Annotated in this window: 50 protein-coding genes (2 of these 50 running past the window's edge); 22 read left to right on the top strand and 28 right to left on the bottom strand. The window is 37.3% G+C overall.

Features of this window, described 5'->3' with window-relative positions; all coding sequences use genetic code 11:
* From ilvB to EZ449_RS10845, 13 genes are all read left to right on the top strand, one after another.
* Nucleotides 1-1683 carry the 3' portion of a biosynthetic-type acetolactate synthase large subunit gene (ilvB, locus tag EZ449_RS10905; protein WP_131558591.1) on the top strand. The gene continues 69 nt to the left of window position 1, outside the view, so the window shows 1683 of its 1752 coding nt (coding positions 70-1752); its start codon lies off the left edge, out of view; it ends in the stop codon at nt 1681-1683.
* A gap of 74 nt (nt 1684-1757) precedes the next feature.
* Nucleotides 1758-2396, top strand: coding sequence for an acetolactate synthase small subunit (gene ilvN / locus EZ449_RS10900; RefSeq protein ID WP_131558589.1), 639 nt, complete (start codon nt 1758-1760; stop codon nt 2394-2396).
* 105 nt (nt 2397-2501) lie between these two features.
* Nucleotides 2502-2966: a DinB family protein gene (locus EZ449_RS10895; RefSeq protein ID WP_205942984.1), complete on the top strand. Its 465-nt coding sequence runs from the start codon at nt 2502-2504 to the stop codon at nt 2964-2966.
* Nucleotides 2967-3314: 348 nt separating this feature from the next.
* On the top strand, nt 3315-4796 hold the full coding sequence (gene ilvC, locus EZ449_RS10890; RefSeq protein ID WP_131558584.1) for a ketol-acid reductoisomerase: 1482 nt from the start codon (nt 3315-3317) through the stop codon (nt 4794-4796).
* Nucleotides 4797-4940: 144 nt separating this feature from the next.
* Nucleotides 4941-6344 carry a 3-isopropylmalate dehydratase large subunit gene (gene leuC / locus EZ449_RS10885; RefSeq protein WP_131558684.1) on the top strand — a complete coding sequence of 468 codons (1404 nt, stop codon included), beginning with the start codon at nt 4941-4943 and terminating at the stop codon, nt 6342-6344.
* 50 nt (nt 6345-6394) lie between these two features.
* Nucleotides 6395-6742 carry an antibiotic biosynthesis monooxygenase family protein gene (locus tag EZ449_RS10880; protein ID WP_131558582.1) on the top strand — a complete coding sequence of 116 codons (348 nt, stop codon included), beginning with the start codon at nt 6395-6397 and terminating at the stop codon, nt 6740-6742.
* Between the two features lie 112 nt (nt 6743-6854).
* Nucleotides 6855-7541: a class I SAM-dependent methyltransferase gene (locus EZ449_RS10875; RefSeq protein ID WP_131558580.1), complete on the top strand. Its 687-nt coding sequence runs from the start codon at nt 6855-6857 to the stop codon at nt 7539-7541.
* A 57-nt stretch (nt 7542-7598) separates the two neighbouring features.
* Entirely contained in the window at nt 7599-8204 is a 606-nt protein-coding gene (gene leuD / locus EZ449_RS10870) for a 3-isopropylmalate dehydratase small subunit (protein WP_131558578.1), read from the top strand.
* 190 nt (nt 8205-8394) lie between these two features.
* Complete coding sequence (locus tag EZ449_RS10865; RefSeq protein ID WP_131558576.1) at nt 8395-9897, top strand: ATP-binding cassette domain-containing protein; 1503 nt, start codon at nt 8395-8397, stop codon at nt 9895-9897.
* Between the two features lie 43 nt (nt 9898-9940).
* The gene (gene leuB, locus EZ449_RS10860) at nt 9941-11041 is read left to right on the top strand and encodes a 3-isopropylmalate dehydrogenase (protein WP_131558574.1); all 1101 of its coding nucleotides are present in this window, start codon (nt 9941-9943) and stop codon (nt 11039-11041) included.
* Nucleotides 11041-12546 carry a 2-isopropylmalate synthase gene (locus EZ449_RS10855; RefSeq protein ID WP_131558572.1) on the top strand — a complete coding sequence of 502 codons (1506 nt, stop codon included), beginning with the start codon at nt 11041-11043 and terminating at the stop codon, nt 12544-12546. The genes leuB and EZ449_RS10855 overlap by 1 nt, the downstream gene beginning before the upstream one ends.
* 434 nt (nt 12547-12980) lie before the next feature.
* Entirely contained in the window at nt 12981-14231 is a 1251-nt protein-coding gene (gene ilvA / locus EZ449_RS10850) for a threonine ammonia-lyase IlvA (protein ID WP_131558570.1), read from the top strand.
* Nucleotides 14232-14421: 190 nt separating this feature from the next.
* Nucleotides 14422-14772 (top strand): cupin domain-containing protein, encoded by a 351-nt coding sequence (locus tag EZ449_RS10845; protein ID WP_131558567.1) that lies wholly within the window; start codon nt 14422-14424, stop codon nt 14770-14772.
* Between the two features lie 171 nt (nt 14773-14943).
* Here the strand turns inward: EZ449_RS10845 and EZ449_RS10840 are convergent, their stop codons facing one another.
* Nucleotides 14944-15504 carry a DUF4230 domain-containing protein gene (locus EZ449_RS10840; RefSeq protein ID WP_131558565.1) on the bottom strand — a complete coding sequence of 187 codons (561 nt, stop codon included), beginning with the start codon at nt 15502-15504 and terminating at the stop codon, nt 14944-14946.
* Nucleotides 15505-15637: 133 nt separating this feature from the next.
* Here EZ449_RS10840 and EZ449_RS10835 point away from each other — a divergent pair, with 133 nt between their 5' ends.
* Nucleotides 15638-16048: a hypothetical protein gene (locus EZ449_RS10835; RefSeq protein WP_131558563.1), complete on the top strand. Its 411-nt coding sequence runs from the start codon at nt 15638-15640 to the stop codon at nt 16046-16048.
* Between the two features lie 9 nt (nt 16049-16057).
* Here EZ449_RS10835 and EZ449_RS10830 read toward each other — a convergent pair whose 3' ends face one another.
* The 17 genes from EZ449_RS10830 to hemA all read right to left on the bottom strand — a co-directional run bounded on the left by EZ449_RS10830 (nt 16058) and on the right by hemA (nt 33169).
* Nucleotides 16058-17050: an ABC transporter ATP-binding protein gene (locus EZ449_RS10830; protein ID WP_131558561.1), complete on the bottom strand. Its 993-nt coding sequence runs from the start codon at nt 17048-17050 to the stop codon at nt 16058-16060.
* 177 nt (nt 17051-17227) lie between these two features.
* Nucleotides 17228-18040: an outer membrane beta-barrel protein gene (locus EZ449_RS10825; RefSeq protein WP_131558559.1), complete on the bottom strand. Its 813-nt coding sequence runs from the start codon at nt 18038-18040 to the stop codon at nt 17228-17230.
* An 84-nt stretch (nt 18041-18124) separates the two neighbouring features.
* Complete coding sequence (locus EZ449_RS10820; RefSeq protein ID WP_131558557.1) at nt 18125-18877, bottom strand: hypothetical protein; 753 nt, start codon at nt 18875-18877, stop codon at nt 18125-18127.
* Nucleotides 18858-19427 carry an RNA polymerase sigma factor gene (locus EZ449_RS10815; protein ID WP_131558554.1) on the bottom strand — a complete coding sequence of 190 codons (570 nt, stop codon included), beginning with the start codon at nt 19425-19427 and terminating at the stop codon, nt 18858-18860. The genes EZ449_RS10820 and EZ449_RS10815 overlap by 20 nt, the downstream gene beginning before the upstream one ends.
* 683 nt (nt 19428-20110) lie before the next feature.
* Nucleotides 20111-21259: a hypothetical protein gene (locus tag EZ449_RS10810; protein WP_131558552.1), complete on the bottom strand. Its 1149-nt coding sequence runs from the start codon at nt 21257-21259 to the stop codon at nt 20111-20113.
* Between the two features lie 187 nt (nt 21260-21446).
* Nucleotides 21447-22007, bottom strand: a complete 561-nt coding sequence (locus tag EZ449_RS10805) for a CopD family protein (RefSeq protein WP_131558550.1) — start codon at nt 22005-22007, stop codon at nt 21447-21449.
* Complete coding sequence (locus tag EZ449_RS10800; RefSeq protein WP_131558548.1) at nt 22004-22261, bottom strand: hypothetical protein; 258 nt, start codon at nt 22259-22261, stop codon at nt 22004-22006. The genes EZ449_RS10805 and EZ449_RS10800 overlap by 4 nt, the downstream gene beginning before the upstream one ends.
* A gap of 72 nt (nt 22262-22333) precedes the next feature.
* Nucleotides 22334-22750 carry a hypothetical protein gene (locus EZ449_RS10795; RefSeq protein WP_131558546.1) on the bottom strand — a complete coding sequence of 139 codons (417 nt, stop codon included), beginning with the start codon at nt 22748-22750 and terminating at the stop codon, nt 22334-22336.
* A gap of 2 nt (nt 22751-22752) precedes the next feature.
* Nucleotides 22753-22986, bottom strand: coding sequence for a hypothetical protein (locus EZ449_RS10790; RefSeq protein ID WP_131558544.1), 234 nt, complete (start codon nt 22984-22986; stop codon nt 22753-22755).
* 43 nt (nt 22987-23029) lie between these two features.
* On the bottom strand, nt 23030-24055 hold the full coding sequence (hemE, locus tag EZ449_RS10785) for a uroporphyrinogen decarboxylase (protein ID WP_131558542.1): 1026 nt from the start codon (nt 24053-24055) through the stop codon (nt 23030-23032).
* Nucleotides 24056-24256: 201 nt separating this feature from the next.
* Entirely contained in the window at nt 24257-24772 is a 516-nt protein-coding gene (locus EZ449_RS10780) for a hypothetical protein (protein ID WP_131558540.1), read from the bottom strand.
* The gene (locus EZ449_RS10775; protein ID WP_109926856.1) at nt 24772-25476 is read right to left on the bottom strand and encodes a response regulator transcription factor; all 705 of its coding nucleotides are present in this window, start codon (nt 25474-25476) and stop codon (nt 24772-24774) included. Before EZ449_RS10775 ends, EZ449_RS10780 begins: the two co-directional genes overlap by 1 nt.
* Before the next feature lie 8 nt (nt 25477-25484).
* Nucleotides 25485-26351 carry a sensor histidine kinase gene (locus EZ449_RS10770; RefSeq protein WP_131558538.1) on the bottom strand — a complete coding sequence of 289 codons (867 nt, stop codon included), beginning with the start codon at nt 26349-26351 and terminating at the stop codon, nt 25485-25487.
* Between the two features lie 453 nt (nt 26352-26804).
* The gene (gene hemL / locus EZ449_RS10765; RefSeq protein ID WP_131558536.1) at nt 26805-28178 is read right to left on the bottom strand and encodes a glutamate-1-semialdehyde 2,1-aminomutase; all 1374 of its coding nucleotides are present in this window, start codon (nt 28176-28178) and stop codon (nt 26805-26807) included.
* A gap of 96 nt (nt 28179-28274) precedes the next feature.
* A complete protein-coding gene (gene hemB, locus EZ449_RS10760) occupies nt 28275-29243 on the bottom strand; it encodes a porphobilinogen synthase (protein ID WP_131558534.1) in 969 nt (322 codons plus the stop codon).
* A gap of 367 nt (nt 29244-29610) precedes the next feature.
* Entirely contained in the window at nt 29611-31191 is a 1581-nt protein-coding gene (hemC, locus tag EZ449_RS10755) for a hydroxymethylbilane synthase (protein WP_131558532.1), read from the bottom strand.
* Nucleotides 31192-31942: 751 nt separating this feature from the next.
* Entirely contained in the window at nt 31943-33169 is a 1227-nt protein-coding gene (gene hemA / locus EZ449_RS10750) for a glutamyl-tRNA reductase (protein ID WP_131558530.1), read from the bottom strand.
* Between the two features lie 127 nt (nt 33170-33296).
* Here hemA and EZ449_RS10745 point away from each other — a divergent pair, with 127 nt between their 5' ends.
* The gene (locus EZ449_RS10745) at nt 33297-33677 is read left to right on the top strand and encodes a DoxX family protein (RefSeq protein ID WP_131558528.1); all 381 of its coding nucleotides are present in this window, start codon (nt 33297-33299) and stop codon (nt 33675-33677) included.
* Between the two features lie 443 nt (nt 33678-34120).
* Nucleotides 34121-34948: an alpha/beta hydrolase family protein gene (locus EZ449_RS10740; RefSeq protein WP_131558526.1), complete on the top strand. Its 828-nt coding sequence runs from the start codon at nt 34121-34123 to the stop codon at nt 34946-34948.
* A 152-nt stretch (nt 34949-35100) separates the two neighbouring features.
* Here EZ449_RS10740 and EZ449_RS10735 read toward each other — a convergent pair whose 3' ends face one another.
* The 6 genes from EZ449_RS10735 to EZ449_RS10710 form a co-directional block, all read right to left on the bottom strand.
* Nucleotides 35101-36375 carry a mechanosensitive ion channel family protein gene (locus EZ449_RS10735; RefSeq protein WP_131558524.1) on the bottom strand — a complete coding sequence of 425 codons (1275 nt, stop codon included), beginning with the start codon at nt 36373-36375 and terminating at the stop codon, nt 35101-35103.
* 168 nt (nt 36376-36543) lie between these two features.
* A complete protein-coding gene (gene ispG, locus EZ449_RS10730) occupies nt 36544-38529 on the bottom strand; it encodes a (E)-4-hydroxy-3-methylbut-2-enyl-diphosphate synthase (protein ID WP_131558522.1) in 1986 nt (661 codons plus the stop codon).
* 273 nt (nt 38530-38802) lie between these two features.
* Nucleotides 38803-39414 carry an RDD family protein gene (locus tag EZ449_RS10725; RefSeq protein ID WP_131558520.1) on the bottom strand — a complete coding sequence of 204 codons (612 nt, stop codon included), beginning with the start codon at nt 39412-39414 and terminating at the stop codon, nt 38803-38805.
* Between the two features lie 83 nt (nt 39415-39497).
* Nucleotides 39498-40484, bottom strand: a complete 987-nt coding sequence (locus EZ449_RS10720; protein ID WP_131558518.1) for a LiaF transmembrane domain-containing protein — start codon at nt 40482-40484, stop codon at nt 39498-39500.
* A 5-nt stretch (nt 40485-40489) separates the two neighbouring features.
* Entirely contained in the window at nt 40490-41179 is a 690-nt protein-coding gene (locus EZ449_RS10715) for a PspC domain-containing protein (RefSeq protein ID WP_165499738.1), read from the bottom strand.
* 23 nt (nt 41180-41202) lie between these two features.
* Nucleotides 41203-41892 carry an SDR family oxidoreductase gene (locus EZ449_RS10710; protein ID WP_131558514.1) on the bottom strand — a complete coding sequence of 230 codons (690 nt, stop codon included), beginning with the start codon at nt 41890-41892 and terminating at the stop codon, nt 41203-41205.
* Nucleotides 41893-42037: 145 nt separating this feature from the next.
* Here EZ449_RS10710 and EZ449_RS10705 point away from each other — a divergent pair, with 145 nt between their 5' ends.
* From EZ449_RS10705 to msrA, 5 genes are all read left to right on the top strand, one after another.
* On the top strand, nt 42038-42772 hold the full coding sequence (locus EZ449_RS10705; protein WP_131558512.1) for an MlaE family ABC transporter permease: 735 nt from the start codon (nt 42038-42040) through the stop codon (nt 42770-42772).
* A complete protein-coding gene (locus EZ449_RS10700; RefSeq protein ID WP_131558510.1) occupies nt 42772-43524 on the top strand; it encodes an ABC transporter ATP-binding protein in 753 nt (250 codons plus the stop codon). Before EZ449_RS10705 ends, EZ449_RS10700 begins: the two co-directional genes overlap by 1 nt.
* Before the next feature lie 93 nt (nt 43525-43617).
* Nucleotides 43618-44499, top strand: coding sequence for a class I SAM-dependent methyltransferase (locus EZ449_RS10695; protein ID WP_131558508.1), 882 nt, complete (start codon nt 43618-43620; stop codon nt 44497-44499).
* 99 nt (nt 44500-44598) lie between these two features.
* The gene (locus EZ449_RS10690; protein WP_131558506.1) at nt 44599-45648 is read left to right on the top strand and encodes a hypothetical protein; all 1050 of its coding nucleotides are present in this window, start codon (nt 44599-44601) and stop codon (nt 45646-45648) included.
* A 185-nt stretch (nt 45649-45833) separates the two neighbouring features.
* Nucleotides 45834-46376, top strand: coding sequence for a peptide-methionine (S)-S-oxide reductase MsrA (gene msrA / locus EZ449_RS10685; RefSeq protein ID WP_131558503.1), 543 nt, complete (start codon nt 45834-45836; stop codon nt 46374-46376).
* Here the strand turns inward: msrA and EZ449_RS10680 are convergent, their stop codons facing one another.
* The 4 genes from EZ449_RS10680 to EZ449_RS10665 form a co-directional block, all read right to left on the bottom strand.
* The gene (locus EZ449_RS10680) at nt 46377-47465 is read right to left on the bottom strand and encodes an acyl-CoA dehydrogenase family protein (RefSeq protein WP_131558501.1); all 1089 of its coding nucleotides are present in this window, start codon (nt 47463-47465) and stop codon (nt 46377-46379) included.
* Nucleotides 47466-47524: 59 nt separating this feature from the next.
* Nucleotides 47525-48145, bottom strand: a complete 621-nt coding sequence (pnuC, locus tag EZ449_RS10675) for a nicotinamide riboside transporter PnuC (protein WP_131558499.1) — start codon at nt 48143-48145, stop codon at nt 47525-47527.
* 526 nt (nt 48146-48671) lie between these two features.
* The gene (locus EZ449_RS10670) at nt 48672-51575 is read right to left on the bottom strand and encodes a DNA gyrase/topoisomerase IV subunit A (protein WP_131558496.1); all 2904 of its coding nucleotides are present in this window, start codon (nt 51573-51575) and stop codon (nt 48672-48674) included.
* A gap of 720 nt (nt 51576-52295) precedes the next feature.
* Complete coding sequence (locus EZ449_RS10665) at nt 52296-52790, bottom strand: cytidine deaminase (protein WP_131558494.1); 495 nt, start codon at nt 52788-52790, stop codon at nt 52296-52298.
* Between the two features lie 147 nt (nt 52791-52937).
* Here EZ449_RS10665 and EZ449_RS10660 point away from each other — a divergent pair, with 147 nt between their 5' ends.
* On the top strand, nt 52938-57671 hold the 5' portion of the coding sequence (locus EZ449_RS10660) for a translocation/assembly module TamB domain-containing protein (protein ID WP_131558492.1). 261 nt of this gene lie beyond the right edge of the window; only the first 4734 of its 4995 coding nucleotides appear in the window; its start codon is at nt 52938-52940; its stop codon lies off the right edge, out of view.

Raw genomic sequence — 57671 nt, 5'->3', positions numbered from 1 at the left:
GGAACAGGCTCGCAGGTTTTGTTGAATGGATTAATTGAAGAGGGCGTAACCACAATTTTTGGTTATCCGGGTGGCGCAATCATGCCTATTTATGATGCGCTTTACGATTATGCAGACAAATTAGAACATATTTTAGTTCGCCATGAGCAAGGTGGTATCCATGCTGCGCAAGGTTTTGCCAGAACAAGTGGCAAAGTGGGTGTTTGTTTTGCAACCAGCGGACCTGGTGCAACCAACCTAGTTACTGGTTTAGCAGACGCTCAAATTGATAGTACGCCTCTAGTTGTGATTACAGGACAAGTTTTCGCCCATTTATTAGGAACAGATGCTTTCCAGGAAACTGATGTAATCAACATTACAACTCCCGTTACCAAGTGGAATTATCAGGTTACTGATGCCAATGAAATTCAAGAGGTTTTGGCAAAAGCATTCTATATCGCCAAAAGCGGAAGACCCGGACCTGTGTTAATTGATATTACCAAAAATGCACAAATACAGGTTGAGGAATTTCCTGAATATATAAAATGCAATCACATTCGCAGTTATCGCCCAAAACCAAAAGTTAGGGTAGAATATATTGAACAAGCAGCTGAACTAATTAACGCAGCTAAAAAACCATTTGTATTATTCGGTCAAGGTGTTATTTTAGGTAGCGCAGAACAAGAATTTAAAGCTTTTATCGATAAAAGTGGAATTCCTGCAGCATGGACAATAATGGGCGAAGGTGCTATCCCAACTTCACACCCATTAAATGTGGGTATGTTGGGTATGCATGGAAATTACGGTCCGAACGTTTTAACAAATGAGGCTGATGTAATTATCGCTATCGGTATGCGTTTCGATGACCGTGTAACAGGTCGTTTGGATAAATATGCGAAGCAGGCAAAAATCGTTCATTTAGACATCGACCCCGCAGAGATAGATAAAAATGTTAAGGCTGACGTTGGTGTTTGGGGCGATTGCAAGGAAACACTTCCGCTGTTAACTAATTTGGTTAATGAAAATAAATACGAGGATTGGTTAGCTGTTTTCAAAGATTACAATCAACAGGAAATTGACCAGGTTATCACACCGGAACTTTACCCGGAGGGTGAAGAAATTACGATGGGCGAAGTGTTGCGCAACATCAATGAAATTTGCGGTGGTGAGGCGATCATCGTAACAGATGTTGGTCAGCACCAAATGGTGGCTTGTCGTTATGCTAAATTTAACAATACCCGCAGTAATATTACTTCTGGAGGTTTAGGCACTATGGGTTTTGGCTTGCCAGCCGCGATTGGTGCTAAATACGGTGCTCCAGATAAAACAGTTATTGCTATTATCGGCGATGGTGGTTTCCAAATGACGCCACAGGAATTAGGCACCATTATGCAATTCGGTGCGGAAGTAAAAATCCTGATTTTAAATAATCGCTTTTTAGGAATGGTTCGCCAATGGCAACAGTTATTTAACGATAAACGTTACTCTTTCGTGAACATTACAAGTCCTGATTTTGTGGCCTTAGCAAAAGCTTATTACATCGAGGCGCAAATGGTTAACGAACGCGAGAACTTGAGAACTGCTTTAGAAACCATGATAAACCATAAAGGCTCCTATCTTTTAGAAGTTATGGTTGGAAGAGAAAATAATGTATTTCCAATGGTTCCGCAAGGAATGAGCGTTAGTGAGATTAGGCTTAAATAGCGAAAAGACTATAGCGAAAATAGCATAAACAAAACCTTGGTGGACTTAGTGCCTTGGTGGTAAAAATTTTGAACATGAGTACTGAAGATAAAATAAAATACACAGAAGATACTGTTGATTTGGATGGTAAGCAGGAATACACCATCACTGTTTATGCCGAAAACCGCATTGGTTTGTTAAACAGGATTGCGATTATTTTCTCGAAAAGAAAAATCAATATTGAGAGTTTAAATAGTTCAGCATCAGAAATTGATGGTATTCACCGTTTTAACATTGTAATCCACGAGGGTTACGAAGTGGTTAGAAAACTTGCCCGTCAGATTGAAAAGCAGATAGAAGTCTTGAAAGTTTATTTCAATACTAACGACGAAATTATTTGGCAAGAATTGGCATTATATAAGGTTTCTACAGATGAAATTGCCGAAAAGGTAACGGTAGAAAGATTGTTAAGGCAATACGGTGCGAGTGCCGTGGTAATTCGTAAAGATTATACAGTTTTCGCAGTAACTGGCCACAGGGAAGAAACCGATGCTTTAGTAAAAGCACTTGAGCCTTATGAACTGATTGAATTTGTTCGCTCTGCAAGGGTTGCTATTATTAAAGATAGTGCTGGTTTCCACGAAAAACTGAAAGAATTTGAGGCAGAAGAACCAGGCGAAGAATTGGTTGAAAACGAGTTCTTAGAAAAAGGTGGAAAGATATTTACTATGTAAGGAGCCGAAAGCTCAAAGACTAAAGCGAATTGTCATATTGAGCATGTCGAAGCGATAGTAAAAATTCTTCGATAAACTCAGACTGACAATAACCAAAACAAAATAATGAACGAAATATTTGAATTTATAATAAACTCCCGCAAAGCTTTTAGTCAGCTGATAGACGGCTTAACGATTGAGCAGTTGAATAAAGTTCCTGATGGTTATAGCAACAATATCATCTGGAACTTTGGCCATATTGTAGTGAGTACACAAACGCTTTGTTACGTCCGCACAGGTATTTTAGCAGATGCGAGCTCGGTAAAGTTTAATGAGTTCTATAAAAAAGATACTCGTCCGACATATACTGTAACAGCTGAGGAAGTTTTGGAATTAAAAGCTTTAGCACTTGATAGCATTGAAAAGATAAAAGAAGATTATGCAAATGGTGTATTTGCAAACATCACACCTTTTTCAACTTCAACTTATGGAGTAGAAATGAAAAGTATTGAAGAAGTGTTGATTACGACTATCGGTCACGATAATGTGCATTATGGATATGCATGGGCGCTTAAGAAAAGCGTAGTGTGATGGAAGATGTGGGATGGAAAATGGATGAGGGTTTGGAACTCTGAGGGGTATCCCCCTTTGGAGGGGGCAGGGGGAGGATTTACTTTGAAACACAGAAACAAAGTAAAATAAACCCGATTGAAGTGGAAATATTTTTTGAAAGTTTTACGAAAAAGATTGCCATGTCGTTCCTCCTCGCAATGACGGAAATGGAGCGAATGACAGATGTTTAAAAAGATTGAAACGAAAAGCGGGACTGAAATAACCGAAAAGCACAGAAATGTTTCGTGAGAACACGAGCCATGGCAGCAAAAACTGCAAAAAATAATACTCATTAGAAAATAGAACCATAAAAAAATAACAAAAACGATGTCAAATTATTTTAACACATTACCTCTTAGAGAAAAATTAAACCAGCTGGGTGTTTGCGATTTCATGGAAAGCAACGAATTTTTAGATGGCGTTAGCGCTTTGAAAGGCAAAAAACTGGTAATTGTAGGTTGCGGCGCTCAAGGCTTAAACCAAGGTTTAAATTTAAGAGATAGTGGTTTAGATGTAAGCTACACGTTGCGCAAAGAGGCGATTGAAAGCAAAAGAGATTCGTGGAAAAATGCAACGGAAAACAACTTCAAGGTTGGCACTTACGAAGAATTAATTCCTACTGCTGACGTGGTAATTAACCTTACCCCTGATAAACAACATACGGCTGTGGTGAATGCAATTATGCCTTTAATGAAAGATGGTGCTACATTATTGTACTCTCACGGTTTCAACATTGTGGAAGAAGGTATGCAAATCCGTAAAGATTTAACGGTTATTATGGTCGCACCTAAATGCCCGGGCAGTGAAGTTAGAGCAGAATATGTTCGTGGTTTTGGCGTGCCAACTTTAATTGCTGTGCACCCAGAAAACGACCCTCAAGGCAAAGGATTAGCTCAAGCAAAAGCCTATGCTGTTGGTACAGGTGGTCACAGAGCTGGAGTTTTAAAATCATCTTTCGTGGCTGAGGTTAAATCTGATTTAATGGGCGAGCAAACCATTCTTTGTGGTTTATTGCAAACAGGTTCTATCTTATCGTTCGATAAAATGGTGGAGAAAGGAATTGATGCTGGTTACGCATCTAAACTGGTTCAATATGGTGTTGAAGTAATCACTGAAGCGTTAAAGCAAGGCGGTATTACTGCAATGGTTGATAGATTAAGTAACATTGCTAAAATCAAAGCTTTCGAAATTTCGGAAGAATTGAAAGACATTATGCGTCCGTTATTCCAAAAACACCAAGACGATATTATGAGCGGCGAATTTAGTCGCACAATGATGGAGGATTGGGCTGCAGGTGATAAAAACCTATTGAAATGGAGAGCTGAAACAGGTGAAACTGCTTTCGAAAAAACACCTGCCGGCGATGTTAAAATCGGTGAGCAAGAATATTTCGACAACTACTTATTGATGGTTGTTTTCGTTAGAGCTGGTGTTGAATTGGCTTTCGAAACGATGGTTCAAGCGGGTATCAAACCTGAATCTGCATACTATGAGTCGTTACATGAAACACCACTTATCGCAAACACCATTGCCCGTAAAAAATTGTTCGAAATGAACCGTGTTATTTCTGATACTGCGGAGTACGGATGTTATTTATTCGACCAGGCTTGCAAACCATTATTAGCTGATTTCATGACTAAAGTAGATACCGACTTAGTTGGTAAAAACTTTAACGAAGGCAAAGATGGCGCTGTTGATAACAGAAAATTAATTGATGTTAACGAAGCTATCCGCTCGCACGAAGTAGAGCAAATTGGTGCTACTTTGCGTAAAGCAATGACTGCAATGAAAGCAATTAAAACTGCATAATCCCCAAACCCCCGAAAGGGGCTTTTTAAATACAAAACCAAACCTCGCAGGTTTCTAAAACCTGCGAGGTTTATAAAAAATTATAAAATGCTAACACAACCAACGGGAAGCCATGCTACCCCCTCTCCTTTGGGGAGGGCCGGGGTGGGGCAAACATTAGTAGAAAAAATTTGGGATTCGCACGTTGTAAAAAGTGAAGAAGGATTTCCTGATATTTTATACATTGATACACACTTAATACATGAGGTAACTTCTCCGCAGGCTTTTGATGGTTTGCGCAAGAGAGGTTTACCTGTTTTACGTCAGAAACAAACGGTGGCTACAGCCGACCATAACGTGCCAACCTTAGACCAATTATTGCCAATTAAGGAAGAGCTATCTCGCTACCAAGTGGATATGCTAACTAAAAATTGTGCAGAATTTGGGATTGAATTATATGGCTTAGGACATCCATTTCAAGGTATTGTTCACGTAATCGGACCAGAGTTGGGTATTACTTTACCAGGAAAAACGATGGTTTGTGGCGATAGTCACACTTCTACTCATGGCGCTTTTGGTGCAATCGCTTTCGGTATCGGAACATCGCAGGTAGAGCAGGTTTTCGCAACGCAGTGTTTATTGCAATCGAAACCTAAAACCATGAAAATTGAAGTAAACGGCGAACTTGGAAAAGGTGTTGGTGCCAAAGACATCATTCTTTACATCATTGCTCAAATTTCTGCAGCTGGCGGAACGGGTTATTTCATCGAGTACGCAGGTTCTGCAATCGAGGCTTTAAGTATGGAAGCCCGTATGACGATTTGCAACATGAGTATAGAAATGGGTGCGAGAGGTGGTTTAATAGCGCCGGACCAAACCACTTTCGATTACATTAAAGGCAGAGAATTTGCCCCGGCAGGCGAAGAATGGGATAAAGCTTTAGCTTATTGGAAAACATTATATAGCGATGCTGATGCGAAATTCGATAGTGTGTTAACTTTCGATGCAGCTGATATTGCACCAATGATTACCTACGGAACTAACCCGGGAATGGGAATGGGAATCCAAGAGCATATTCCTGCAACTAATGCGCAACCTGAAAAAGAGAAACTTTCTTATCAAAAGGCTTTGGATTACATGGGTTTTGATGATGACGCATCGTTAATTGGTAAACCAGTTGATTACGTTTTCATTGGTAGTTGCACCAACTCCCGAATTGAAGATTTACGTGAGGTTGCTGATTTTGTAAAAGATAAACACAAAGCAGATAATGTAATTGTGTGGATTGTTCCGGGCTCAAAACAAGTAGAGCAACAAGCAATAAACGAAGGTTTAGATAAAATTTTCGAAGCTGCCGGTTTTCAATTACGTGAGCCGGGTTGCAGTGCTTGTTTGGGAATGAATGAGGATAAAATCCCGGCAGGAAAATATTGTGTTTCAACATCCAACAGGAATTTTGAAGGCAGACAAGGGCAAAATGCAAGGACATTATTAGCTAGTCCGCTAACGGCCGCTGCTGCTGCCGTTACTGGAGTGATTACAGATGTGAGGGAGTTGTTAACCCCCTAGCCCCCTAAAGGGGGAACTGAAAAAGTCCACAATAAAAATTAATTGTAAAAATGTCTAATTCAATAAGCATAAACGATAGAAATTCAAAAGCCCCCTTTAGGGGGTTGGGGGTTCTAGAAGTTGCGATATTAAATGTAAAAGCTGGTTCATCAGCCGATTTTGAAAAGGCTTTTCACGAGGCTCAAAAAATTATTTCCTCAATGGATGGTTACATTTCGCATCAGCTAAAAAAGTGTTTGGAAGAATCAGACAAATATATATTGCTTGTAAATTGGGAAACATTAGAATCACATACAAAGGGTTTTAGAGACTCGGCAGAATACCAAGATTGGAAAAAATTATTACATCATTTTTATGAGCCTTTTCCAACAGTTGAACATTACGTTGAGGTGGGATAGCTTAAGGTAAAAGCAAAAAACCATAACCAACTAGTCATTGCGAGGTACGAATCAATCTATTACGTAAGCGAGATTGCTTCGTGCCTCGCAATGACGACAAGAAAAAAATAGAATGGAAACATTACAAGAAATACAAAACCAATTTAATGCAGTCTCTGAAAAGTATGACAGGCAAAGGCGTTTTCTTATTCCTTGTTTTGATGATTTTTACGGAACTGCCTTAACCTTATCTGAAGAAGTTAAATCGGTGAAAAACATTTTAGATGTTGGTGCAGGCACCGGTTTGATGAGTGCGTTTTTCCATGAGAAATACCCTGATGCAAAAATAACCCTGATAGATATTTCTACGGCTATGCTTAAGAAAGCTGAGGAGCGTTTTGAGGGAAATGAAAATATCAGTTTTTTAAATGCCGATTTTGCTACAGTTGATTTGTCAGAAAACCAATACGATTTAGTGGTTTCAGGCTTAGCGATACATCATTTGCCAAATGAATTGAAACAACAGTTGTTTGGAAAAATTGCTAAAACACTGAAACCGGGTGGATGGTTTATTAATGCCGACCAAATTTTAGGAGAAACTGAATTAGCAGAAAAGATTTATACCAAAAACTGGAAAAACCATGTTGAGCAAAATCCGAATTTAACAGACGAAGAAAAACGAAGTGCCTTTGAGCGGATTAAGGTTGACATCATGGCTCCCTTGAAACCACAATTAGAATGGCTTGAAAATGCAGGACTACAAAATGCAAATTGTTATTACCAGTATTACAATTTTGTAGTGTTTGCCGCAAATAAATAATTAAAAAGGCGTATATCAGTTCTTGATACCTGATACTCGCTACTTGATACTAATAAAATGAAGAAGTTCACAAAATTAACATCGGCAGTTGTGCCTTTAAACATAGAGAACATTGATACCGACCAGATTATTCCTGCGAGGTTTTTAAAAGCAACTACTCGTGAGGGTTTTGGCGAAAATCTGTTCCGCGATTGGCGTTATGAAAATGATAATCGACCCAAAGCAGATTTCATTTTAAATGATCCGACTTATAGCGGTCAGGTTTTAGTTGCCGGAAAAAACTTTGGTTGCGGAAGTAGTCGTGAGCACGCTGCCTGGGCTATTCAAGACGCAGGTTTTGATGTGGTTATCAGTAGTTTCTTCGCCGATATTTTTAAAGGAAATGCTTTAAACAATGGTTTATTGCCAATTCAGGTTAGTGAAGATTTCTTGAAAAAAATTTTTACAGCTGTAGAAGCAAACCCAAAAACAAATTTAACCGTTCACTTAGAAAACCAAACGGTTACTATAGAGGGGCAAGTCCTCCCTACCGGGGAGGATTTAGGTGGGGCTGAATCTTTTGAAATAAACGCTTACAAAAAATCGTGTTTGATAAACGGTTACGATGATATTGATTTCATTTTGGCGCAGAAAGAACTGATTGAGGAGTTTGAGAAAAGATAGACGGCGGATAGCGAAAAAAGCTAAAACGCTAACGCTAACACACTCGTCATTGCGAGGCACGAAGCAATCCTACTACTATAGCTTGGGGCTTTAACCCATCGCTTTAAGATTGCTTCGTTCCTCGCAATGACGACCGCCCGTAAAATCAGTGAAATCACTTTAATCGGTGTAATTCCCTAAAGAAAAAAAAATGAAAGAAAGTTTCGTCACCATTCAGAATTTAAACCTAAAATACCAACAAAAATCGGTGTTAAAGGATTTGAATTGGACCATCAATCATGGTGAAAACTGGGTATTAGGCGGAATTAGTGGAAGTGGAAAAACTTCATTGGCAAAGATTATTGCAAGGCAATTAAGTGCAATTGGCGAGGTTAAAATTAATTTCGATTTTGATAATCTTTTACCAACCAAAGCATTATTTGTAGAAAGTTGGTATCAGTTTAAAAACTTAGAGGGCGTTGCAAACTTTTATTATCAACAGCGTTACACTAGTCAGCAGGCTAAAGATACAATTACCGTTCATGCAGAATTGGTTGGTTATGGCAAGGAAAATAGACTTCATTTAGATAAAGTTGAACCTATTCTAGAGGCCTTAAACTTTTCTTCTTTTGCCAGTTCGCAATTGATAGAATTATCAAGCGGAGAACATAAAAAACTGCAATTGGTTAAGGCTTTATGGTTAAAACCACAATTATTAATCATCGACCAACCTTACACAGGTCTGGATTCTGCATCTCGCAAAAATTTAAATATTTTATTGGATGAAGTTTCGGAAGACGGTGTACAGTTGATTTTGATTTGTAATGATTCGGAGTTACCCAGCTCTATTAATCGCTTTGCAGAGATAAAAGACGGTCAATTAATTGAAGTAGATTCACTTGAACAATCGTCAAATCCAGAAAAACATGCTAAAGAAATTCCTGATTTTTTAAAAGAATCGCCTGTTTATTCATCACAAAATACCGTTAAAATGGTTGATGTAAATATCAGCTATGGTAAAAAACAGGTTTTAAAGAATATCAATTGGGAAGTAAAAGCTGGCGAAAAGTGGCTTTTGCAAGGACATAATGGTTCTGGTAAATCTACCTTGCTAAGTTTAATTAACGGAGACCATCCTCAGTCTTATGCAAACGAACTTTATTTGTTTGGCAACAGACGTGGAAGTGGCGAAAGCATTTGGGATATCAAACAGCATATCGGTTTAATCTCGCCGGAGTTTCACTGGTACTTCGATTCAGCTTCTACCGTTTGGCAGAGTATCGCATCGGGTTTTTATGATACAGTGGGTTTGTTTCAACAACTTCCATATACTAAAAGTACCCAAGTTGATGAACTAGTGGCATATTTCGGATTGACGGAATGCAAAAATGAGTTGTTGAGCTCGCTTCCACTGGGAAAACAACGATTGGTTTTATTGGCGAGAACCATCATCAAAAATCCTGAATTATTGATTCTTGATGAACCCTGCCAGGGATTAGACCAACAACAAACAATACATTTTAACCAATTGGTTGATGAATTATGTATCAACGGAATGACCTTAATTTATGTTGGCCATTTTGAATCGCAGCTGCCAACCTGCTTGGAAAAAAGAATATTATTAGAAAACGGCGAGGTAAAAATCGTCGAAAGTTTAATCACCAAAACTCGTCATAACGAAGTACGAAGCAATCTTTTGCCCGGAACTATCTAACGGAGATTGCTTCGTACCTCGCAATGACGGCAAATATAATAGAATGAAGAAGAACATTTTAGTAATACCTGGAGACGGTATCGGACCCGAAGTAACCACATGGGGAAAAGCAGCATTAGAGAAGATTGCCGAAATTTTCGGACATGAATTTGTTTTTGATGAAGCTTTAATGGGTCACGCAGCTATTGAAGTTACAGGTGAACCACTGCCCGATGAAACTTTAGAGAAAGCAAGAAAAAGTGATGCCATCCTCTTTGGCGCAATCGGTCATGCGAAATACGATAACGACCCGAGTTTAAAAGTTAGACCTGAACAAGGTTTATTAAAAATCCGTAAGGAACTTGGCCTATTTGCAAATCTTCGTCCGATTTTATTATTTGATGAACTTCTTGAAGCCTCAAGTATTAAGGCAGAAATTTTAAGAGGAACTGATATTTTGTTTTTCCGTGAGTTAACCGGCGATGTTTATTTCGGCGAAAAAAACCGTTCTGAAGATAGAAACACAGCTTCTGATTTAATGATTTACCACCGTTACGAAGTGGAACGAATTGCACATAAAGCTTATCAGGCAGCCCAACAACGTAGCAAAAGATTATGTTCAGTAGATAAAGCGAATGTTTTGGAAAGCTCTCGCTTATGGCGTGAAACCGTTCAGGAAATTGCTAAGCAATATCCTGATGTGGAAACCGAACACATGTTTATCGATAACGCAGCAATGCAACTTATTAAAAACCCAAAGAAATTTGATGTGGTTTTAACGGCAAATTTATTTGGTGATATTCTAACGGATGAGGCTTCACAAATTGCAGGTTCAATGGGCATGCTGGCATCGGCATCAGTGGGCGAAAGCACCGGTTTCTTTGAGCCAATCCACGGTTCTGCACATGATATTGCAGGTAAAGATTTGGCCAATCCGCTAGCCTCTATCCTATCCGCAGCGCTCATGCTCGAAATTGGTTTCGGACTAAAAGAAGAAGCAAAATTATTAGTCGATACGATTGACCAAGTATTAAAAGAGGGTTTTAGAACCCACGATATTGCCGACCAAACCACCAACCGATTTAAAGTTTTAGGTACAGCTGAAATGGGCAAATTGGTAATGAAATTTTTATCCCAAAAGTTAACCACAACAAATCAAGCATAATGATACACGACCCGAATAAAGTCTATATTTTCGATACCACCTTACGCGATGGCGAGCAAGTCCCCGGTTGCCAATTGGATACCAATCAAAAAATTGAAATCGCAAAAGCACTTGAATTATTGGGTGTTGATGTAATTGAGGCTGGTTTCCCTATCTCAAGTCCTGGCGATTTCCAAAGTGTGGTAGAGTTATCAAAAGCCATCAAAAACCCAACTATTTGTGCTTTAACACGTGCAATTAAAGGCGATATCGATGTAGCTGCAGAATCTTTACAGTACGCAAAATACCCTCGAATCCATACCGGAATTGGTGCATCGGATATGCACATTCAGTATAAGTTTAACAGCACTCGCGAAAAGATTTTAGAAAGAGCGGTTGAAGCTGTAAAATACGCAAAGAAATTTGTGGAAGATGTTGAATTTTATGCAGAAGATGCTGGTAGAGCGGATAACGCATTTTTAGCGCAAATGATTGAAGCCGTAATTGCGGCTGGAGCAACAGTGGTAAATATTCCAGATACGAACGGTTATTGTTTGCCAGACCAATATGGTTCGAAAATTCTTTACTTAAAGGAGAATGTGAAGAATATCGACCAAGCGATAATCTCTGTTCATTGCCATAACGATTTAGGTGTGGCAACCGCAAACAGTATTGCAGGTGTTTTAAATGGTGCACGCCAAATTGAATGTACCATTAACGGAATCGGCGAAAGAGCTGGAAACACAGCTTTGGAAGAGGTTTCGATGATTTTGAAAACCCATGCTTTAGGTTTACACACGGGTATCAATAGCAAACATTTCACTGAAATTAGTGGAATGGTTAGCCGTATGATGCACATGCCGGTACAGCCAAACAAAGCCATTATTGGTAAAAATGCTTTTGCGCACAGTTCAGGGATTCACCAGGATGGATTTTTAAAACACCGTGAAAACTATGAAATCATCAACCCTGAAGATGTTGGTTTAAATAGTGCTGATATTATTTTAACTGCCCGTAGCGGTCGCCATGCTTTGAAACACCATTTAGAGCGTTTGGATTATGATATTGAGAAAATTAATATTGATGATGTTTACGAACGTTTCTTGGTTTTGGCTGATGAGAAAAAAGACATCAGTGATGATGATTTACTTTTCTTAATGAGCGATGGCGAAACTCCATCTTACATCAACGGATATAAACTAAACTTTTTACAGGTTGTTTGTGGTGATTTGGTTAGTCCGACGGCCAATATAAAACTTCAATATAACAACGAGGAAAAAGAAGCAAAAGCAGAAGGAAATGGCCCTGTTGATGCTACAATAAACGCAATTTCGAGTCTGATTGATAAAGACATTACACTTAAAGAATTTACCATTCAGGCGATGCATGGCGGAAGTGATGACGTGAGTAAAGTAAACATGAAAGTAGATTACAATGGGAAATCTTTCGTTGGTTTTGGGTTTAGCACCGATATTGTAAAGGCATCAGCCAATGCATATTTGGATGCGATTAATAAGTTTTTGTAGGGAGTCAGAAGACCGAGGTCAGAAAGTCGGAAGACAAGAATGACTAAAGCTGAAAGGAACACCCCGTCCTGCGGACACCCCTCTGGAAGAGGGGAATGCTGGATGCATAAACTATAGGGTTTTATAAAATGCGAGGGGAATTCCCCTCTTTTAGAGGGGTGCCTGAAAGGCGGGGTGTTTTTTTAATTTGAAATACTGCTTTAAGTGTTTTCTAAACCTGATAGCAGTGGAAATACTTTTTTGGAGAAATAGCGAGAGAGATTGCCACGTCGTTCCTCCTCGCAATGACGGAAATGAAGCGCATGACAGAAGTTAAAAAAGATTGCAACGAATAGCAGGACTGAAATAACCAAAAAGCACTGAAACCTGCTTTTCAAAAGAAATAGGTGTGATTCAAATCTTGATACTTGATTCTCACTACTAGATACTGAAAAATGACTAATACAATAAAAAATACTTTCGATTTTGAGGGCGCTTTTAAAACTTTAGAAGGTGTTGTAAAACGTACTCCTCTTGAGTTTAATGAGGGCTTATCGTTAAAATACCATGCAAATATTTATCTCAAGAGAGAAGATTTACAAATTGTACGTTCCTACAAATTGCGTGGTGCTTATAATAAAATAAGTACCTTAAAAGCAGATTCGTTAAAAAATGGTATTGTCTGTGCAAGTGCTGGTAATCATGCCCAAGGCGTAGCTTATTCTTGCAAAAAGTTAAATATCAAAGGTGTAATATTTATGCCCGAAATAACGCCAAAGCAAAAGATTAAGCAAGTAAATATGTTTGGTGGCGACAATATTGAGATTGTTTTGGTTGGCGATACCTTTGATGATTGTTTAAAAGAGGCCTTAATTTATTGTGAAGAAAAATCATCGACGTTTATTCCGCCTTTTGATGATGAGAAAGTAATTGAGGGACAAGCCACTGTTGCAATGGAAATTTTTCAGGATTTACCTGATTTAGATGCCATAATTGTGCCTGTTGGTGGTGGTGGCTTAGCTTCGGGCGTTAGTTCTTACTTGCAAACAGTAAAGCCTGATGTAAAAATTTTCGGTGTAGAACCCATGGGTGCTCCATCATTAAGTGAAGCACTTAAAAATGGCGGACCGATAACGGTCGAAAATATTGAACGCTTTGTAGATGGTGCGGCGGTAAAAAGAATGGGTTGGATAACTTACAAATATTGCAAGGAGCTACTAAGTTCTACATACTTAATTCCTGAAGGGCAAATTTGTACCACTATTTTAAAGCTTTATAATGAAGATGCGATTGTTGTAGAACCTGCAGGTGCATTATCGGTTGCAGCTTTAGAGCAGTTAAAAGACCAAATTGCTGGCAAAACTGTTGTTTGCATCGTAAGTGGTGGCAATAATGATATCGAGCGCATGCAGGAAATTAAAGAGAAATCTTTGTTATTCGAGGGCTTGAAACATTATTTCATTGTTCGTTTCCCGCAGAGACCAGGAGCGCTAAAATTATTTGTAAATGAGGTTCTAGGTCCGCATGATGATATTACCCGTTTTGAGTTTATTAAAAAAACAAACAAAGAGAACGGTCCTGCGTTGGTGGGAATTGAACTCACAAATAAAGATGATTACGCAAGTTTGCTCGAAAGAATGAAAGAGTTTAAATTCGAAATTATTGAGCTGAATCAAGACCAGACTTTGTTTGAGTATTTGGTTTAGGGGAGCTGAAAGAAAAGCTATTAAAATTTAATCTTGCTGTCATTCTGAGGAACGAAGAATCTCCAGCCGATTAGCATTGGCTGAACTTAACCTACTAGCTTTGGCTCGGGTATATTTACGGTAGTTTTCTATGGCATGGGATTCTTCACTGTGTTCAGAATGACAAACCTTAGGAACAAAATTTCAAAAAATGAATTTCAAAGATTTAACCAACAAAACATTAGTAACCGATAAAGATTTAGATTGGGAGGAATTAGGCGGAGGCGTTAAACGTAAAGTGATGCCTTTTGATGATAACCTGATGTTGGTTAAAGTAGATTTTGAAAAAGATTCCATTGGTTCTATTCACAATCATCCGCATTTGCAATTGAGTTATGTAGCAAAAGGAAGTTTTGAAGTGACTATGGGCGAGGATAAAAAGATTTTAAACGAGGGCGATGTTTTCTTTGCGCCATCGAATGTATTTCATGGCGTGGTTTGCCTTGAGGCAGGAATGTTAATTGATATCTTTAATCCACATCGTGAAGATTTTTTGAAATGAGAGAGGGTTAAAGAAATTGAATAACTAACCATATTTTCAATGTGTGTTGCTCGACTAAAAACACTATACATTTTGTAAGAAGCCATTAATCAACGCCGAATTCAGTTGCTAAGTTAATTAAAACATAACAAAAAAATTACGTGTTGATTTTAGAAAACACTTTCATATTAATTATTCAAAAGTGAACCGTACATTTTTATAACCCAAACCTTCTATAATCGGTTTCAAAACAGTTGTAGCATTGGTTTTTGTCTGAGAAAGAATGCTAGATTTTTTTACTTCGGCAGTTGCTTGTCTTTCAGCAGCTTTATAGGCTTCGTCTACTAAGCCAGCCTCTCGAAAGAAAGCCATTTTGGTATCGTAAACTCTCGAATTTTTGTGATCGATTTTAACATAGCAAATCTCTGGCTGTGGTAAATTTACTACAGCGGTATCTCCATCAATATTAACATCTTCTCGTGTTATTTTAGTTAAATCGATACAACCAACAGCCTCAGCCTTAACAATTAATAAAACACTTGCTTCGGGCAAAAAATCTGTTTTGTTTTTATGTTCCAGCACATCGCTAATTTGATAGCGAACAAGTTCTAGTTTACCAATAGCTTCAATTTTTTCTACCATAAGCTGGTGCTTGCTTTCAACAGATGTACTAATGCTGAATTTCTTAGAAATAAAAAGATAGCCTGCGATTAGTATAATGAGCCAAGGTAGAATTCGAAATAATCCTCTCATAATTAAAATAATAATATTTTTTCAATTTTGTATGTAATTGATTAAACAATTATTAATCCATAATAAACATTTCGGCATTTTTGGCAGTTATTTTGCATTAGCAATATACACACACAAATAAACACTAATCAATATGAAAAAGCTAACTATTTTAATGCTTTGCATTGCCACGCTGGGCCTAGCATCTTGCAAAAAGGACACTATTGTTCAAGACACCCCAAACATCACCGTGTACAAAACCATTCAACCTAACCAATGGGTTTCTGGTAGTGATACAAATGGACTTTTTTACTATGTAGACATTACTGATAATCGCATAGAACAATATGAAGATGATGGAATTATCTTATCATTTGCTCGTTTTAATGATGATGGATATGACGCCCTACCATTCACTTATGGAACAGATTCTTACAGTTACAGCTCATTCCCAGGAAGAATAAGGGTTTACCTACAATTTAACAACAACAGAAACACACTGCCAGTTAGACCAACGGCTAGCATTGGTGCTAGAATAGTTTTGGTTGCATCATCTTCAGAATAAAAAAAATATTTAAAATTCTAAAAAACGACCAATGTTCAATTGAACGTGGTCGTTTTTTTTATGTTCTCCTCTGTTCAATTGCAAGGCACGGACATTAACACCGTTCCGTTCTAACAATAGCTCATCGTAAAAACCCTTGTAGTAAACATCTTTTACTTCAAACCGTCTACTACCCCAGTTGCTATTAATTTCTGCCCATTCGGGATAAAAAACCACCGAGGCCGCAAAAGTTTTTATCCCAAGTTTTTCTGCATCTCCCCTAGACAACACAACTGCATTACCCAAAATCTGAGCAGTGTAGATATGTTTTGGATTTTGATAAATCTCTGATGGCTTGCCCGTTTGTAGGAGTTCGCCATCTCGCAAAATCAGCAATTGGTCTGCAAGGAATAAACCATCTGCTGGGTCGTGAGAAACAAGTATTACAGTAACTCCGGTTTCTGCAGCAACACGTTTTATATCGGCTCGTAATTGGTTTTTGAGCAAAGCATCAACTTGACTAAAAGGTTCATCTAACAGTAAAACTTTGGTATCTGCCACCATGGCTTTGGCGATGGCTACACGTTGTTGTTCACCTCCACTTAGCTCGATAATTTTTTTATTTTGTAATGGAAGAATTCGCAAATGCTCCATGATGGCCAAAGTTTTTTCAGCCTTGGTTTTTAAATCGGTATTCGATAATTGTGAGGCAATATTATCGTAAACCTTTGCATAAATGTTCAATGAAAAATCCTGAGTTACCATTTTCATTTGCTTATGGCCAGGAATTAATTGTTCATCAGGTCCTTTAACTTTTTCATCCTCGAAAAAAATTTCACCCTCATCAGTCTTCAGTAACCCATAAATAGATTTTAACAAAGTTGATTTACCGCTTCCACTTTCACCGATGATTGCTACAACATCACCTCTTTTAATATCGAAACTTATGTTTTTAATGCCGCCTGCCTGTTCTGCCTGATATTGTTTCGTTAAATTTTTAACGCTAATTATATTATCGCTCACAGGGTAAATATAAAGCTAAAAGCAGAAAGACTAAAGTTTAAAGCGAAATGTTTTTACGTAGAAAATCCTGTTTCGCCTAACCGAAACAGGATTTTATTGGTTCATTTGTTTAATTGTTCATTGGTCTAGTTCATTAGACTTCGGTCTTTTGGACTTCTGACTCCCGACTTCTCTAACCTAATTTATTCCGAAAGTTACACCGAAGCTCATGTTTCTTAAACCGGCTTGTGCAGGAGTTGTAAACATATCATTGAAATAGTATTTGGTAAATAAACCTAAGCCTCCGTAACCGAATCTAACTGTACCTCCGTAACGAACAGATTGAAAATGATAGCTATCATATTGTTTTTCTTTCCCACGCTCATCACTAATTTGTTTAACCTTACCGTTCAGTAAGAAGCTCACCTCAGAACCTACAACAAAGTAGAAACGTTTACCTTTTTTGCTTTCACTTGTACGGAACTCAAAGTTTAATGGAATATGCACATAGCTACTGGAGAAACGGTTTTTAGAGAACGCAATATTCTCGTTAACGTATGTTAGTGTTGGTTGATTTTTCTGAATGGTAATGTTATCTCTCAATCTAATTAAGGTCCAATCGAAACCACCGGCGACGTAAACTTTAAAGTTTGAGTTAAAGCGGTATCCGAATTGTAAAACATCAAAAGAGAATGTACTGGTTTTGCCGCCCTTGTAATCTAAAAACTCGTTATTAGGAGATAAGTTGAAGTCGCCATTGTCTATCAATCTGGAGAAACCTAAATCCACTCTGGTAAAAGTAATTCCACCAACGAAGCGGCCTTTTTTTGCATTATCTGTAGAATCGCCAGTTTTTGTAATCAAGTTTCCTCCACCGATAGTTAGGGTATATTTACTTTTCTTTTTGATAACTGTGTCCTGAGCCACTGTATCTTGTTGAGCAAGAGCGCTCTGAGCCATAACACCGGCAAACCCGCTTACCAAAAGTGTTGTAAAAATTAGATGTTTCATATTTCGTGTGTGTTTATTGAATGATTGAATGATAGAATTAAAGCACTTTATCTTGAAATCCTTAAATCCTAATTAATCCTGGTATTATTTTCTATTTTTTTTCCCAAATTTAAAAGGACCGATATTTATCGATGAAAGTGAAGAATCATCATCATCAGTACGAAACTGAATAAACTTATCTTTTCTTTTATCCACTTTGTTTACGATTAAGTTTACCACATCGCCAACGTTTCTGATGCCTTTATTTTCAACTTGATTATCATCTCCGCTTACATCATCAGCTTTAACAGTGGTGGCTGTAGAAGCAATTACCGTTTCAGGATTAGCTTGCAAAATCGCTTCATCAATTTTCTTCTTGATGATTTCCTGTTTTGGCTCTTCAACTTTAGCAATAAAAGTTTCTTGTTTCAGCATTTCAGGAGCAGTAACTACCGTTTGCTTTTCTAAAGGCTTAGCGGTTTCTTTTACTGAAGTTTTTGCAATTGCTTCAACAGGTTTTGAGGTAGCTGGTAATATTATTTTCTCCGTCGGAACGACCAAAGTTTTTGTAGTATCTTTAATTGGTTGGGTTTCGAGAATTGGCTTAACCACCTTAGGTTCAACACGATTTGCGAATTTATTTGGTTTTGCCTCTTGTTGTTGATAAACCAAAACCCCAACTGTGGCAATTAATAAAACTGCCGCTGCAGATAACCAGTAAATCGGTATAACCCTTTTTTTCTTCGGTTCAATCTCACTTTCGATACTGCTCCACAAATCTCTCGATGGCGTAATTTCAGCATCTTCGAAAGCATTTTTAAATAGCTTATCAAAATCCTTATCCTGTATAGGTTGCATAACCAAATCCCTCCATTTTTATAATTTCCTCTTTTAATATTGCTCTCGCCCTTGATAGTTGCGATTTACTTGCACCCTCTGAGATGCCAAGCGTTTCTCCTATTTCTTTGTGCGAGTAGCCCTCAATTACGTACATGTTGAAAACCATTCGGTAACCATCTGCCAATTTTTGTATCACTTTCATCAAATCCTGCATGCCCAGAGTACCAAAATCAAATCCTGTTGATGGTTGTTCGTAAGCCTCATCAATTTCTACCACATTCAGGCTCCGTAAATTTTTGCGGTAACTTTCAATTGCCGTATTCACCATCACTCTTCTAATCCAGCCTTCGAAAGAACCGTCGCCCCTGTATTCCTTAATCTTTTGAAAAACCTTGATGTATCCCACTTGCAATACATCTTCAGCCTCCATTCTGTCTTTTGCGTAGCGCATACAAACGGCCAACATTTTCGATGCAGTTTGCTTATAAAGCAGCTCCTGCATCTTCCGGTCGCCGGCTTTGCAGCCCTCCATCAAATCGTTTATCGTATAGCTTCGCGTCAATTTCATTGTGTGTTTGTATATAGAAGATGACAGATTACAAACATTGGTTGCATGAGAAGTAAGAAATAGTTAAATAAAAGTTAAATTTTATTTTTATCAACTGATTATCAACAAGATAAATGATATATAAATTTACAGAAAGATATAGTTTTTTGATTTGGAAAGCAACGGCAGTAGGTTTTTTGAGGCGTTAGTCCCACTATCCATTAGAATCTTTTTCAAACTTCTGTCATGCTGAGGTACGAAGCATCTGTTTCATCGTTTGCAGATGCTTCGTGCCTCAGCATGACAGCAGATTCAAGGTTGCTGCAAACAAAAAGTATTTCCACTCCTATCGGGTTTATAAACTCAGGATATTGCAGGAAATGAAACCAGCAAAGCGCAAAAATTTGGCTAAAGCCGAAAAGCATTTTCATAGTTCCGTTGGCTGAAGCCAACGGCAAAGAATAGCGATATTTTTAAGCAAATTGCATTTCATTGCCGTCTGCTTCAGCTGACTGTTTTTTAATGCAATTGATTTTATTTTCATCCAGCAAGGCCCTAGCATAAAATCTTCGTTAACCTTAAGCCCAGCCTAACAAATTTTTGGGGATTCACCGTCCAAGCCAAATCACTAACTTAAATACAAAAATTTTCAGCTGGCAATTTTGTTGTCAAAAGAAAAAAGCTCTTCTGGCCGAGACAAAATTTTACTTCTTAACCTTAAACAATTTAAAATCCTGTTTGTAAGTCAAGAAAAATGAATGATTAAACTGCAATTGTTTATCTGTATTATCCAAATCAATATGCGGTTCAAAGCGAACATCAAGATATAAATGCGGAATCAGTTCCTTTTGATAAGCATAGCGCAGTGAAACGACGTTTCTTCCACTTTGCTTTAGGCCGTTCGTATATAGATTACTCGAAACCGATTCATACAAAGGCATACCTTTAATAGAGATGAAATTATTTCCTTTCCAATACGATGCAACCAAACTACCCCATTTACTTTCTACACCAGCGTTTAACCACAAACCAAAACCACCCTCGAAAGCACATCGTTTATCGGGCGAAAAATCCTTGTAAACAGCGATATAATTATCGGTATAAACCTGTTTGATGTTGGCGTTAATTTCCTTATGTAATTTCAATCCTGCTGCTCCATTAAAAACCGTACTAATCGGAATTTCCTTTAACACATCAATTTGTCCGCCTTGGTGAAAAGCCAAAAACTGAGCAGGAATACTCAGTTTCCAGTTATCCGTTTTCAGTAGAAAAGTTTCTGTGGATAAACCACCGATGATTTCTTCTTTGGCTGGCTCGCCTTTATAAATCATTTTTTGCCAGGCTATCCAGGCATCTAATGTAAACTTTTTACGCTCCACCAATAGTTGTGTTCCATATTCAATTGGCGTAGTAATTGTTCTTTCGAAATCATAAAGTGGTTCAATGTATTTATGCTGAATTCCTCCCTCTAAACTTCCAAAAATCAAAGTTAAATTACGCTTATGGTATTTTAAACTAAACAAGGGTTTCGCATCCGATATTCCGTTTCTGCCAAAGTCCTTACGAATAAAAGCGCCTGCCGTTATAGCTAAGTTAGGATGTGCGTAATAAACAATCTGTGGCTGCAACTGCGTTCCATACAAAGTATAACCATCATGAAAATCATTGGTATACTCGTAATTACGAACGTAATTGAAATTGTAGAAATTAAAGTGAACTTCGTTAGTTAAACTACTATCCGGACGAATTCTGTTTTCTAAAGCCGATTGATTAAACTGTGCAGAGGCAAAATAAGAAGTAAAAAGAAATGATATTAGGAGTAAGGTCTTTTTCAGACCCGTGTTTGTAAACATGCGCTTGGTTTTTGTTGCCCAAATTTAGGATAGTTTTTTGTTTATTTAACCGCAAAGAATGGGAAGTTTACGCAAAGAAAACAAAGAAAGTTTTCTGTTTAACCACTAAGCCACAAAGGACACGAAGTTTAACATCAAAATGAATTATAATTTATCTTGGTCCTCTTCGTGTCTTGGGGGTAAAAAGCTATTCACCGCGTTTCTTACGATAATTCTTATATAGCTTAACCGCAATCATAATCGCCATTGCAACGCCCATGATGCCAATCAGACCATAAATCCAGTTAATTGCATTTTTGAGAATAACAACGAAGACGATGGCAATCATAAAAATAGTTGCCAATTCTCGCCATAAACGAAGTTGAAAACTGCTTAATTTAAACTGCCCCTCTTTTAGCTGCTTAACAATATTTTGGCAAATGAAATGGTAGATTAATAATCCTACCACGAAACCAAGTTTGACATGCATCCAATCTGCCTGCAGCAGTCCCGGACGCAGGGATAGCATGGAGACACCAGCCAAAACTGAAATAATCATTGCAGGAGTGGCAATGATTTTCCACAAAGTAGCCTCCATTTTTGTAAACTGATTCACAAGAATACTTTTTTCAGGCTCTGATTTTTCGTTGGCTTCGGTATGATAAATGAAAAGACTTAAGATATAGAACAAGCCTGCCATCCAACTAATTACGAATACGATATGTACCGCAAGAAAGTAGTAATAATATGGCTGTAGGTTTTCTATCATGATTTAATTTTATTCAGAATATAGGTATCAACCCAATTTGGAATATTCAGAAACTCGAGATTCAAAATTCCGTCCTTAATATCCCCTAAATAATTATGCCTAGTGCCTGAATTATCCCAAAGATACGTTTCATCGACCTCTTTTAACATATCTATAAGTAAATCCATTGTAAGGAAATAACGCTTTTCTATTTTATCATCATCAACAAAATGACCACCCTTTTTTACTCTATCCTTTACTCGCTCTAAATTCATCGCAGGCGTTTCCGTTCCAATAAAGTATAGATAAATCTTGTAATTATTTTGGTGTGCAAATTCAATGAGTTTCTATTTCGAGGGATGTGAGAAAACCGTTTCGAAAGAAAATGATTTTTTAGCTTCAATTAGCTTGTGGCGAATAAAGTCAGCTATTATTGCAAAGTGATAGGAATTATAATCAATATAATCACTTTCACCTTTTACAATAACGTTTTCTTTTATAACTAAATTCCAGCTATCTGTTTTGAAATCAGCTTTAGTAAACAAGCCATTTAGCAAATAGAATTCTTCGAATTCAGTTTGTGAACAAATAATATCAAATTCTGAAAGATTTAGAAAATTATTCTTCTTAAAATCTGACTCCAAATTATCGGCATTAACAAAAATCCGTGTCGAGAAATAAATAGGTTTTATGGAATTGTATAGAGTGGTTTTACCAGAACCATTAGGTCCTGCAAAAACCCTTAGCTTAGGCTTTATAGCCATTATTAAAAAAGTTTAATCCTCTTATTATTAACCCTTTTTTTTGCGAAACTTCCTGAAGAAATTTTTATTGTTTCTCCATTGTTGAAAGTTCTGTAAACCCCATCAGCTTTAACTTCAGTTCTACCTAAATTCATGGCGTCAACTACACGAAGAACATCATCCATAGTTTTATCTATGGCATCAATTACCTGTTTAATTGGTAATTTATCTTCGTCTTGTAGTGATATAACAGTCATGAATAAAAATTATTTATGCTAATATAAGAAAATGACTTGTAATTTAATACCTAAACTCCTTAACCACATCAATCGCATATTTCACATTATCGAAAGGAATATCTGGCATAATACCATGACCCAAATTGAAAATAAATCCTTCCGTTCCACGCATGCGCTCGAAAAGTTTGTGAATTTGTGCCTTGATTACCGATTGGTCTGCATATAAAATGTGCGGGTCTAAATTTCCCTGAACTGCAATCCCAGCTGGTAAAGCATTTTTGATGTTCAATAAATCTGCGTTCCAATCTACCGAAATCACATCAGGTTTTGCCTCAGCCATAATCGGCGCAAAAACCGAACTTCCCTTACAGAAAGAAATTACAGGAATATCTTTTCTATTTAAGTTCGAAATAATCTCCTGGATATAACGGTGTGAAAATTCCTGGTAATCGTTCCAAGATAAAGCAAGTGCCCAGCTATCGAAAATCTGAACGGCGTTAACACCCGCAGCAATTTGAAGATTCAAATAATCAGCAGTAACCTTTGCAATTTTAGCTAAAAGCTTATGCGCTAACTCTGGTTGGTTATGAATGAAAAGTTTAGTTAATTTAAAATCTTTAGAAGAACCACCCTCAATTAAGTAACTCATCACTGTAAAAGGCGCACCCGCGAAACCAATTAAAGGAATGTTACCATCCAAACGTTGTTGAATCACTTTAATCGCATCGGCAACGTATTGCAATTCATCTAAACAATCAACATTTAAGTTTTCTACATCTTGTGCGGTGCGAACTGGGTTTGCAAACTTAGGACCAACGCCTTGAGTGAAACTCAAATCGCCGCCCATGGCCTCGCCAGTTACTAAAATATCACAGAATAAAATCGCTGCATCAATGCCTAATAAATCAACAGGTAACATGGTAACATCAGCTGCAATTTCTGGGGTTTTGCACATCTCTAAAAAAGAGTATTTGTTTTTAATCTCCCAATATTGTGGCATAAAACGACCTGCCTGACGCATCATCCATACTGGCGGGCGTTCGGTTTGTTTTGAAAATGCAGCGTCTAAAAATAAATTATTCTTCATGGTATATTTTGTATCGCGTTCGTTAAAGGACTAATCCAAAACCCCTTTCTACAAGATGCTGAAATAAATTCAGCATGACGAATTCTTGAGGGACTAGCGGGCTAAAAAATTTTAATTCCGCAAATGTATAAATAAAAAAAAAACGAAGTACCTTTTTATTCCTAAAGCGATGCCTCGTTATTCAAAATGACAATAATAATATTATAATTTACTTATTTCCTTTTCTAGCTTAACAATTATATCCTTTGAGCGTGATGATTCTGCAAGTTCTGTAGCCAATTTTAAATAAGCCTCAGCCCGCTCTTTATCTTTTTTACGTAAAGCAATCGTAGTCAGATGTATCAGTACATAAGATTTCTGATTCTTACCGCCAACAGGATAACGACTCGCCAACTGAAAATGATATTCAGCTTTGTCGTAATCTTCCTCTTTCAAGGCCATATTCCCCTGCATAAACTCGTAATATCCTCTGCGACTTTTAGCCAATCGCTCAGGATTTCCCACTTCAGCCAATAGCGCTCTAGTTTTTCCGAATTCGTTATTCTTAAAATACTTTGATGCCATTAAAACTGAACTATGTTTAAAATGGCTCCAAACAACAAAAGCAAATAATAACCCTGAAACAGCAGCCAGCTCGTATTGCTTGTAGAAAATACAAACCAACCCGGCCAGCAGAAAAACTGCCATCAAAGCATATCTGCCTTTATTATTGTACATTAATGAATATCAGTGAACTTATAACCTACACCACGAATAGAGTGGAAATAAACTGGATTTTTCTGGTCTGGCTCGAAATACTTACGGAACGTTAGAATAAAATTATCAATCGTTCTTGTCGATGGATAAACATCATAATTCCAAACCGTTTCTAAAATCTGCTCACGAGAAACCGCATCATTTTTACGCTCGATTAAGAGTTTCAACAACATCGTTTCTTTCTTGGTTAACGGTGTAATTGTACCATCATCATGTTTCAATTCGAAAGAATTAAAATAGATTGTTTTATCACCGATTTTGTAAGAATTTAATTCTTTTAAATCATCAGATTTCAAGCTGCGTTTAACCAAAATACCAACACGAAGAATTAATTCTTCCAAGTTGAAAGGCTTAACTAAATAATCGTCAGCTCCTTTTTTCAAACCTAAAACACGGTCTTCTGAAGTGTTTTTAGCTGTTAAAAACATAATCGGAACTTCTGCATTCTCCAAACGAATTGTCTCGCAAACCTGGAAACCATCCATCTCAGGCAACATCACATCTAAAATAATTAGATTGAAGCGTTCTTCTTTGAATATTTTAAGAGCGGTTTTGCCATCTTTAACGGCGTGAACTTTATAACCCTCAAGTTCGAGGTTTAATTTGATAGCATCTAACAAGTGGTCCTCGTCTTCTACCAATAGAATTCTTAATTTTTGTGACATAATTGAGATTAACTAAATGTTACTTCAAAAATACTTCCTTGAGGCAAATTGTCTTTTACTGTAATATCTGCATCATGGTATTGTAAAACCTCTTTCACAATAAACAAGCCTAAACCTGTTCCTTTCGCTTTCCTGACATTCTCATTACCAACGCGGTAAAACTTATCAAATATCAACATTTTTTCGGCATCTGAAATACCTGGTCCTTTATCCGTTACACTTAATCTCAAATGCCCGTCTATCTTGTCCAAAGACACATTTATCTCATCGCAAGGACTAGAATACTTCACCGCATTTTCGATTAAATTCGTAACTACTGACGATAAGGCAAACTTGTCACCCATTAACTGCAAATTTGGCTGAATATGGGCATTTATGAGTTGTTCATTACCACAAGAGTGAACTTGCAGCCTGTCTGTAATTTTATAAACCAATTCCGAGAAATTAAATTCCTCTTTCGGAAAGGTGTAAGAACGGTTTTCAATCTTGGTTGCTAGCAACATATTTTCCACCAAATCATCCAAACGTTCGATGTCTTTTAAAGAATTATTTAGCAAAGATAATTGCCTTGCTTTGTCTAAATCTCTCTTAACAATAGTCTGGATAGAAAGTTTTATCGCAGCCAAAGGCGACTTCAGCTCATGCGTAATCGACATTAAAAAGTTCTGCTGTTGCTCCCTTAATTTATCTTCACGCTTTAACGATTGATGCAGGAAATAACCACCAATACAAAGAAGAAATAAAAATACCGAGCCCTCTCCCATAATCATCGTCATGCGGCTGGGCTGCAAACGCACTACCAAGGTTCCCCAAGAAATGAGCTGGATTAGTGCGTAGAGCAATAACGCGTAAAATATGATAATGGATTTCTTCATACACCCCAACCCCTAAAGGGGCTTTAATTTATTAATTTTCGACATGGTTCGTGTCCTCACGAATCATTTAATTCTTATTATTTGGAAAGCAGGTTTCTGTTCATTTCTGTTATTTCGGTCCCGCTTTTCGTTTCTGCCGATGAAAAACCGGCATTCACTTCAATCGGGTTTAGATAATTCGGGATTCTACAATAAACTAAAAAACCACCCCCAACCCCTCCTTGAAAATAAGGAGGGGAGTTCCCCTCAAAGTTTCTTTACGCTCTCGTCATTGCGAGGAACGAAGCAATCTTACAATCATCGTTATTTTAAACCCAAAGCTTTAAGATTGCTTATTACCTCGTAATGACGACTTATTGAGCTTATATTTCCTTATATGGTTAAAACTCTTTATTTTCTGAGATAACCTCCATTTCCCCTGTTGTAAAAACTTATCAGCCGCAAGGGCTGATGCTACGACGACCTGAAAACCAAATCCAATGCCTCAAAAATCGCCCTCTTCGCTTTCTCCAATTCTATTTTCGTATGTGCTGAAGCTACTAAACCAACTTCATACCCCGATGGACCTAAATAAATTCCACGGTTCAACAACTCACGGTGCATGATTTTAAATTTCTCCATGCTACTTGCATCGATATCATCAGCCGACTGAATTTTATCCTTATCCGTAAATGCAAACCAAAAAATAGAGCCAACTGTAAATACTTTAAACTTATAATTTCTAGCCGTAGCAAAACGCTGAATACTGGCTACGAAGTCTTGTGTTTTGTTGTTCAAGTCTTTATAGAAACCCGATTTATTCAACTCAGTTAAAGTTGCAATACCTGCAGCCATCGCCACCGGATTTCCAGATAGAGTACCAGCTTGGTAAACACCGCCATCAGGCGAAATGTGCGCCATAATTGCATTCGACGCACCATACATACCAACTGGCAAACCGCCACCGATGATTTTTCCATAAGTGACAATATCAGGAATAACGTTATAATATGCTGCCGCACCCTCAAAACCTACCCTGAAACCAGTAATTACTTCATCAAAAATTAAAAGCGAATTGTTCTCTGTACATATTTTACGCAAGAAATGAATGTATTCTTCATCCTGAATAATTAAACCATTATTAGCAGGAATACCCTCGATAATTACCGCAGCAATTTGGTCTTTAAACTGCACAAAGGCTTGTTCAATTGCATTGGCATCATTCAAAGGAATTACAATCGTTTCTTCAGCGAATGATTTTGGAACCCCTGCAGAAGAAGTCTCGCCAAAAGTAACCAAACCAGACCCTGCTTTAACCAAAAGCGAATCGCTATGTCCATGGTAACAACCCTCGAATTTTAGAATTTTATCTCTGCCCGTAAAACCTCTTGCCAAACGAATCGCCGACATCACTGCTTCCGTTCCAGAACTTGTAAAACGAATTTTTTCTACAAAACGATTGTTTTTTATAATCAATTCTGCCAATTCGTTTTCCAAAGCTGTTGGCGCACCAAAACTCATTCCGTTCTGCATCACTTCAGTAACTTTCTCACGGATTTTAGGGTTGTTATGTCCCAAAATCAGTGGTCCCCAGCTTCCACAGAAATCAATGAATTGATTACCATCAGCATCCCAAATATAACATCCATCGCCCTTTTCAATAAAAAGTGGCGTTCCATAAACCGACTTAAAAGCCCGAACTGGTGAATTTACCCCACCCGGGAAATACGTTTTTGATTTCTCGTACAACTCCGCAGATTTTACCCGTGAAATATCAGGTTTGCTGCCTGTATTTACCGGAACATCGGCTTCGTTACCCGAAAACATTTTCTTTAATGAATCTAACATTTTTATTAAGCTAAAAGCTGAAAGACTACAGGTTAAAGCGAAAAGTAAAGCGCTATAAAATGGCTTTGGTCTTCCTGCTTTAAGCTTTCAGCTTATCTACATCCAATCGTTATTTAAAATATCTTTAATGTGGTAAGTGGTAATAATACTTGCCCCAGCTCTGGCAAAGGCATGCATCGTTTCCATTACAATTTTCTGTTCATCAACCCAACCCCGTTCTGCAGCTGCTTTAACCATCGAATATTCGCCGGATACATTATAAACTGCGATAGGCAAATTGGTATCTTGTCTCAACCTTTGGATAATATCTAAATAAGCCAATCCTGGTTTCACCATCAAAACATCAGCGCCCTCTTGCTCATCTAGTTGTGCTTCACGAAGTGCTTCCAAAGGATTTCTAAAATCCATTTGATAAGCTTTTCTATCGCCTTTACTTGGTGCACAATCTGCTGCTTCTCTAAATGGACCATAATAAGCTGATGCAAATTTAGTCGCATGGCTCATGATGGCTGCGTTTACAAAACCATTTTCATCCAACAAATTACGCATGGCTTTAATTCTGCCATCCATCATATCCGATGGTGCAAACATATCCGCACCTGCTTCTGCATGCGTTAAAGCCATTTTCGCAATCACTTCAACTGTTTTATCATTTTGAACGTAGTCGTTCTCCATAATACCGCAATGCCCATGAGTGGTATAAGAACAAACGCAAACATCAGTGATAACATATAAATCTTCGCCAAATTGTTTCTTCAATTCACGAACGGCAGTAGGTACTAACGAATGGTCGTGGTAAGCAGATTTTGCATCAGCCGATTTTTCATCGCCAACACCAAAAAGCATAATTTTATTTAAGCCTTTCATCATTCCTGCTTCAACATCCTTAACCAAAGTATCAACCGAATAATGGTTTACACCCGGCATTGCATCAATTGCATGGGTAACATTCGTTCCCGGCACAACAAAATACGGGTACACAAACATATCTTTCGATAGTCGGGTTTCGGCTACCATCTCTCTAACCAACGGGTTTTTCCTTAATCTTCTCGGACGGTGTAACATTTTATTAGTATCAAGTATGTAGTATCAAGTATCGAGACTTGAGTATTATTTGGAGCGCCATGTTTCGTGTCCTCACGAAACATTATCTTATATTTTATTTGAAAAGCAATTTCAGTTATTCTTCGGTTATTGCAGCCCTGCTTTCCGTTTCAAGTTTTTAATGGTCTTTGACAAGCTCATACTGAAATTAAAAAGCTTTCCACTTCAATCAGGTTTAGAAAACTTTGGTTTGTGATTCAAACTTAAATCCTCCACCTGCCCCCTCCCAAGGGGGATACCCCTCAAAGTTTCCAACTAATTTTTTAGAATCTTTATCTCCTCTTTTGTCTTCCAGACTTTCGACTCCGGACTCTCGACTCCGGACTCCCTACCTTATTTCTATTCCAAAAACTGCTTCCGCCAATCCAATTTCATCGGGCGAATATGGCAAAGCATAAGTTACGCCCATTTCATCAAATTTCTTTCCTGTTGAATTACCAATTGCAATTACTTGCTGACCAGGCTCCAATAAATTATCAGCGAAATAAGCATGAACATTTGACGGGCTGGTAAAAATCAAAACATCGGCATAACTCTGGTCGATATTTTCCTCAATTACCGTTTCATAGATTGGTAAGTCGATGATTTTCGCATCAGCTGGTAAAGATTTCTGAACGGATTGCAAAGAATCCTGTGCTCTTGGAAACAGTACGTTTTTGCCAGAAACCAATTTTGCGAAATCTTCAGCTACTTCTGTAATATCGCCACTCGTACCTACGAAATCTGCAAAATGGTTAAATTTTCTCAAAGCATCTTCCGAACCTCTGCCAACTACGCCAAACTGCGTTTTCTTTGGTAACTGTGGTTTTAAGTTGAAGAAATATTCTACACTATTTCTGCTACTGAAGAAAATCCAGTCGATATTTTTTAATATAAACTGGTCTAAAACAGTAACAATCGGAAACGTACGAATTAATGAACGTCCCTCAATTTCAATATTGCTGGTTTCTAAAGCTTTACGGAAATAACTGTGTTCACCAATCTCGCGAGAGATAAAAACCTTTGCTGGCTTCTTTCTTTCCTTGTTAAATTTTGCTACGATTTTTTCTGCCAAACCCACAGTTGTTTCAGCACGTAAGAATAAACGTTCAGGGAAATCATCAGTAGTTTCGGCTTTAGAAGTCCACACTTCGAAAGCGCCATCTTCTTTTTTACAATAACAACCTAGAGGCATGTGGCAACCGCCCTCAAAAATATTTAAAACCTTACGTTCTACGCCAACTTCTTCAGCTGTTGCTGGGTCGTGTAAAGTTTGAAGTGCTTCAAAAAGTTCAGTATCATTTTCCCTTATTTGAATTGCTAAAGCACCTTGAGCTGGTGCAGGAACAAATTCGGTCGGTTCTAATTCTTCAACATGAAATTCGCTTACATCTAAACGTAAGCGTTTAATGCCGGCTTTAGCCAACATGATGGCATCGTAATCCTCATCACGAAGTTTTTGAATCCTCGTTGGAACATTCCCACGTAAATCTTCAATTTCCAAATCAGAGCGTAAACCCAAAAGTTGGGCTTTTCTTCTGTTTGATGAAGTACCCACCATTGCTCCTTTTTTCAAAGACAGCTTTTGTGAAACATCAACACAATCTTTTAAAATTAAAAGATATTCTGTTGCTTCTTCGCGAGGCGGAATTGCAGCAATTGTTAAACCAGCAGGATGATTGGTTGGCAAATCTTTAAGGCAGTGTACAGCCAAATCGATAGTTCCGCCCAAGAGTTCTTCTTCCAATTCTTTGGTAAAAAAACCTTTGCCCTCTAATTTATCTAAACGTAAATTCAGGATTTTATCGCCCTGCGTTTTAATAATCTTAATTTCTGCCTCAATGCCGATTGCCGCTAATTCATCTTTAATGTGATTAGCCTGCCATAAAGCAAGGTCGCTCCCGCGTGTTCCGATGGTTAATTTCTTCACTGTTTTGTTAAATGATTTGCAAATCTAACTAAATACGGCTTTATCTTGTAAAATGTTTAAAAATGCGACAGTGAGGTTACAGAGATAACCGCTGGCCGCGGGGGCTTTCCACTTTTTCTTGATAAAAAGTGGAGCAAAAACCGAGCATGCCTGCGAGTTCATGAATACAGGTTAAAACAAATAAATACAAATGAATAATCAAGGCTTGTAAATGATGTCGTAAAAATTCGTCAAACCGTTTTGTAAATTATTTGAGGCCTTATCTCTGCTCTTTCCCCTTGCACAGGCTGAAAATAATTTAGTTAGTGATAGTTGAAATGTTTGTGCAAACGCTTATAACGTTTTTTACTTCCATCATTTACTAGGCCGGATGCGTTCTTGGCAAAATATTGTGGTTGGTGAAAGTTTGTTTAGCGATTCGTTTAACCAGATTTTTATTCGCAATCTGAGGGGTTTCCCCCTTTGGAGGGGGCAGGGGGAGGATTTGAATTTATTGCACTTACCAAGGTTCTTTAAACCCGATTGAAACGGAAATCCTTTTTGTTTTAAAAGTTACTAACTCTAATAAGCAAAACGCCTGTTAGAGTTAGTAACTTTACAAAAAGATTGAAGAGTAAAGCGGGACTGAAAGAACCGAAAAGCACAGAAACCAGCTTTTCTAATTATTTTTATAGCTTAATGAATGTAAGAAAATATAAGATTTAGCTTGGCGTTCTTTGCGCCTTAACTTTGCGAACTTTGCGGTTAAATCCTACGATTGATTAACCAAAATCTCCTTGGCCATAATCATCGGAACAGAAATACATTTTTTCTCCATGTAATTCATAACGCGTTCCAAAACCTCACGAGAAGCTTCGTCCATTTGGCTAATTTCATCGGCAAATACACCGTTTAAAGCTGTATTCTTGATTTCCTTAATCTTACGGGGAACATCTTGCATGGCCAATTCGATGCGGCGTTGCTTTAATACGGTAAAAAATTCGGCAATGTTGGCGCTAATGATATCTTCAGCGTGGACCAGTTCATTGTAACGCTCCTGGATATTTTTGCGGGCAACTTCTTTTAAAGATTCTACCTCGATGTAATGAATTGGGTGGTTGTGAACAACAGCAGGTGCAACGTCGTTCGGAATTGCTAAATCGACAATTACCTTTTTGCCCGTATCGCCATTTAGCAATTTGGCGTAAAGTTCTTCGGTAATAATCGGCTCAGTACAACCAGTACAGGTGATAATGACATCGAAACCCTCAGTAAAGTTTTCTAAAGCCTCTAAATGAAAAGCCTTACCATTCAATTCTTCGGCCAGGGTTTCAGCTTTGGAAAGTGTGCGGTTGAAAATGGAAAAGTTGGAGTATTTATGTTTGTTAAGGTATTTTGCAATGTTCTGGTTGGTATCGCCAGCACCGATAATTAAGATGCGGGAATTGCCACACATGTTCAGCTCTTTCAATTTGCGGTAAGCCAAAGAAACCACAGAAACAGGATTTTTCGAAATGTTGGTATGCGTATAAACTTCTTTCGCCGTTTTCACCACCCTATCCATAATCATGCGCATGTAGTCGCCCGTGAAACCAGCATCGCGGCAACTTTCGTAAGCTTTACGTATTTGAGCAAGGATTTCCTTTTCACCAACCACCAAACTTTCTAACGAACAAGAAGTTCTTAGCAAATGATTAAAAGCCTCTTCGTTCTCGAAAACGGTAACATTATCAAGGAAGCGCTCCATAAATTCTGGAGGAAATCCCATATCTAAAACGGTTAGAAATTTGGTTACAAATTCTTTATCGGTTTTTTCTTTGGTGAGGAAAACGAACTCTACACGGTTACAAGTGCCGATGTAAAAAATCTCGCTAACGGGAAGTTCCGTTTGAATATTCTTCAACCTGTTATCCAGACTTTCGTCGCAAATAACTAACTTTCCTAAAGATTTTAGGTCGATGTGGTGATGCGTAAAAGCGATTACTTTTAAATATTCCAAGTGCTTCCGTTATTAACTATTATCGGGATACAAAAGTAACACGGTTAATGTATGCGACCGTCATTAATCTGTAATTTACATCAATTTAGAACGGTTTTAAATAAATAGAAAATAACTACAAATATTTATGCGTTACAAAATTTTTCTCACCATTTATGCCGTTTTCTATATCGTTGCGGGCTGCAATCACTTTATCTCCACTGTTGGGTATTACGCAATAATGCCGAAATGGTTGCCCGCCCATGGATTTTTAATTTACCTCTCGGGCTTAATAGAAATTATGCTCGGCGCATTATTGCTTTTTTCAAGGACCCGAAAACTAGCTTCCTTACTAATTATTTTGATGCTTATTGCCTTTTTGCCTGCTCATATTTACATGATTCAGATTGCGCCATTTATGCTTGGAAAAATATTGGTTACGCCATTTATTGCCTGGATAAGATTGCCCTTTCAACTGTTATTTATCGGCTGGGCCTGGTATTATTTCAGAAATCCTGGAAAGCAGTAGATACAGCGACATAAAACCATATCGTGAATATCAGCTTATATTTTCTTAAATTCCTTAAATGGTGAAAATAGCTGTTTAAAGATTTTCTTTTAATTCGAAAAGCAAGGTTCTGTTTTTCATTTTTATGTTAGTCCCGCTATTCGTTCCAATCTTTTTGCGATTGTCAGTCTGAGCTTGTCGAAGACCTGCAACAAAAAGTATTTCCACTTTTATCGGGTTTAGAGAACATGAGTAAGTGCTATACATGCAAATCCTCCCCCTGCCCCCTCCAAAGGGGGAAACCCCTCAGATTGCGAATACAATCTGGTTAAACGAATCGCTAAACAAACTTTCACAAACCACAATATTGCCAAGAAAAAGAAAAAAGCCAGTCTGGCTAAGACAAAAACCCGACAACAATTTTCAATTTTGTAGGTTTATAATATGAATCAATTCCTAAAATTATGATTACACAAAGCGATTTCAGCATAAGCGGTGCCGATGGAAAATTAATTATCGGCGACATTACTTTCGACGATAAAAACCCAAATACACCAATTGTACTTTTCGTTCATGGCTTTAAAGGTTTCAAAGATTGGGGCGCTCATAATTTAGTCGCAAGGTATTTTGCTAGTAATGGCTACCGCTATATCAAGTTTAATTTATCGCATAGCGGTGTTCCAGCAGATAACCCGAAAGATGTTACCGACATGGAAACTTTCGCAAATAATACCGTTTCAAAAGAACTTTTTGATATTAATGCCGTGCTCGATTTTATAGAAAAAGCTTACGGAAAAGAAACTGAAATTAACTTAATCGGCCATAGTCGCGGTGGTGGTTTGGCCATAATCGAGGCATCAAATGATTTGCGAATTAATAAGTTAATTACCTGGAGTGCCATTTCTAGTTTCAACAGTCTTTGGAAAAAAGAGCAAGGAAGCGAGTGGAAAAAGACAGGGAAAATCTTCGTAGTTAATGCAAGAACGAAAGAGCAAATGCCCTTGAATGTTACTTTATTAGAAGATTTTGAAGAAAACGAAGAAACATTTAATATCCTCAATGCCTCAAAACGAATTAATATTCCGTGGTTAATTGTACAAGGCGACGATGATGTGAATGTTCCTTTTGAGCATGCGCAGAAACTTGCTGATGCAAATCCAAATAGCAGATTGGTTAAAATTGAGGGGGCAAATCATGTTTATGGCGCAACGCAACCTTTTGAAAATGAAACTTTACCACCACTATTATTTAAGGTTTGCGAGAAGTGTTTGGTATTTTTGGGAGAAGAATAAGGCTCGCTGTCATTCTGAGTTTGCGAAGAATCTGCAGGCGATGAAACACAATCGTCAATTTAACCCACAGCCAAAAAACTGGAAGTGCTGTACTTAGTGCAGAGTCAATAGGTTAGGGATTCTTCACTACGCTCAGAATGACAGCAATAAAATTAATCATTCCCTCTTCTAACAAAACCTCGCATATCACTTCCACTCGGGCTTTGGAAAATCTCTAAATCAAAATACGGAACCGCAGCCAAAAGATGGTCGAAAATATCAGCTGCAACCTCTTCGAATTTCTTTAAACCTTTCTCTTTTGAAAAGACATAAATTTCTATCGGTAATCCGTTTTCTGTTGCCTGCAATTGGCGCACCATAAAAGTTAAATCGGTATTGATGTAAGGGTTGCTTTCCAAATATTTCTCTGCATAAACCCTAAACGTTCCAATATTTGTCATGTGGCGACCGTTAACCAAATTATTTGGATTTACTGTATTTTCTGCATTGAATGTTTCTATTTGTAATTGAGTTTCTTTCAGATAATCCTTTAAAAAATCGATGCTTTTCAGTCGATTAATCAATTCTTCATCACAAAATTTGATGCTGGAGATTTTAATATTAATATGTCGCTTAATTCTTCTTCCCTCACTTTCTTCCATCGCCCGCCAATTTTTAAACGACTCGCTCACAATGGCATAACTCGGAACAATCGTAACCGTTTTATCCCAATTGCGAACTTTAATGGTGGTTAAGTTGATTTCCGTTACTTCGCCATCAGCACCATATTTCTCAACCGTAATCCAATCGCCAACACGAACTAAATCTATGGCGCTCATTTGTACAGAGGCCACAAAACCTAAAATCGGGTCGCGAAAAACCAAAATAAAAACTGCTGTTACCGCCCCAAAACCACCGAAGATATATAATGGAGATTCGTTTAATATTATTGATAATATCAGTACAAAACCAACTATATAAAAAACGATTTTCGCTACCTGTTTATAACTTCTAATGGGCTTATCAGCATATTTCCTTGACGCTTCCATAATGGAAACCAAAGCATTTAAGAATGCATTTACTGCAAACATCACCGCAAGTACGATATAAATTTTTGCTACAATGAGTGCATAGAAAAGCCAAACCTTAAAATCGATAAAGACGAAAGGAACGACATTATAAATAATATATGCTCCAAAAATTAAAGCAAAAGCCCTGAAAACCCTAAACTCAAATAAGGCGCTCTGCCAGTTTGATTTTGTTCTTGCGCCTTTTACAGCCCCAATAAAAACCTGTCTGGTTACAAATATGGTGATGAAAAGAAACAGCGTTACGCCAATTAATCCAATAAAGAAATAAGAATAAATAAGTTCGTTACCCGCAAGGCCTTTAGCAACAAGCCAGTTTCTAAGTTCGTTAAATATGGATTGGAACTCGGGGATTTTCATTGAGGTAATTTAGGGTTATTGGTTAGTTATTGTCTCTTATTAAAATATTGGTCTGTGGGGAGACCATTGACAAAATCATTAGTTAACATTTATTAAAAAAAAGACAATTAAACACCCCGTCCTGCGGACACCCCTCTAAAAGAGGGGAATGCAATACGCAGAAAAAATTTAACTTTTCTCTACCCAATTTCCATCACCCTTTATAATATCAATTAACTCATCTAAAGCAAAAGCGGTATTAACATTCTTTTTCACCACTTCCTGACCGCGATACAAAGTTATTTTATCAGGACCAGTTCCTACATAGCCGTAATCAGCATCGGCCATTTCGCCTGGGCCGTTTACAATACAGCCCATGATTCCAATTTTAAGTCCTTTCAAATGGTCTGTTCGGGAACGAATAAGCTGCGTAGTTTCCTGTAAATCGAAAAGTGTCCTGCCACAACTCGGACAAGAAATATATTCTGTTTTACTGATTCTTGTTCTGGTTGCCTGCAAAATCCCGAAACTGGTTGAGTTAATTAAAGCTAAATTTTGACTTTGGTCATCAATCCAAATCCCATCTCCAAAACCATCAGTAAATAGAGCACCAATATCTGTTGCAGCGTAGAGCATCAAATTATCAGCATCTAACTCCTTGTAAGTCCTTTTGATAATCACTGGAATTTGTATATTTTTTTCTTGCAAGGCCACAAAAAATGCTCTCTGTTCAGCCATTCCATGAAGAGCAGCTGTTTCGAGAATCAGGATAACATTGTTGCTTAATTGATCAATTGATGAATTGTTTAATTGTTTGGCATCAATTTGAACGAAGTTTAAAAATTCATCTTTAAAATCGGCTGCGCTAAATTCGTCGAAAGAAAATAATGGGTGACAATTATTTTTATCTCTTAAACCCAACCAAGTTTGGTAATTATAAATCTGCTTTAAATTTCCCGGGAAAGAAAACGATGGCAAATTATCGCCCAAATAAACCAAATCACAAGCTTGGTCGGCAAGATTATATTTATCTAAACCTGCACTGTAATTGTATCCTACAGAACTTAAAAAATATGGGTCTTTTAGGTTTTCTTTTGAGACATCAATCATCACAACCGGGTGGTGATGTCCGCCAATATGCTGAACAGGTTCTGTGATTCTTCTCGAATAGGAATAAGGAGAATAAGTCGGAAGTCCAAAGTCCGAAGTCCGAAGCCCGGGTGCACTATCAATCTTCTGACCTCGGACCTCTGACTCCCGACTCCTTGAAGAATATCTATCAGCCAATGCTTTTGCAACAGGCGCTTCAAATTCAGGGTCTTCTGTTAGTGAAACACGAATGGTATCGCCTAAACCATCTTCCAATAAAGTACCGATTCCAACTGCAGATTTTATACGACCATCTTCTCCATCGCCTGCTTCGGTTACACCTAAATGCAGAGGATAATTCATACCCTCTTTCACCATGGTTTTAACCAGTAAACGATAAGCCTGAACCATTACCTGCGTGTTGCTGGCTTTCATCGAAATCACCAAATTGTAATAATTTTGGTCTTCGCACATGCGGATAAATTCCATTGCAGATTCTACCATTCCTCTTGGAGTATCGCCGTAATGGCTCATAATCCTATCAGAAAGTGACCCATGATTGGTGCCGATACGCATGGCTGTGCCATATTCCTTACAGATTTTTACCAGCGGAATAATTTTTTTGTAAATCCTAGCCAGTTCTGCATCATAAGTATCTTGAGTGTATTCTAAATTTTCGAATTTCTTTTTATCGGCGTAGTTCCCCGGATTCACACGAACTTTTTCTACAATCCTTGCGGCCATTTCAGCTGCATTTGGCGTAAAATGGATATCAGCAATTAAAGGAACATTGTATCCGCGATAACGTAATTCTTTTTTAATATTCGCTAAATTTTCAGCTTCTTTGATGCTTGGTGCAGTGATACGAACATATTCACTACCAGATTCTACCATGCGGATGGTTTGCTCAACGGTTGCCAGAGTATTCATGGTATCGGTGGTCGTCATCGATTGGATACGAATAGGATTGTGACCGCCCAAAGCGATATCGCCAATATTAACTTCGCGGGTTAAATACCTCGAATATTGCGTTAAACTGTTGCAATATCCTCCATCTAAATCATGCTTTACCGATAAATTTTCCATGCGATTGCAAAGATAAGCTAAATGTTTAATTGTTAAATTGATGTATTGTTAAATTGTTAGAAAATTGAGTTGATAAATTCCTCGGATGTTATGCTATATGATTTTTGATGATTACTGTGTTAAAGACACTAACATTAGATCCTTTAAAATTTAAACCTGGGTGAAGCGATATCCCCCGATTTTTTCTATCGGGGATTTAGCGGAAAACAGGGCTAAAATCGGCAAAGAATTACTGAACCATCAATTTTCAAAATATACTTTAATCAATTACGACTATATCAATCTATCTTTTATCACCAACGTATTTGCGGCTATATCGTGCCAGCATTGGTTTTTCTTATTCAAAAAGCTATACAGATAGCCGAAGAAAACAGGTAGAACAGATAAAATTTTCGAAAAGTTTCTGATGAAAGAAACACCAATAGAAATTCTGGTTCCTTCTAAATCGGTAACTTTAATGCCCAATATTTTTTTGCCAACTGTAGCTTGATTTACTGACGCTTCGGCAAAACTTCCATAAATGAGTTTAACCATAAAAATAATTGGAAAAGGAACCAAAAAAGCCATTATCCGCTCGTTCTTATCTACGATAAAGATATAACTGATCAAAATAATAACCGTATAAAAGCCAAAAATGATGAAATGATCAATCACTGAGGCTAATAATCTTTGATCGAAAGCAGCAAAATATTGAGGGGCGGTTTTTTGATAGCTAAAACCAAGAAGCTCACGCAATTCTGCAATTGCATGAGCTTCTTTATAATCGTCCATTCCGGGTTTGCGTATAAATGTATTCGGCTTGATATTTAAATCAGCAAGCTCAGATAAACTATACGGACCTTGTGGCTTACCATTTATAACAACTGTATACTGATCAAGATTCATTGGATTTTAGGATTTTCAAGATCAGGTTTCTAAAGTTTGGCAAAGCAAAGCCTTAAACTTTCTGCCTTTCATTTTCAACTTATCTAATATCGATTTACCTCAAAGCTACTTAATCCTCCATCCAAATTAATAAAGATTTTTTTTGTTGATGTTTTATAATTCGATGTTTCGTAAACTCCATCACTTAATTTATCAAATCCATCAAAATCTTTAGATGATAAACCTGTTTTAGTTTTAATTCTACAGCCAGAATTTGTAGGGATTTTGATTTTAACATCGGCCACGCCAGATTTGACAACAACATCGGTAATTGGCAATAAATCTCCAAACTTTAAATCCAATGCAGCTGCGCCACCATCGAAGTGGAAAGTACGAACCTTATAATCTGTAAAATCAAAATCTGCTTCGCCTGCACCAAGTTTCATATAAACATCCCAGTTTGCGGCCTTGTTTAATTTAAAATCCACATCATTTCCACCATCACCAAAATTAAATTTATTCTTTTTGTTATCCATGCTAAAGGTTAGCACAGTTGCAGAATCGGTTATTAATTTCTTTAATGAAAAGTTTGCATGTTTTTTCTTAACATCAGCATTAATTAATTCTGATGTTTCGCCATTCAAATTGAATGAAATACCACCTCCAGAAATATTTAATATGGTTTTCTTAGCGTTATCTGCAGCTACAAAAGGTTCAGATAAACTAAGTTGATGGAAAGCTGTGTCATTATCACTGTTATCATCATTATCGTTATCGTTGTCGTCATCATCAATGTTGATATCTATGTCCTTGTTAGCGTGATTACCCCACCAATTTCCCCTAGTCGGCTCTTGTTGTCCTTTGTAAAACAGGAATGATAGCGCTACAACTAAAACCGCAATAGAAACTATGCTGCCTGTTTGTGAATTATTTCTATTGAATAAAATATTTACACCAGCGATTATTAAAAATATTGGCCAAAAGTTCCAAACGTTGCGCCAATAGAATTCTATTAGGCCAAAGTTTTCGAGTAGAAGTACACCACCAATAAATAGCAGTAAGATACCCCAAATTAATCTATCTAATTTCATGTTATTTATGCTTGAGGGTTAGTGGATGTTGAGTTATGATCTTCGTTTGGTTTTTCCTCTACAATTACTGTTTCCGAAAAATCAGCTGATTTTTTTTGCTCTTCCTGAGCTTGTTGATTTTGAAAGGCCGCCCATTCATTTTTCCTTTTTGATTTGGCAATAACACTAATACCTAGCGCAATGAATATTACCGGCCACATAAATTTGAAGAAATTTCTGAAGCTAAACCAATCTGGGATAAAATCGAGTTCATGCATTAAGAAGAAACAACCAACTACCAATAAAAGTAATCCTGCAATGGTTCTTCCAGCATCATTCGGCTTGTTGAATTTGCTAAAATCAGGTTGGGTTTCGAAAGGTGTTTTCTTCGATTCATCTACCGGCTGTGTCCAATTTGCATTTCCCGAACCTGTTGGACCAGAAAATGGATTCGAGCTTCCAAAAGGTGGCGTATTTGGGTTGTTCCTGTTGAAGTAATCGTTGAAACTTGTGAATCTTGCTGCCGGATCGTTATTAACCGGAACAATAATCCACATAATAATATAGGCAATAAGACCGCCTCCGGCCATAAATATAGACGATAATACGAATAACAACCTCACTATGGTAACCTCTACCTGCATGTAATCTGCAAGGCCAGAAGCTACACCGGCAATCATCTTATCGTGTTCGTTTCTAAAAAGCTTCTTTTCCATAACGCTGTTCATTTTGTGTGTGTTTAAAAATCAAGCGGAGTAATTAAAACCTCATCAACGTTTACCCCTTTACTTAAGTTTAAAATGGTATATAAAGTTTCTGCTATATCTTCGGGCTGTACAAATTTTTCATCTGGAATTGTTGTTCCCTCCCAGGATGATGTTTTGGTTGAGCCCGGCAAAAAGGCGGTTACTTTAACGTTGTGTGGGGCTAATTCTTGCCGCAATACATGATTAAGACTTAGCATCGCTGCTTTTGTTACACTATAACTTCCACCATTTTTCACAGGAGCCTTACTCGCCACCGAACAGATGTTAAATATATGTCCATGTTGTGCTGATCGCATTTTTTTTCCGAAAAACTTACTGATGTAGTAGCTGGCATTTACGTTTAATTCTTGCTGTTTCTCAAAGGCATCATCATCTTCATCCAATAAACTTCCTGGTAAAAAAGCGCCAACATTGTTCACCAATACATCGGCAAAGCCAAAATCTAAATCCACTTTGTTTAAGAACTTATAAAGTTCTTCCTTAATGGAGCAATCCACAGCATAAATCAGAACCGATCTTCCCGTAAAAAATAATTGATTGCGAAATTTTTCCAAATCATTCAAACTTCTAGCCACAAGAATTAAATCATAACCCTCTTTCCACAATTTTGTCGCTATTGCTCTTCCAATTCCTTTTGTTGCACCAGTTATTACAGCTTTCATTTTTTATGGATTAGTTTTTGTTGACAAAAAACCATATTTATATCCGAAACCACGAATATTTTTGCAATTATCAAAGTGCGACAACTTTTTTATCGTTTCTTTGTAGTATTATAAATGATCATTTAAATTAAGCAACACATACGGAATGAATTTTACCAATTTCGGCAGATACATACTGCTACTCAAATCTGTATTCAGAAGGCCGGAAAAACTGAAGATATACTTTAAGGAAATTGCAAAGCAGATGGATTATGTGGGCGTTGGCTCTTTAGGACTTATTGCAATTATCTCTACATTTATTGGTGCAGTAATGACTCTACAAATTGCTTTCCAGTTGGTTAGTGATTTTATTCCGAAAACGATTATTGGTTCAGTAAACAGAGATTCTAGTATTCTGGAATTAAGTCCAACCATTAGCGCTATCGTTTTGGCTGGTAAAATTGGTTCGGCCATTTCATCAGAAATTGGCTCGATGCGTGTTACCGAGCAAATTGATGCCCTAGAAATTATGGGAATAAATGCACCTGGATACTTAATTCTTCCAAAAATTATTTCGGGAATAACAATGGTTCCAATGCTGGTAATTTGCTCTATGTTTTTAAGTATCGCTGGTGGATACATCGGTGGCTCAATTTCAGGTGCTGTTACTCCAAACGAATATATTCAAGGAATCACTACGGATTTTAATCCATACACAATAGTTGTTGCACTGGTAAAAGCATTTGTTTTCGGTTTCATCATCACATCGGTACCAGCTTACGAAGGTTTTTACGTTCGCGGTGGCGCATTGGAAGTTTCGCAAGCAAGTACTAGAGCGGTTGTAATTAGCTGTATCTCAATATTAGTCTGCGATTATTTAGTTACTCAACTTTTACTTTAATGATTGAGATAAAAGATATTTATAAATCATTCTCTGGGAATGATGTTCTCAAAGGGATTTCTGGAACATTTAAAGAGGGTGTAACCAATTTAATTATCGGAGGCTCGGGTTCTGGTAAAACAACACTACTTAAATGTATGGTTGGTTTGCATCAGCCAGATTCTGGTTCTGTATTATATGATGGAAGAGATTTTACAGCCATGGATTATGGAGAAAGAATCGAAGTGCGTAAGGAAATTGGAATGCTTTTTCAAGGATCTGCCCTATTTGATAGTATGACTGTTGAGGAAAACATCATGTTTCCTTTAAATATGTTTACTGATCAAACCAGAAGTGAGAAATTAGAAAGGGTTAATTTTTGCTTGGAGCGTGTAAATTTAGAGGGAAAGAACAAACTTTTTCCAGCAGAGTTATCTGGCGGAATGAAAAAACGTGTAGGTATAGCACGTGCTATCGCGATGAATCCAAAATACTTGTTTTGTGATGAACCAAACTCTGGCCTAGATCCTAAAACATCAATCGTAATTGATGAATTAATAAAGGAAATTACCGAAGAATACGGCACCACAACAATTGTGGTTACTCACGATATGAACTCTGTAATGGGAATTGGAGATTATATCTTATTCTTACACGAAGGAAAGAAATTTTGGGAAGGTAGCAATAAAGAGATTGCCCATACAGATATTCAGGAACTGAACGACTTTGTTTTTGCTAGCCGTTTTATGAAAGCAGCAAAAGATAAGTTTTAAATATAATCGTCATTGCGAGGCACGAAGCAATCTCATTCAACTTATCTATTGAGATTGCTTCGTGCCTCGCAATGACGGACTACATAAAAATACATGATACAATTACTTGCCCCAACCCATTGGAAAGATTATGAACTAATTGATTGCGGGGATTTTGAAAAATTAGAGCGTTTTGGAAATGCAATTCTAATCCGTCCTGAACCACAGGCTGTTTGGAAGAAAACATTATCAGAGCAAGAGTGGAAAAAAACTGCTACGATATCTTTTAGAGGTCGTTCGGCTACTTCGGGCGAATGGGTTAAAAAAAATCCTGCATCACCAGATCGTTGGCATGTTGAATATAAAAATGATGATGTTGCCATTAAACTTCGTTTGGGATTAACCTCATTTAAACATGTTGGTGTTTTCCCTGAGCAAGCTGTAAACTGGGATTTTATCTCTTCATCAATTAAAAAATTTACTACCCCAAATCCAAAAGTCTTAAACCTTTTTGCTTACACAGGAGCTGCATCCTTAATTGCGAATGCGGCTGGCGCAGAAACCACACACGTAGACTCTATCAAACAAGTAGTAACTTGGGCTAACGAAAACCAAGAACTTTCAGGCCTAAAAAATACCCGTTGGATGGTTGAAGATGCTTTAAAGTTTGTTAAGAAAGAACTTAAAAGAGGAAAAAAATACAATGGAATTATTCTAGATCCGCCGGCTTACGGTCATGGTCCTAATGGCGAAAAGTGGAAGCTTGAGGATCATATTCAAGAAATGATGCAAGATGTTGTACAACTTTTAGATGAAAAGGAACATTTTTTAATTTTGAATACTTATTCTTTAGGATTTTCTTCCGTTATTGTAGAAAATTTAATTCGCACATCATTCCCTAATGTTAAAAATTTAGAAACCGGAGAACTGTACCTACAAGCCACTGCAGGCATTAAATTACCATTAGGTGTTTTTGGTAAATTCTGCAATGTGTAAATGTTAGTTACTTTATTTTAAACTATCGGATTTCAATCCTACTTTCATATAAAACAGATTCGGAAAAACTGTAAAACATTAACAACTATTATAATATCTATGAAATTTCCTCAATTAGCGGGCACTCTAATACTTGGTTTTGCCGCAATCAGTTTGTTCGCCAACTGTAACTCAGATGGTAAGGGCGGCAGCGGTATTGGCAAAATCTTTTCTTCTGATACCACTAAAAAGAAAACAGATTCTACAGTAAATGTAATGAAACCTGTTGATCCAAAATTATACGATTCTTTAGTAAAGAAATTAGCCAACGGAGATACTACTGGGAAATGGCCAGTAAAAAACCAACCAACGCCTTTAGCAGGGGCAATATTACCTTTCAAACGTATTGTAGTTTATTATGGTAACCTACACTCGAAAAAAATGGGTGCTTTAGGAGAATATGCTCCAAAAGAAATGTGGCAACGCTTAAATACGGAGATTAAACATTGGGAAAAAGCAGATCCATCAACTCCGGTTCAAGCTGGTTTACATTACATTGCTGCTGTGGCAAGTGGAACACCGGGTAAAGATGGCAAATACATCAACCGAATGGGCAATAAGCAAATCGATTCTGTTTTAGCAATTTCGAAAATGAAACCCAACACCATCGTGTTTTTAGATCTTCAAGTGGCTTTAAGTACCATTAAGGCCGAATTACCACATATTGAAAAATATCTTCAGTTGCCTTATGTTCATTTAGGGATCGACCCAGAATTCTCCATGAAAGATGGTTCTTTGCCGGGTAAGAAAATTGGAACCTATGATGCTGCAGATATCAATTATGTAACTGGCTATTTGGCAGATCTTGTAAAGAAATACAACTTGCCTCCAAAAGTATTCGTATTACACCGCTTTACTAAGAAAATGGTAACCAATTCGGCAAACATTAAATTACGTCCTGAAGTGCAGGTTGTAATGCACATGGATGGATGGGGCGAACCTGATTTAAAGATTGGTACTTATCGCCATTTTATTTATGGTGAGCCTGTCCAATTTACAGGATTTAAATTATTTTATAAAAACGATTTAAAGAAAGCACCAAACCGTTTGATGACTCCAGAAGAGTTGTTAAAACTTAAGCCAAAACCGATATATATTCAATATCAATAATTAAAGCATATCTTAAAATCCTCATTCAACATTTTGAATGGGGATTTTTCCGTTTGTAGCCAATGTAACTTTTCAAAACCGCCAAAGGTTTGATGAAAATTTATTGCTTAATGTATCGAAATAACTTATTATTCATTGTGATATTTTCAAAACTATAATGGCATAGTTTTCGTTATATTAGCTATATGCAAACAGCAACATTTGGCGGAGGGTGCTTTTGGTGCACTGAGGCAGTATTTCAAACTTTAAAAGGCGTAAATCAGGTAGTATCGGGTTATATGGGTGGTGAGTTGAAACACCCTACTTATATGGAAATTTGCAATGGCGAAACTGGTCATATTGAAGTAGTTCAAATAGAGTTTGATGAATCAATAATATCCTTTGATGAATTGTTATTAGTTTTCTTTAAAACCCATAACCCAACAACCTTAAACAGACAAGGAAATGATATTGGTTCTCAATATCGTTCAACCATTTTTTATAATGGCGAGGAACAAAAAGTTCAAGCTGAAAAAACAATTGAGAAATTATCTGAAGAAAATGTTTTTGATAAACCTATCATAACAGAAATAAAGCCAATATCAGAATTTTACGATGCTGAAGATTACCATCAAAATTACTATAACCAAAATCAGGGTAAACCATATTGTGCATTCGTAATTCAGCCAAAACTTAATAAATTTCTAGCAGATTTTCGTGAAAAAATTAAACCAGAACTTTTAGAATAATCAGCACTCAAAAGTGAGCAATGCATGTTGACTCGCCGTATGCATATCTCTCCAAACACGGTTAATTTCACTTTCTTTTTTTGCAGCCTCTAATCCGCAGTAAGGAAAAAGTGTGTCGGCGGCTCGACGAGAAGCATGGGCAAGTTTTCTGCTTATTTGGCTTACTTCGTTTAGTTTATCCTCACTGATGATCCCATTATTGTTTAATTGTGCCCAGGATTCATCAAAGGTTTTATAAAATTGATTTTTGAGTTCAAATACCTCATTTTTACATCGCTTCAACTCTGCATTAAAAAACACAATTTGATCTTCATTATACCTCTTCAGTCCTGATCTAGATAAAAAAGATTCCTTTACTAATTTGATGAAATGATTGGCCATCCCTAAACTATTTACAGCCAGTGTGGTTTCTGCCAATTGCAAAAACGGATAATCAAACCCTTGATCTGCAATTTCGATTGTATTATTTATTTTAAATGTTCTATTTAACGGAACTTCCAAATCTTTTACTTCGAAAGCATGACTACCAGTGGCGATTAGGCCAAAATAAGACCAACCTGCTAAAACTTCTACTTCATCTTTTTTAAGAATAAACGACATTACTTTTGGGTTACCGTTTTCATCTAATTCATCTGTTCCACCACTATTTTTTATAATGCAATTTGCAGTGAAAATGGTGGCATGTAAAGCTCCGCTGGCATACTTCCAGTGCCCATTGATTAGGTATCCAGTATCCGTTTTTATCGCCGCTCCTCCTACTGCCCCACTCCCAGCAAAACAAACTTTCCTATCGGCAAAAACCTCGATCGCCAATTCTGGATTTAAAAAACCAGCAAACCAAGCAGCACCTGCACAAAGGGTAATGGTCCAGCCTAAACTTCCGTCTGCCTCTGCTAGGGATTCTTCCAATCGTAATATCTCAGGAAGTTTTTTCCCAGCGCCACCATAAATTTTGGGCACAAAAAGCTTAAACCAATTTTCTTGATAAGCAAGTTCCAAAACTTCTGGATGTAGCTCACCCATCGCTTCAGATTTGGCGGCATATTCATTTACTGTTTCTTGCCAAGTTTGTGTGAGTGTATTTTGCATATATTTTATTTTCAAATACAGAATGGAGAAAGAAATTTAATCTGCGAATCTGCGGCCATTTAAGTTGTTCTTAATTTTCTTCTTCCGATGATTTTCTTCCAATCCATAAAGCCAAAAATGGCTACAATAAAAAGAAAAGTTGTTAAGCATGCCATTAAGGGCAGTTTTTTATGAAACAATAAAGGAATAGCTACGATGTTGGAAACATTTAAAAGAATCCAATTTTCGATTTTACGTTTCGCTAAAAGCCACATTCCTGCCCAAGCAGTTGATGAAACGAAAGCATCGAGTAAGGGCACATCAGAATCTGTGTGATTTCTTAATACGAAGTAAAAGACGAAAAACCCAACTACTGAAATTAAAACAGCAATTGTAAGTTCATTATTTGTGCTCCAAGAAACTTGGTTCTCGGCGTCGAGTTTACGTTTTTTCCAAATTACCCAACCGTAAACACTCATTACCAAATAGTAAATACTCAATAACATTTCTGCATAGAGTTTTACATTCAACAATAAAAACATTGATAGTAAAATGGAAATTATCCCAGTAGGATAAAGCCAAATGTTGTTTTTCTTAGCCAATAAAACCTCTGAAACTCCGAAGCCAACAGCAAACCATTCGATTATTGAAGTGTGTAAAATTTGCTCTTGAAAAAGCTTAAACCATTCTTGAAAATTCATTTACAATACTTTTATGTCTAACGACTAATAAAAAATAATTGAAGACTGCTTTCAGGGCGAAACAGCATTGTAAATTTAACCTCTTCCCTACGTCGGCATTATCCGAATCAGGTGCACAACTTTTAGAAATTCCAATAATTAAATATCAATTTTCAAAACTGAATGTTGAATATTATTTATTGGTCATTCCTCAAGTTAATGGGTGTAATCTCAGCCTTTTGATTGCAACAGAAATTGCAGAATTCAAAAAGCACCCCTTTGAGTAGGGCAAAGATAGTTTTAAAAATGAGAGATGAAGATTTTACTTTGTCATTCACAGGTTTTATCCTTAAAAAATTACATAATTCCGGATGACAGTTATTTATATGTGGCATTGCAATAGGTTTTGCGGTCGTCATGCTGGATTTATTTCAGCATCTTTCCTGCTAAGCCGCCTTACTATTAAGACCCTGAAATGAATTCAGGGTAACGATCGTTCATAGCAATTTTAAGTCTGCCGATGCCTCCAATGATGAAATCACTACAACTAGAACAATCCTAACTGTCCCTTTTCGTCAATCTCTATATCATCAGGATTGGTAATTTCGAAATCGACTTTTTTAGCTGGCTTATCTTCTATCTTAGGCTTCTCGACTTCAGGTTTTTTCTCCGGTTTTGGTTCCTCTTTTTTTATAGGCTCAGGTTTTGAATCCACTACAGGTTTTTCTTCTGCAACTGGCTTATCAATAGCAGATTTGTCAGCTTTAGTTATTGGCTCTTCAATGCGTTCGAATTTCGGTTTTGGTTTTTCCTCAACAGCTTTTTCTATTACTGGTTCTGGTACAGAATCTTCTATTTCTTCAGCTTCTAAAACTTCAGCTTCTTCGATAGATTCTTCTTCATCGCTTTCATCATTAACATCAACTATTTCTGCAGCCTCGATTTCTTCTGCTGGTTCTTCTAGCACAATTTTTTGCACATCATGTGGCGACAAACGATTTCCATTTGCCTTTAAACCTTTAACATCAATCAGCTCTGCTAAAACTAAATCTAGCGTTTCTGGCGTTTGTGTCTTTCCTTTTAAAACATCGACTACAACTTTCGCCGCGGTATTTGCTGTTAAATATAACAACTTCGATTTCTGCTCTTCGCTAATGAAAATGGTTTTTCTGCCCACAGATTGCAATTCGAAAACGAAACGTTTAATGAAATAATTTTGGGCCTTGCCATCGAAATGAACTGCTGAAAAAACTTTTTCTGGATCGAATTTTTGAATTAAGATTAAGCCGTCGTCAAAGTGATTACTTAATTCAAAAGAACTCAATTCGTAATAACCATCTTTATGAACTTGTAGAATCCGATCATCGCCATCAAACTCGCCCAAATATTTTCCTCTACCATCAACATTCAAGCGTTTCAGTAAATCATCATACCAAATTTTTAGTCCCGATAAGGTAGAAACACCTTTGCTCTTCAGTATGATTTTCTTAACCGGATACTTAGAAATAATATTTCCCTGCGAACCTCGACCTTTAATTGCAACCTCGGCAAAATCCTGATCGAATTGAAGTTTACGTAATTTCGAATGCGGCTTCAATGCTACATTTACAATTTCTGCTTCACCATTTGGGTTTGGCGTGAAATATAAAACTTTCGATCCTTTAGAGCCCTTTGTTAAATCGTATTCCTTATCTCGAGTAACACCAACTACCGCAAAACGTTTAATGTATGCGGTTCCTGTTGAACCATCTTTATAAATCATGTTATAGATGGTACGCTCATCATTTTTCTTGAAAACCTGAGCGTGAATGATTCCTTTGCCCACAAAAGTCTTATCTGCAACTTTGGTAATCATACATTTTCCATCTTCACGGAAAACAATTACTTCATCAATATCCGAACAATCGGCAATAAATTCATCCTTACGTAAACCTGTTCCAATGAAACCGTCCTCACGGTTCATATACAACTTCACATTCGCCAAGGCAACTTTCGATGCTTCAACCCTATCGAACAACCGAATCTCCGTTTTACGTTCTCTTCCTTTACTGTATTTATCTTTTAGCCTTTGGAACCAGGCAATTGCGTAATCGGTGAGGTGTTTTAGGTGATTTTTAACCACCTTAATTTCATCTTCCAGATTTTTCATCTGCTCATCGGCCTTTTTCACATCAAAACGGGTGATGCTACTCATTGGCTTATCGATTAGCTTTTTGAAATCCTCAGGCAGAATTTCTCGGTACAACGATGCTTTGAAAGGATCGAACAATAAATGTAAAACATCTACAACGGTATCGAAATTAGTGGAATTTTCATATTCAGGATTTTTGTACATACCCTCCTGAATAAATATTTTAAGTAACGAACTGAAGAAAATTTTCTCCTGCAACTCATGCAAGCGAATCTCCAATTCTCTTTTTAATAATCTTTTAGTGTGCTTTGTATTTTCAATCAGAATATCGTTCACACTTAAAAAGTGCGGCTTATCATCTTGAATGATACAAGTATTTGGTGAGATGGAAACTTCGCAAGCTGTGAAAGCATAAAGTGCGTCGATGGTTACATCAGGCGAGATGCCCGGTGCCAAATGCACAATAATTTCTACATGAGCGGCAGTACTATCCTCAATTTTTTTGATTTTGATTTTGCCCTTATCATTTGCGGCCAAAATACTGTCAATAATAGAACTGGTAGTGGTGCTGTACGGTACTTCGGTAATGACTAAGGTCTTTTTATCTTTCTCCGTAATTTTTGCACGAACACGAATTTTACCACCCCGCTGACCCTCATTATAATTTGTAAAATCGGCCATACCGCCCGTGAAAAAATCGGGCAAAATATTTGGGCGAATACCTTTTAGCGATTCAATTGAGGCATCTAAAAGTTCGATAAAATTATGCGGCATTACTTTAGTGGCCAAACCCACGGCAATACCCTCTGCCCCTTGCGCCAACAACAAGGGGAACTTTACAGGCAATGTTATCGGTTCGTTGTTACGTCCATCGTAACTTAATTGCCATTCGGTGGTATCGGCATTAAAAACAACTTCGTTAGCAAATTTCGATAACCGAGCCTCGATGTAACGAGGTGCAGCAGCACTATCGCCAGTAATAGGGTCGCCCCAATTGCCTTGCATATCAATCAGCAAATCTTTCTGACCAATTTGTACCATCGCATCGCCAATAGAAGCATCACCATGCGGATGATATTTCATGGTATTACCAATTACATTCGCCGCTTTGTTGAAACGTCCATCGTCCATTTCCTTTAGCGAGTGCATAATACGGCGCTGAACGGGTTTTAATCCGTCATGAATATGTGGAACCGCCCTATCCAGAATTACATACGAAGCGTAATCGAGGAACCAATTTTCGTACAAACCGTTAATTGGGGTTATGGTATGTTTATGTTCTTCGTTTGGATTTAGGTTTTGGTCTGATTCTTCACTCATTTATTTACAGAAATTGGCAGCCGTAAATATAATAAAAATGATATCACAGTGCGAAGAGAGGTTATTCACATTTGTATGTGATGATGTATGGATCTTATGAGTTTTGACAACTTTCTTTCTAATAGGCTATTAAAGTTGTCAAAGCTTTAAAGTGAAATGTTGTAATTGTACCGAGGCTAAAATTTGAGATAGGGATTTTAAAATGAAAAACCTCCCCCAATCCCCTCCAGAGGGGGATACAGGATGCAGATAGCGGAAGTTTTAACTATTATGCGATAAATATTAACTAAAATCTGTGAACATTTTGCAGGTTGGCATCCTGTCTCCCCCGCTTGCCGGGGAATTTAAGGGGGTGGTTCTTATCATTAACACATCCTCTACAGAAGAAAACCAGCATTAAAACTTGACGCTTGGCACCTTAAAAACCTCTCCTTGCCCGTCCAGAGGGGGATACAGGATGCAGATAGCGATAGCCAATTCTATAAACATTTTGCAGGTTGGCATTCTGTCTCCCCCGCTTGCCGGGGAATTTAAGGGGGTGGTTTTTGCCAAAAAGCAGCTGCCTTAAATAATTAAACCTGATTGCAGCGGCAGCCCCCGACCTAGGCATAGTTCTTTATTTTTTTATTGTATGTTTGTTTCACAGGATTCTTGGGGGCTACAGCGCAAAGCAGGACATCAGTTTACCAAGCACTACGGAACCCTTCATTTCCAAAAAAATTAAACCCTCGCTGCCAACCTGTCCTCTACAAAAGAAAATGGCAATAAACTTTGTACACTTTGTACTTTTAAAATCTCCCCATTTAAACAATAAAACAGCACTTCGATGGGCAAACCTTGTTTACGTTCAAACTCCGCCATTACCTGCAGACAACCACCGCATGAGGTTACTGGCTTTAAGATTTCGAAATTATCTGTTTGTGCGGTAATGGCCATACTTTCTATCACAGCATTTGGATAGTTTGCGCCAATGGTAAAAAGTGCCACACGTTCTGCACAAAGACCGGATGGGTAAGCTAGGTTTTCTTGGTTGCTACCCAACACGGTTTCGCCCGATTGCAAACGAATAGCAGTACCTACTCTAAATTTCGAATATGGAGAATAAGAAGTTGATAAGGCTTGTTCGGAAAGTTGACAAAGCATTGTATCTTGTTCATTCAATTCTTGCAATCCGTTGTATTGTTCGAAGGTTATATTTAGATTTAGTAATTTCATTTTTAATATGTTATGAAACCGCTTGTGTTAAATTTTTGTAGCGGGCGAACAATTTACTTTATTTTTTGTATTATTTATAAAAACTGCCTTAATATTAATTTTAATGGCATGCTTTTAGCATTTGAAAACCACCAAACATAATCAGCTTTGAATAAATACGTACGTAAAAGTCTAAAAGTTTTACTCTGGGTTATCGCTTCAATAATCATTCTTGTGGTTGCTTTGGCTTTATCATTAAATATTCCGGCGGTACAAAATTTTGTTAAAGATAAGGCCATAAATTACCTTAAAACCAAAACCAAGACAGAAGTTAGCCTTGAAAGCATTAAAATTGCATTGCCGAAAGATGTTGTTTTGAATAAATTTTACATCGAAGATAAAAAAGGCGATACGTTATTATATGCAGAAAAATTAGCTGTTGATATCAGCTTATTTAAGCTGTTGAAGAATACTGTCGAAATTCAAAGTATCGAACTAAAAAACATACGTGCTAATGTTAAACGCATTAGCCCTGATACAACTTTCAATTTTTCCTTTCTGGTTGATGCCTTTATGAGCGACCAGAAAAAGCCTCAGCAAAAAGTTGATAAAGACACTACATCTGCACTTAAATTTTCAATTGATAAAGTTTCATTTGAAGATATTGGCATTAACTACCGTGATGATGTTGCAGGAAACGACGTAAAAGTTTACTTGGGTGCTTTTAAAACCCAATTGAAAACCTTCGATTTGGCGAACCAACATTATGTAATTAAAGACCTAAATTTAACCAATACTTCCTTACGTTATTTGCAGCAAAAACCTTTGGTAAAACTGGTTCAGCACATTACAAACAGTGTAGATAGCAGCCAAAAAGAAACAGGCAAACTTCCTTTAATTGAAATTGAAAACTTTGCTTTTAAAAATGTTAAAGTTAATTATGATGACCAAATTTCTACTACCAAGGCCGTAGCTGATGTAAATGATCTTGGATTGGTTAACCTAAAAGTAGATTTAACCAATAGCAAATACACCGTTGATGATGCTAAACTGAATAAATCGAATATCCTTTTTGCATTTAAACCTGCTCCTAGCAACGATTTAAAGAAGGTTAAGGATACGGTTGTTCCTGAGAAATCGCCATTGGGCTTAATTATTAAAAATATTAGCCTAGCTGATAATAATGTTCAATTCGATAACCTTGGCTCAAAAGCTGCTCCGAAAGGAATGGATTTTAATCACCTGAAAATTACAGGTCTAAATTTTGGCGCCAGCGATGTAAATTATAGTGCTGCCGGAATTAAGGCCAATGTTAAAAACGGCTCGTTGAAAGAGAAAAGTGGCTTTGCCCTAGATGTATTAAAAGGAAATGCCATTTATAATGATAAACAGATTAAGCTGAGCAACTTCGTTTTAAAAACGCCAAATACCACTATTGAAAATGCTACGGAACTAAATTTTACTTCGATGGAGGATTTGACAAAACATCCTGAAAGAGTTAAGCTGGCATTGAGTTTTAAAAATACTACAATTGGTTTAAAAGACGCTGGCTTCTTTAGCAGTGCAGTTCCAGCAAATTATAGAAACGAAAAAATTAAATTAAACGCCGAGGTTAATGGTTATTTAAACAACCTCATTATTCCACGCTTACAAATCAGCGGACTTAAAAACACTCAAATAGACATTAGCGGAACCGCTAAAGGCTTACCTGATATTAAGAAAACGTTCCTCGATTTGAATATTAAAAAGCTGTATTTAACCAAAGGTGATATTTTGGTTGTGGTACCGAAAAAATCTTTGCCGCCAAGCATCGAACTACCTAACGTAATCAATGCGAAAGGTAAATTTACAGGTTCGATGACGGATTTTAATACCAACATGAATATCCAAACGGATATGGGTGGCGCTGTTTTAGTTGCTGGAATGAATGGCCCGAAAGGTAGAGAAAGTTATAAGGCTAATGTTACGCTGAATAATTTTAACGTTGGTCGTTTGTTGAAAATGCAGCCAAAATTAGGCAGGGTTTCTGTAAAGGCTGATGTTGTTGGTACAGGATTAGATCCTAAAAAAATCAACGCAAAGTTTAATGCCAAGGTTTTAAGTGCTTACTATAATAAATACACCTATCGCAATCTAAATCTTTCAGGAACTTATGCCAACCAAAATGTGGCTATAAAGAGCAGTATGCCAGATAGCAATGCAAACTTTGCATTGGATGCAAAAGTAAATCTGGCGGGTAAATATCCTGCAATCAAAGCAGATCTGAACTTAAAACAAGTCAATCTTCAGGCATTGAATTTCAGTCCGACAGTGCTTAGTGCTGCAGGCGTTGTAAAGGTAGATTTAGCCACTGCTGATGCTGACTATTTAAATGGAACGGTTGATATTACAGGTTTGCAGGTTGTGAAAGATGCACAACGAATTAACGTGGATACTATTTCTGTTCGGGCAAAATCTACAGCAACAGAAAATGAGTTAACACTAAAATCTGAGATCTTATCGGCAAAGGTTGATGGCAAATATCAAATTACTAAAATCGGAAGTGCTTTTATTAACGAAATCAATAAGTATTATGCTTTTGGAACGGTAACCAAAATTCCTGATCAAAGGATGAGATTTGCCGTACATATTTATGACTCGAAACTATTGAAGCAATTTGTGCCAGAATTAACGGTTTTCAAACAATCGCAATTTTATGGGTTAATTGATACACAAAAAGATAGTCTGCAAATAAAGGGGAATTTCCCACAAATAATTTATGGCGATTTTAAGGTTGATACAACGGTTTTAAATATCAATAACGATAATAACAAACTGGATTATGCTTTAACTGTTAAAAGTTTGAAAAGCCCATCTATTGCGCTATTCAATACCGAAGTAAGTGGTGATGCAGCAAATAATAATTTAGATGTTAATATTTTCCTTAGAGATAGGCAACGGAAAGACAAGTATGTAATTGGTGGAACTTTTCAATCGATTAATAAGGATTTCAAGTTCAGTTTAGACCCACAGAAGCTTTTATTGGATTACCAAAAATGGGTGGTTTCTGAAAATAACTTCATACAATTTGGCCAGTCAGGAATTTTAGTCAATCAATTCCAAATCAGCAATAGCGGCCAATCATTAGCTATTAACAGCAATCCAACTACTCCAAACGCTCCCTTATCTGTAGAATTTAAGGATTTCCAATTGGAAACCTTAACCAAGTTTGCAGAAACTGATACCACGCTAGTAGGTGGGCGATTGAATGGTACAGCCAATGTTAAAGACCTAGCATCAACGCCAAAATTCGAAGCCAACTTAACCATCGATCAACTGCGTTATCAAAAAGATGAGCTTGGAACTTTAAGGGTCGCTGTAAATAACAATACGCAAAATGCTTATGAGGTAAATGTGGCGTTAAGTGGCGTACATGAATTAAGGGTAAATGGTTTTTATTACACAGCACCTCAAAGTGCCTTAGATTTAACGGTCAATATCGATAAGATTGAGATGAAAAACATCGAGAGTTTATCGCAAGGGCAACTTAAAAATGGAACGGGAACATTAACAGGAGCTCTATCTGTTAAGGGTGCCTTAACCGCACCCAAAATTTTGGGAGATTTAACCTTTAACAATGCTGGTATAAGAGTGGCTTATGTTAATTCTTATTTCCGTATGCCTAATGAAAAAATCTCGTTTAATAATGAGGGAATCCGTTTCAATAATTTCACTTTGATTGATTCGCTTAATCAAAAAGCAACCATCAATGGAAATGTGTTTACAAACGATTTTAAGAATTATCGATTCGGCTTAGATATTAACATGAATAATTTCAGGGCGATTAATTCGACTGCCGCTGATAATGAAATGATTTACGGAACGGTTTTCTTAACGAGTAATATCAAGGTGCGAGGAGATTTAAACCAGCCAGATGTAAATATGAACGTTAAGGTAAATAAGGGTACCAAATTCTTTTTTGCCTTGCCATCTAGCGATCCGTCGGTAATCGATCAAGATGGAATTGTGCAGTTTATTGATGCCGATGCACCACCATTTAATGGACAAAAAGCACTGAAAGTAGATAGCATAAGTAAATCTCCCATGAAAGGGATTAACCTTGTTGCAGCCATTTCAATTGATCCAGAAGCTGAGCTTAATGTAGTGGTAGATCCATCAAACGGAGATGCGCTGAATATAAAAGGTGAAGCCAACTTAAATGCAACAATGGATCCGAGTGGAAAAATTAGCTTAACTGGTCGATATGAAATTGTAAATGGATCTTACAATTTGTCTGTTGGTCCGCTGGGCAAAAAAGCATTTAAATTAGTTAAAGGAAGCACTATAATCTGGACTGGCGAGCCAACAACTGCAAATGTTAATCTGAGTGCGCTTTATGAAGTTAACGCCGCTCCCATTGATTTAATCAATGATCCATCAAACGTTCAGGCCAAAACAAAATTACCTTTCCAAGTTTATTTAATGATGAAAGGCGAACTTTTAAAACCAATCATCTCATTTAAATTAGACTTACCAGAAAATGAGCGAAATGCTTTGGGAGGTATTGTTTACACTAAATTGTTAAATGTTAATCGCGATGAAAGCGAGCTAAATAAACAGGTTTTTGCATTGTTAGCATTGAATAGATTCATCGCAAATAATCCTTTCCAAAGTTTAGCTGGCGGCGGTGGTGGCGTTTCTACCCTTGCTCGTGCGAGTGTGAGTAAACTTTTAACCGAACAACTGAATAACTTAACTTCTGATTTAATTCAAGGTGTGGATCTTAACTTTGGCGTAAATTCATCAGAAGATTATTCTACCGGTTCATTGCAACAGAAAACTGATTTGGAAGTTGGCCTATCTAAGAAACTTTTAAATGATAGGTTAACTGTAACCGTTGGAAGTTCTTTTGCGTTGGAAGGA

It is taken from the genome of Pedobacter frigidisoli (genome assembly GCF_004331675.1).
Taxonomy (GTDB): domain Bacteria; phylum Bacteroidota; class Bacteroidia; order Sphingobacteriales; family Sphingobacteriaceae; genus Pedobacter; species Pedobacter frigidisoli.
Note: the sequence above shows the minus strand (reverse complement) of the source record. Positions and strands in the feature narration are given on the sequence as shown.

Excerpts from the sequence above, each read along its gene's own strand:
- leuD (WP_131558578.1), top strand. The coding sequence starts at position 7,599 with ATGAAGAAGTTCACAAAATTAACATCGGCAGTTGTGCCTTTAAACATA.
- pnuC (WP_131558499.1), bottom strand. The coding sequence starts at position 48,145 with ATGAATTTTCAAGAATGGTTTAAGCTTTTTCAAGAGCAAATTTTACAC.
- ilvN (WP_131558589.1), top strand. The coding sequence starts at position 1,758 with ATGAGTACTGAAGATAAAATAAAATACACAGAAGATACTGTTGATTTG.
- EZ449_RS10855 (WP_131558572.1), top strand. The coding sequence starts at position 11,041 with ATGATACACGACCCGAATAAAGTCTATATTTTCGATACCACCTTACGC.
- EZ449_RS10715 (WP_165499738.1), bottom strand. The coding sequence starts at position 41,179 with ATGGAAAAGAAGCTTTTTAGAAACGAACACGATAAGATGATTGCCGGT.
- EZ449_RS10670 (WP_131558496.1), bottom strand. The coding sequence starts at position 51,575 with ATGAGTGAAGAATCAGACCAAAACCTAAATCCAAACGAAGAACATAAA.
- leuB (WP_131558574.1), top strand. The coding sequence starts at position 9,941 with ATGAAGAAGAACATTTTAGTAATACCTGGAGACGGTATCGGACCCGAA.
- EZ449_RS10880 (WP_131558582.1), top strand. The coding sequence starts at position 6,395 with ATGTCTAATTCAATAAGCATAAACGATAGAAATTCAAAAGCCCCCTTT.
- EZ449_RS10810 (WP_131558552.1), bottom strand. The coding sequence starts at position 21,259 with ATGTTTACAAACACGGGTCTGAAAAAGACCTTACTCCTAATATCATTT.
- EZ449_RS10710 (WP_131558514.1), bottom strand. The coding sequence starts at position 41,892 with ATGAAAGCTGTAATAACTGGTGCAACAAAAGGAATTGGAAGAGCAATA.
- EZ449_RS10845 (WP_131558567.1), top strand. The coding sequence starts at position 14,422 with ATGAATTTCAAAGATTTAACCAACAAAACATTAGTAACCGATAAAGAT.
- EZ449_RS10705 (WP_131558512.1), top strand. The coding sequence starts at position 42,038 with ATGAATTTTACCAATTTCGGCAGATACATACTGCTACTCAAATCTGTA.
- hemL (WP_131558536.1), bottom strand. The coding sequence starts at position 28,178 with ATGTTAGATTCATTAAAGAAAATGTTTTCGGGTAACGAAGCCGATGTT.
- hemE (WP_131558542.1), bottom strand. The coding sequence starts at position 24,055 with ATGAAGAATAATTTATTTTTAGACGCTGCATTTTCAAAACAAACCGAA.
- EZ449_RS10795 (WP_131558546.1), bottom strand. The coding sequence starts at position 22,750 with ATGGCTATAAAGCCTAAGCTAAGGGTTTTTGCAGGACCTAATGGTTCT.
- EZ449_RS10800 (WP_131558548.1), bottom strand. The coding sequence starts at position 22,261 with ATGAATTTAGAGCGAGTAAAGGATAGAGTAAAAAAGGGTGGTCATTTT.
- ilvA (WP_131558570.1), top strand. The coding sequence starts at position 12,981 with ATGACTAATACAATAAAAAATACTTTCGATTTTGAGGGCGCTTTTAAA.
- EZ449_RS10680 (WP_131558501.1), bottom strand. The coding sequence starts at position 47,465 with ATGCAAAATACACTCACACAAACTTGGCAAGAAACAGTAAATGAATAT.
- EZ449_RS10740 (WP_131558526.1), top strand. The coding sequence starts at position 34,121 with ATGATTACACAAAGCGATTTCAGCATAAGCGGTGCCGATGGAAAATTA.
- EZ449_RS10805 (WP_131558550.1), bottom strand. The coding sequence starts at position 22,007 with ATGATAGAAAACCTACAGCCATATTATTACTACTTTCTTGCGGTACAT.
- EZ449_RS10695 (WP_131558508.1), top strand. The coding sequence starts at position 43,618 with ATGATACAATTACTTGCCCCAACCCATTGGAAAGATTATGAACTAATT.
- EZ449_RS10745 (WP_131558528.1), top strand. The coding sequence starts at position 33,297 with ATGCGTTACAAAATTTTTCTCACCATTTATGCCGTTTTCTATATCGTT.
- EZ449_RS10720 (WP_131558518.1), bottom strand. The coding sequence starts at position 40,484 with ATGAAATTAGATAGATTAATTTGGGGTATCTTACTGCTATTTATTGGT.
- EZ449_RS10775 (WP_109926856.1), bottom strand. The coding sequence starts at position 25,476 with ATGTCACAAAAATTAAGAATTCTATTGGTAGAAGACGAGGACCACTTG.
- EZ449_RS10780 (WP_131558540.1), bottom strand. The coding sequence starts at position 24,772 with ATGTACAATAATAAAGGCAGATATGCTTTGATGGCAGTTTTTCTGCTG.
- ilvC (WP_131558584.1), top strand. The coding sequence starts at position 3,315 with ATGTCAAATTATTTTAACACATTACCTCTTAGAGAAAAATTAAACCAG.
- EZ449_RS10690 (WP_131558506.1), top strand. The coding sequence starts at position 44,599 with ATGAAATTTCCTCAATTAGCGGGCACTCTAATACTTGGTTTTGCCGCA.
- EZ449_RS10835 (WP_131558563.1), top strand. The coding sequence starts at position 15,638 with ATGAAAAAGCTAACTATTTTAATGCTTTGCATTGCCACGCTGGGCCTA.
- EZ449_RS10865 (WP_131558576.1), top strand. The coding sequence starts at position 8,395 with ATGAAAGAAAGTTTCGTCACCATTCAGAATTTAAACCTAAAATACCAA.
- ispG (WP_131558522.1), bottom strand. The coding sequence starts at position 38,529 with ATGGAAAATTTATCGGTAAAGCATGATTTAGATGGAGGATATTGCAAC.
- msrA (WP_131558503.1), top strand. The coding sequence starts at position 45,834 with ATGCAAACAGCAACATTTGGCGGAGGGTGCTTTTGGTGCACTGAGGCA.
- EZ449_RS10725 (WP_131558520.1), bottom strand. The coding sequence starts at position 39,414 with ATGAATCTTGATCAGTATACAGTTGTTATAAATGGTAAGCCACAAGGT.
- EZ449_RS10700 (WP_131558510.1), top strand. The coding sequence starts at position 42,772 with ATGATTGAGATAAAAGATATTTATAAATCATTCTCTGGGAATGATGTT.
- EZ449_RS10770 (WP_131558538.1), bottom strand. The coding sequence starts at position 26,351 with ATGAAGAAATCCATTATCATATTTTACGCGTTATTGCTCTACGCACTA.
- EZ449_RS10875 (WP_131558580.1), top strand. The coding sequence starts at position 6,855 with ATGGAAACATTACAAGAAATACAAAACCAATTTAATGCAGTCTCTGAA.
- EZ449_RS10820 (WP_131558557.1), bottom strand. The coding sequence starts at position 18,877 with ATGCAACCTATACAGGATAAGGATTTTGATAAGCTATTTAAAAATGCT.
- EZ449_RS10735 (WP_131558524.1), bottom strand. The coding sequence starts at position 36,375 with ATGAAAATCCCCGAGTTCCAATCCATATTTAACGAACTTAGAAACTGG.
- EZ449_RS10665 (WP_131558494.1), bottom strand. The coding sequence starts at position 52,790 with ATGAAATTACTAAATCTAAATATAACCTTCGAACAATACAACGGATTG.
- hemB (WP_131558534.1), bottom strand. The coding sequence starts at position 29,243 with ATGTTACACCGTCCGAGAAGATTAAGGAAAAACCCGTTGGTTAGAGAG.
- EZ449_RS10825 (WP_131558559.1), bottom strand. The coding sequence starts at position 18,040 with ATGAAACATCTAATTTTTACAACACTTTTGGTAAGCGGGTTTGCCGGT.
- EZ449_RS10895 (WP_205942984.1), top strand. The coding sequence starts at position 2,502 with ATGAACGAAATATTTGAATTTATAATAAACTCCCGCAAAGCTTTTAGT.
- EZ449_RS10840 (WP_131558565.1), bottom strand. The coding sequence starts at position 15,504 with ATGAGAGGATTATTTCGAATTCTACCTTGGCTCATTATACTAATCGCA.
- EZ449_RS10815 (WP_131558554.1), bottom strand. The coding sequence starts at position 19,427 with ATGAAATTGACGCGAAGCTATACGATAAACGATTTGATGGAGGGCTGC.
- EZ449_RS10790 (WP_131558544.1), bottom strand. The coding sequence starts at position 22,986 with ATGACTGTTATATCACTACAAGACGAAGATAAATTACCAATTAAACAG.